58 protein-coding genes and 1 riboswitch (2 of these 59 running past the window's edge) are annotated in these 55,463 nt (G+C 57.7%); of the genes, 42 read left to right on the forward strand and 16 right to left on the reverse strand.

Annotated elements, in window-relative coordinates; genetic code table 11:
• The 5 genes in view from QO005_RS11820 to QO005_RS11840 are tightly spaced (at most 32 nt apart) and all read left to right on the forward strand, a layout consistent with a single transcriptional unit that may run on beyond the window.
• Window positions 1-229: the final stretch of an HK97 gp10 family phage protein gene (locus QO005_RS11820; protein WP_307158236.1), read on the forward strand. 233 nt of this gene lie to the left of the window's left edge; 229 of the gene's 462 nt are visible here — the last part of the coding sequence; its start codon lies beyond the left edge, outside the window; it ends in the stop codon at window positions 227-229.
• Window positions 226-633 carry a DUF3168 domain-containing protein gene (locus QO005_RS11825; protein ID WP_307158237.1) on the forward strand — a complete coding sequence of 136 codons (408 nt, stop codon included), beginning with the start codon at window positions 226-228 and terminating at the stop codon, window positions 631-633. Before QO005_RS11820 ends, QO005_RS11825 begins: the two co-directional genes overlap by 4 nt.
• Before the next feature lie 26 nt (window positions 634-659).
• Window positions 660-1,103, forward strand: coding sequence for a phage tail tube protein (locus QO005_RS11830; RefSeq protein WP_307158238.1), 444 nt, complete (start codon window positions 660-662; stop codon window positions 1,101-1,103).
• Window positions 1,100-1,480, forward strand: a complete 381-nt coding sequence (locus QO005_RS11835) for a gene transfer agent family protein (RefSeq protein ID WP_307158239.1) — start codon at window positions 1,100-1,102, stop codon at window positions 1,478-1,480. The genes QO005_RS11830 and QO005_RS11835 overlap by 4 nt, the downstream gene beginning before the upstream one ends.
• Window positions 1,481-1,512: 32 nt before the next feature.
• On the forward strand, window positions 1,513-1,662 hold the full coding sequence (locus tag QO005_RS11840; RefSeq protein WP_307158240.1) for a hypothetical protein: 150 nt from the start codon (window positions 1,513-1,515) through the stop codon (window positions 1,660-1,662).
• Window positions 1,663-1,699: 37 nt separating this feature from the next.
• Here QO005_RS11840 and QO005_RS11845 read toward each other — a convergent pair whose 3' ends face one another.
• On the reverse strand, window positions 1,700-2,113 hold the full coding sequence (locus QO005_RS11845; RefSeq protein WP_307158241.1) for a type II toxin-antitoxin system HicB family antitoxin: 414 nt from the start codon (window positions 2,111-2,113) through the stop codon (window positions 1,700-1,702).
• A gap of 4 nt (window positions 2,114-2,117) precedes the next feature.
• A complete protein-coding gene (locus tag QO005_RS11850) occupies window positions 2,118-2,306 on the reverse strand; it encodes a type II toxin-antitoxin system HicA family toxin (RefSeq protein WP_307158312.1) in 189 nt (62 codons plus the stop codon).
• 98 nt (window positions 2,307-2,404) lie between these two features.
• Here QO005_RS11850 and QO005_RS11855 point away from each other — a divergent pair, with 98 nt between their 5' ends.
• The 16 genes from QO005_RS11855 (at window position 2,405) to QO005_RS11930 (ending at window position 18,859) form a co-directional block, all read left to right on the forward strand.
• Window positions 2,405-5,134: a tape measure protein gene (locus QO005_RS11855; protein WP_307158242.1), complete on the forward strand. Its 2,730-nt coding sequence runs from the start codon at window positions 2,405-2,407 to the stop codon at window positions 5,132-5,134.
• Window positions 5,131-5,754, forward strand: coding sequence for a hypothetical protein (locus QO005_RS11860; protein WP_307158243.1), 624 nt, complete (start codon window positions 5,131-5,133; stop codon window positions 5,752-5,754). Before QO005_RS11855 ends, QO005_RS11860 begins: the two co-directional genes overlap by 4 nt.
• Window positions 5,754-6,431 carry a hypothetical protein gene (locus QO005_RS11865; protein WP_307158244.1) on the forward strand — a complete coding sequence of 226 codons (678 nt, stop codon included), beginning with the start codon at window positions 5,754-5,756 and terminating at the stop codon, window positions 6,429-6,431. Before QO005_RS11860 ends, QO005_RS11865 begins: the two co-directional genes overlap by 1 nt.
• A complete protein-coding gene (locus QO005_RS11870) occupies window positions 6,428-6,865 on the forward strand; it encodes a GNAT family N-acetyltransferase (protein WP_307158245.1) in 438 nt (145 codons plus the stop codon). Before QO005_RS11865 ends, QO005_RS11870 begins: the two co-directional genes overlap by 4 nt.
• Before the next feature lie 9 nt (window positions 6,866-6,874).
• Complete coding sequence (locus QO005_RS11875) at window positions 6,875-10,786, forward strand: phage tail protein (protein WP_307158246.1); 3,912 nt, start codon at window positions 6,875-6,877, stop codon at window positions 10,784-10,786.
• 15 nt (window positions 10,787-10,801) lie between these two features.
• Window positions 10,802-11,266, forward strand: a complete 465-nt coding sequence (locus QO005_RS11880) for a hypothetical protein (RefSeq protein WP_307158247.1) — start codon at window positions 10,802-10,804, stop codon at window positions 11,264-11,266.
• Window positions 11,263-11,775, forward strand: a complete 513-nt coding sequence (locus QO005_RS11885; RefSeq protein WP_307158248.1) for a hypothetical protein — start codon at window positions 11,263-11,265, stop codon at window positions 11,773-11,775. Before QO005_RS11880 ends, QO005_RS11885 begins: the two co-directional genes overlap by 4 nt.
• Entirely contained in the window at window positions 11,775-12,137 is a 363-nt protein-coding gene (locus QO005_RS11890) for a hypothetical protein (RefSeq protein ID WP_307158249.1), read from the forward strand. The genes QO005_RS11885 and QO005_RS11890 overlap by 1 nt, the downstream gene beginning before the upstream one ends.
• Before the next feature lie 45 nt (window positions 12,138-12,182).
• Window positions 12,183-12,791 carry a hypothetical protein gene (locus QO005_RS24210; RefSeq protein WP_370878054.1) on the forward strand — a complete coding sequence of 203 codons (609 nt, stop codon included), beginning with the start codon at window positions 12,183-12,185 and terminating at the stop codon, window positions 12,789-12,791.
• Between the two features lie 49 nt (window positions 12,792-12,840).
• The gene (locus tag QO005_RS11900) at window positions 12,841-13,434 is read left to right on the forward strand and encodes a hypothetical protein (RefSeq protein ID WP_307158250.1); all 594 of its coding nucleotides are present in this window, start codon (window positions 12,841-12,843) and stop codon (window positions 13,432-13,434) included.
• The gene (locus tag QO005_RS11905) at window positions 13,431-13,703 is read left to right on the forward strand and encodes a hypothetical protein (RefSeq protein ID WP_307158251.1); all 273 of its coding nucleotides are present in this window, start codon (window positions 13,431-13,433) and stop codon (window positions 13,701-13,703) included. Before QO005_RS11900 ends, QO005_RS11905 begins: the two co-directional genes overlap by 4 nt.
• Window positions 13,700-14,116 carry a secretion protein HylD gene (locus QO005_RS11910; protein ID WP_307158252.1) on the forward strand — a complete coding sequence of 139 codons (417 nt, stop codon included), beginning with the start codon at window positions 13,700-13,702 and terminating at the stop codon, window positions 14,114-14,116. Before QO005_RS11905 ends, QO005_RS11910 begins: the two co-directional genes overlap by 4 nt.
• Before the next feature lie 58 nt (window positions 14,117-14,174).
• A complete protein-coding gene (locus QO005_RS11915; protein WP_307158253.1) occupies window positions 14,175-14,312 on the forward strand; it encodes a hypothetical protein in 138 nt (45 codons plus the stop codon).
• A 17-nt stretch (window positions 14,313-14,329) separates the two neighbouring features.
• Window positions 14,330-14,653 carry a phage holin family protein gene (locus QO005_RS11920; RefSeq protein ID WP_307158254.1) on the forward strand — a complete coding sequence of 108 codons (324 nt, stop codon included), beginning with the start codon at window positions 14,330-14,332 and terminating at the stop codon, window positions 14,651-14,653.
• 310 nt (window positions 14,654-14,963) lie between these two features.
• Entirely contained in the window at window positions 14,964-17,450 is a 2,487-nt protein-coding gene (locus tag QO005_RS11925; protein WP_307158255.1) for a hypothetical protein, read from the forward strand.
• A 68-nt stretch (window positions 17,451-17,518) separates the two neighbouring features.
• The gene (locus QO005_RS11930) at window positions 17,519-18,859 is read left to right on the forward strand and encodes an RraA family protein (RefSeq protein ID WP_307158256.1); all 1,341 of its coding nucleotides are present in this window, start codon (window positions 17,519-17,521) and stop codon (window positions 18,857-18,859) included.
• A 76-nt stretch (window positions 18,860-18,935) separates the two neighbouring features.
• Here the strand turns inward: QO005_RS11930 and QO005_RS11935 are convergent, their stop codons facing one another.
• The 5 genes from QO005_RS11935 to QO005_RS11955 all read right to left on the reverse strand — a co-directional run bounded on the left by QO005_RS11935 (window position 18,936) and on the right by QO005_RS11955 (window position 25,720).
• On the reverse strand, window positions 18,936-20,723 hold the full coding sequence (locus QO005_RS11935; protein ID WP_307158257.1) for an HAD family hydrolase: 1,788 nt from the start codon (window positions 20,721-20,723) through the stop codon (window positions 18,936-18,938).
• 57 nt (window positions 20,724-20,780) lie between these two features.
• Complete coding sequence (locus tag QO005_RS11940) at window positions 20,781-23,195, reverse strand: glycosyltransferase family 2 protein (RefSeq protein WP_307158258.1); 2,415 nt, start codon at window positions 23,193-23,195, stop codon at window positions 20,781-20,783.
• Between the two features lie 659 nt (window positions 23,196-23,854).
• Entirely contained in the window at window positions 23,855-24,352 is a 498-nt protein-coding gene (locus QO005_RS11945) for a BON domain-containing protein (RefSeq protein ID WP_307158259.1), read from the reverse strand.
• Window positions 24,353-24,503: 151 nt separating this feature from the next.
• Window positions 24,504-24,989 (reverse strand): peptide deformylase, encoded by a 486-nt coding sequence (locus QO005_RS11950; protein WP_307158260.1) that lies wholly within the window; start codon window positions 24,987-24,989, stop codon window positions 24,504-24,506.
• Between the two features lie 2 nt (window positions 24,990-24,991).
• On the reverse strand, window positions 24,992-25,720 hold the full coding sequence (locus QO005_RS11955) for a Crp/Fnr family transcriptional regulator (protein ID WP_307158261.1): 729 nt from the start codon (window positions 25,718-25,720) through the stop codon (window positions 24,992-24,994).
• A 199-nt stretch (window positions 25,721-25,919) separates the two neighbouring features.
• Between QO005_RS11955 and hemN the strand changes: the two genes are divergently transcribed.
• From hemN to QO005_RS11990, 7 genes are all read left to right on the forward strand, one after another.
• Window positions 25,920-27,272 (forward strand): oxygen-independent coproporphyrinogen III oxidase, encoded by a 1,353-nt coding sequence (hemN, locus tag QO005_RS11960; RefSeq protein WP_307158262.1) that lies wholly within the window; start codon window positions 25,920-25,922, stop codon window positions 27,270-27,272.
• 101 nt (window positions 27,273-27,373) lie between these two features.
• Window positions 27,374-27,658, forward strand: coding sequence for an acyl carrier protein (locus QO005_RS11965; protein ID WP_307158263.1), 285 nt, complete (start codon window positions 27,374-27,376; stop codon window positions 27,656-27,658).
• Window positions 27,659-27,689: 31 nt separating this feature from the next.
• A complete protein-coding gene (locus QO005_RS11970; RefSeq protein ID WP_307158264.1) occupies window positions 27,690-28,163 on the forward strand; it encodes a 3-hydroxyacyl-ACP dehydratase FabZ family protein in 474 nt (157 codons plus the stop codon).
• 281 nt (window positions 28,164-28,444) lie between these two features.
• Window positions 28,445-29,650, forward strand: a complete 1,206-nt coding sequence (locus QO005_RS11975; RefSeq protein ID WP_307158265.1) for a beta-ketoacyl-ACP synthase — start codon at window positions 28,445-28,447, stop codon at window positions 29,648-29,650.
• 11 nt (window positions 29,651-29,661) lie between these two features.
• The gene (locus QO005_RS11980; protein ID WP_307158266.1) at window positions 29,662-30,942 is read left to right on the forward strand and encodes a beta-ketoacyl-ACP synthase; all 1,281 of its coding nucleotides are present in this window, start codon (window positions 29,662-29,664) and stop codon (window positions 30,940-30,942) included.
• Window positions 30,943-31,022: 80 nt separating this feature from the next.
• Entirely contained in the window at window positions 31,023-32,051 is a 1,029-nt protein-coding gene (locus QO005_RS11985) for a zinc-binding dehydrogenase (RefSeq protein WP_307158267.1), read from the forward strand.
• Window positions 32,052-32,058: 7 nt separating this feature from the next.
• Complete coding sequence (locus QO005_RS11990) at window positions 32,059-32,991, forward strand: lipid A biosynthesis lauroyl acyltransferase (RefSeq protein ID WP_307158314.1); 933 nt, start codon at window positions 32,059-32,061, stop codon at window positions 32,989-32,991.
• A 62-nt stretch (window positions 32,992-33,053) separates the two neighbouring features.
• Here QO005_RS11990 and QO005_RS11995 read toward each other — a convergent pair whose 3' ends face one another.
• On the reverse strand, window positions 33,054-33,992 hold the full coding sequence (locus QO005_RS11995; protein ID WP_307158268.1) for a hypothetical protein: 939 nt from the start codon (window positions 33,990-33,992) through the stop codon (window positions 33,054-33,056).
• A gap of 346 nt (window positions 33,993-34,338) precedes the next feature.
• Between QO005_RS11995 and QO005_RS12000 the strand changes: the two genes are divergently transcribed.
• The 3 genes from QO005_RS12000 (at window position 34,339) to bluB (ending at window position 37,813) form a co-directional block, all read left to right on the forward strand.
• A complete protein-coding gene (locus QO005_RS12000) occupies window positions 34,339-36,018 on the forward strand; it encodes an NAD+ synthase (RefSeq protein ID WP_307158269.1) in 1,680 nt (559 codons plus the stop codon).
• A 3-nt stretch (window positions 36,019-36,021) separates the two neighbouring features.
• A complete protein-coding gene (locus QO005_RS12005; protein WP_307158270.1) occupies window positions 36,022-36,855 on the forward strand; it encodes a TolB family protein in 834 nt (277 codons plus the stop codon).
• A gap of 19 nt (window positions 36,856-36,874) precedes the next feature.
• Window positions 36,875-37,058, forward strand: a riboswitch (cobalamin riboswitch).
• Window positions 37,059-37,135: 77 nt separating this feature from the next.
• Window positions 37,136-37,813, forward strand: coding sequence for a 5,6-dimethylbenzimidazole synthase (gene bluB, locus QO005_RS12010; RefSeq protein WP_307158271.1), 678 nt, complete (start codon window positions 37,136-37,138; stop codon window positions 37,811-37,813).
• 55 nt (window positions 37,814-37,868) lie between these two features.
• Here the strand turns inward: bluB and QO005_RS12015 are convergent, their stop codons facing one another.
• Window positions 37,869-38,501, reverse strand: a complete 633-nt coding sequence (locus QO005_RS12015) for a bifunctional transcriptional activator/DNA repair enzyme AdaA (protein WP_307158272.1) — start codon at window positions 38,499-38,501, stop codon at window positions 37,869-37,871.
• A 140-nt stretch (window positions 38,502-38,641) separates the two neighbouring features.
• On the opposite strand from QO005_RS12015, the gene QO005_RS12020 reads away from it, so the two are divergent.
• Window positions 38,642-39,139, forward strand: a complete 498-nt coding sequence (locus tag QO005_RS12020) for a methylated-DNA--[protein]-cysteine S-methyltransferase (protein ID WP_307158273.1) — start codon at window positions 38,642-38,644, stop codon at window positions 39,137-39,139.
• Between the two features lie 53 nt (window positions 39,140-39,192).
• Here QO005_RS12020 and tyrS read toward each other — a convergent pair whose 3' ends face one another.
• Window positions 39,193-40,449 carry a tyrosine--tRNA ligase gene (gene tyrS / locus QO005_RS12025; RefSeq protein ID WP_307158274.1) on the reverse strand — a complete coding sequence of 419 codons (1,257 nt, stop codon included), beginning with the start codon at window positions 40,447-40,449 and terminating at the stop codon, window positions 39,193-39,195.
• 110 nt (window positions 40,450-40,559) lie between these two features.
• On the opposite strand from tyrS, the gene QO005_RS12030 reads away from it, so the two are divergent.
• On the forward strand, window positions 40,560-41,681 hold the full coding sequence (locus QO005_RS12030) for an anhydro-N-acetylmuramic acid kinase (RefSeq protein WP_307158275.1): 1,122 nt from the start codon (window positions 40,560-40,562) through the stop codon (window positions 41,679-41,681).
• Between the two features lie 181 nt (window positions 41,682-41,862).
• Here the strand turns inward: QO005_RS12030 and QO005_RS12035 are convergent, their stop codons facing one another.
• Complete coding sequence (locus QO005_RS12035) at window positions 41,863-42,540, reverse strand: alpha/beta hydrolase (RefSeq protein WP_307158276.1); 678 nt, start codon at window positions 42,538-42,540, stop codon at window positions 41,863-41,865.
• A gap of 222 nt (window positions 42,541-42,762) precedes the next feature.
• Here QO005_RS12035 and QO005_RS12040 point away from each other — a divergent pair, with 222 nt between their 5' ends.
• The 7 genes from QO005_RS12040 (at window position 42,763) to sufA (ending at window position 49,796) form a co-directional block, all read left to right on the forward strand.
• The gene (locus QO005_RS12040) at window positions 42,763-43,929 is read left to right on the forward strand and encodes a cysteine desulfurase family protein (RefSeq protein ID WP_307158277.1); all 1,167 of its coding nucleotides are present in this window, start codon (window positions 42,763-42,765) and stop codon (window positions 43,927-43,929) included.
• Between the two features lie 166 nt (window positions 43,930-44,095).
• The gene (gene sufB, locus QO005_RS12045; protein ID WP_307158278.1) at window positions 44,096-45,565 is read left to right on the forward strand and encodes a Fe-S cluster assembly protein SufB; all 1,470 of its coding nucleotides are present in this window, start codon (window positions 44,096-44,098) and stop codon (window positions 45,563-45,565) included.
• Between the two features lie 68 nt (window positions 45,566-45,633).
• On the forward strand, window positions 45,634-46,389 hold the full coding sequence (sufC, locus tag QO005_RS12050; protein ID WP_027486425.1) for a Fe-S cluster assembly ATPase SufC: 756 nt from the start codon (window positions 45,634-45,636) through the stop codon (window positions 46,387-46,389).
• A 26-nt stretch (window positions 46,390-46,415) separates the two neighbouring features.
• Entirely contained in the window at window positions 46,416-47,690 is a 1,275-nt protein-coding gene (gene sufD / locus QO005_RS12055) for a Fe-S cluster assembly protein SufD (protein ID WP_307158279.1), read from the forward strand.
• Window positions 47,683-48,930, forward strand: coding sequence for a cysteine desulfurase (locus tag QO005_RS12060; RefSeq protein ID WP_307158280.1), 1,248 nt, complete (start codon window positions 47,683-47,685; stop codon window positions 48,928-48,930). The genes sufD and QO005_RS12060 overlap by 8 nt, the downstream gene beginning before the upstream one ends.
• 9 nt (window positions 48,931-48,939) lie before the next feature.
• Window positions 48,940-49,320 (forward strand): SUF system Fe-S cluster assembly protein, encoded by a 381-nt coding sequence (locus tag QO005_RS12065; protein ID WP_307158281.1) that lies wholly within the window; start codon window positions 48,940-48,942, stop codon window positions 49,318-49,320.
• A gap of 89 nt (window positions 49,321-49,409) precedes the next feature.
• Window positions 49,410-49,796, forward strand: coding sequence for a Fe-S cluster assembly scaffold SufA (gene sufA / locus QO005_RS12070; RefSeq protein WP_307158282.1), 387 nt, complete (start codon window positions 49,410-49,412; stop codon window positions 49,794-49,796).
• 12 nt (window positions 49,797-49,808) lie between these two features.
• On the opposite strand, the gene QO005_RS12075 is transcribed toward sufA, so the two are convergent.
• The gene (locus QO005_RS12075; RefSeq protein WP_307158283.1) at window positions 49,809-50,132 is read right to left on the reverse strand and encodes a hypothetical protein; all 324 of its coding nucleotides are present in this window, start codon (window positions 50,130-50,132) and stop codon (window positions 49,809-49,811) included.
• Window positions 50,133-50,312: 180 nt separating this feature from the next.
• The gene (locus QO005_RS12080; protein WP_307158284.1) at window positions 50,313-51,635 is read right to left on the reverse strand and encodes an MFS transporter; all 1,323 of its coding nucleotides are present in this window, start codon (window positions 51,633-51,635) and stop codon (window positions 50,313-50,315) included.
• 162 nt (window positions 51,636-51,797) lie between these two features.
• Between QO005_RS12080 and QO005_RS12085 the strand changes: the two genes are divergently transcribed.
• Together QO005_RS12085 and QO005_RS12090 are read left to right on the forward strand one after the other, a co-directional pair.
• Window positions 51,798-52,250 carry an Lrp/AsnC family transcriptional regulator gene (locus QO005_RS12085; protein ID WP_307158285.1) on the forward strand — a complete coding sequence of 151 codons (453 nt, stop codon included), beginning with the start codon at window positions 51,798-51,800 and terminating at the stop codon, window positions 52,248-52,250.
• Entirely contained in the window at window positions 52,247-52,870 is a 624-nt protein-coding gene (locus QO005_RS12090) for a LysE family translocator (protein WP_307158286.1), read from the forward strand. Before QO005_RS12085 ends, QO005_RS12090 begins: the two co-directional genes overlap by 4 nt.
• Window positions 52,871-52,906: 36 nt before the next feature.
• Here the strand turns inward: QO005_RS12090 and QO005_RS12095 are convergent, their stop codons facing one another.
• The 3 genes from QO005_RS12095 to QO005_RS12105 all read right to left on the reverse strand — a co-directional run.
• Window positions 52,907-53,236, reverse strand: a complete 330-nt coding sequence (locus QO005_RS12095) for a flagellar basal body rod protein FlgC (protein ID WP_307158287.1) — start codon at window positions 53,234-53,236, stop codon at window positions 52,907-52,909.
• A 316-nt stretch (window positions 53,237-53,552) separates the two neighbouring features.
• The gene (locus QO005_RS12100; protein ID WP_307158288.1) at window positions 53,553-54,743 is read right to left on the reverse strand and encodes a cupin domain-containing protein; all 1,191 of its coding nucleotides are present in this window, start codon (window positions 54,741-54,743) and stop codon (window positions 53,553-53,555) included.
• Window positions 54,744-54,866: 123 nt separating this feature from the next.
• Window positions 54,867-55,463, reverse strand: partial view of a LysR family transcriptional regulator gene (locus tag QO005_RS12105; protein ID WP_307158289.1) — the 3' portion only. 306 nt of this gene lie beyond the right edge of the window; only the last 597 of its 903 coding nucleotides appear in the window; its start codon lies beyond the right edge, outside the window; the stop codon is at window positions 54,867-54,869.

Here is a 55,463-nt window from a genome sequence, read left to right on the forward strand (position 1 = left end):
TGACATGACCATCACCATCTATGCCGGATCGTCCGAGGCCTATTATGCCCGCTGGGTGGAATATGGCACGGCTCCGCACAAGAACGGCGGCAGGTTTGCCGGATCGCAAAACCCCGGTACGACGGCGCGGCCCTTCTTCTATGTGTCGTGGCGGGCGAGCAAGAAATCGGCCAAGCGCAGGGTTCGCAAAGCCGTTCGCACGGCAGCGCGCAAGGTGGCGGCGTCATGAGCGAGGATGCAGCCCATGAAGTGCAGGTGGCGATCATCACCTGCCTGAAAGCCGACGCGGCGGTCACCGCCCTGATCGGCACCCGGATCTATGATCGCGTGCCGGATGGCGTGACGCTGCCTTATGTCTCCTTCGGCCCCACGCAGGAGGTGCCGGAAGAGGTGGATGGTCTCGATCTCTCTGAACTCTTCGTCCAGCTCAGCATCTGGTCGGAAGATCCCGGCTTTGCCGAGGGGCGGCGCATTGCCAAGGCCATCGTCAAGGCGCTCGCCAGAGATGCGCTGACGCTTGCCGACAATGCAATTGCCTATTTCCTGCCGGATGGGCGGCGCGATCTGCGCGACCCGGATGGCCTGACCACCCATATCGCGCTGACCTTCCGCGCCGGTATCGAAAACCACTGACTTTTCCCAAACATCAGGAGGCCGTCATGGCACAAGCAACCACCATTCGTGGCGGGAAAATCCGCGTTCTTCTTGGCAATGATGCCAATCCGATCGTCTATTCCGCGCCTTGCGGCTTCACCCAGCGCTCCGTCTCGCTGGACAAGGGGCTGGAGGAAACGACCATTCCCGACTGCGACGATCCCGATGCGGTGGATTGGGTGGGGCGTGATGCCTCCTCGCTCTCCATGTCGATCTCGGGCGAGGGGGTGCTGGCGCAGGAAAGCGTCGAGACCTGGCTCGATGCCTGGGAGAGCATCGACAGCGTGCCGGTGAAGGTCGAGATGGAATTCCCGGCCAAGACCATCACCTGGACCGGGCACATGCATGTCGAGAAGTTTGAGAGCGCAGGCGACAACGGCAAGCGCGCCACCGCCAGCATCTCCATGCAGAGCGACGGCAAGATGACGCGCGTGGTGAACCCGAAATGAGGGATGCCTCGATCACACTGACCTGGGCGGATGGCGATTACACCTTCCGCCTCGGCTGGGGCGAACTAGAAGGATTGCAGGAGGCCTGCGACGCCGGGCCTTACGTCATCCTCGACCGGCTCCAGACCAGCACCTGGCGCGTGGGCGATATCGCCCATGTGATCCGCTTCGGCCTGATCGGCGGCGGCAAGACGCCGGTCGAGGCGCTCAAACTGGTGCGCAGCTGGGTCGAGGCCCGGCCACCGGCAGAAAGCCTGCTGATCGCCCAGGCCATCCTCACCGCTGGCATTATCGGTGCCCCGGATGAAAAGCCGGGGGAGCAAGACGCGGCAAATCCAGAGGCTCCGCCCTCGATGACCTTCCCAACGGAAAGTTGAGATTTGCCGCGATCTACGGAAACGGCGCGGCCATGGGGTTTTCCCCGCAACAGGTCCGCGCCATGTCGATGTTCCAGTTCTTCGCAGCGCTCCACGGCTGGATGACGGCGAATGTGCCGGAAGAGGAAAATGCGCTGTCGGACAGGGAGAGGGAGGAGTTATGGGCGTTTGTCAGTTCATGACATGGACTGTGGACATCTGATCGTAAACAAGCGCCTCTTATGCCGCCCGAACATTCTCTTTGGCCTTGATTGCGTCTTGGGCGGCTTTTGCCAGAAAGCCCGATCTGGTGAGGCCGTGTGCTTCTGCATAGCGATCGATTTCCGTCAGAACCTCTTCCGGAAAGGTGATGTTGACGCGGACAGATTTCCTGCTTTGCGCCTTGAGAGAAACCAGAATGGCAACTGCATCTCTGTTGTCCGGATCAGCCATCACCGCGTCGAGGGTTGACGGCTCCGGAATGGCTTCGCCGTCTTCCAGCAGACCCTCGACATGAAGCGCCAAGGCTTCCTCCGCCATATGGCGCGCATCATCAAGATTGATGCCAGCGGTTACGAGGCCAGGGAAATCAGGGAAGGAGACGCCGAAATCGCTATCAGCGTCCTTATGGATCAGTCCGATATAATTGCGCATGGGCTTACCTCAGCTTCAGTCCTGCTTGCTTCTCAATGCTTTTGAGCGTGCCAATCGGAAGGTCACGCTTTGGATGCGGAACCGTAACTCGACCCGGCTTTGTCGGATGCTTGAATTGTACGTGACTGCCTCTGGTCGCGACCTCGTACCAGCCGTCTGCTTTCAAAGCCGAGATAATGTCGCCGCTCTTCATCGGTAAAATATACACACTGGATGTGTATAAATCAATCATCGAACAGGCTGACCTTCAACTCAAGTCTGCCTTTCTCTCCCATTTCCTAAGAGGCATTCATGGCGACCGATCTTGAACGGCTGGTGGTCCAGCTTTCGGCTGACATCAAGGGCTATCAGCGCGAGATGCTGAAGGCGGCGAACGTCACCAATGCGCAGGCGCGGGCGATCGAAAACCGGATGAAGGCGCTGGATGGCCGGTTTTCGGCGCTCGGCACGTCGATGGCGCGGGGGCTGACGGCACCTTTGGCGGGGATTTCGGCGGCGCTGACGGTGGATACTGTCATGCATTATGCCGATGCCTGGACCAGCGCGAAGAACAGTCTGGCGGTGGCGGGGGTTGTCGGCAATCAGCAGGTTGCGGTTCTGGACCAGATTTATAACTCCGCCCAGCGCAATGCCGCACCGATCGGCGCGATGGCGGATTTGTTCGGCAAGGCGGCGCAGGCGGGTGATGCGCTGGGCGCCTCGCAAGCGGATCTGCTGACCTTTACCGATGGCGTCGGCACGGCGCTGAAGATCGAGGGCAAGTCGGCGACGGAAGCGCAAGGGGCGCTGACGCAGCTCGGCCAGCTTCTGGGGTCGGCCCGCGTGCAGGCGGAAGAGTTCAATTCCGTGAATGAGGGCGCGCGTCCGATCCTGATGGCGGTTGCCAATGGGCTTGATGCGGCGGGCGGCTCGGTGAGCAAGCTGAAGCAGCTGGTGAATGACGGGGAGGTTTCCAACCGCGATTTCTTCCAGGCGTTTTTGAAAGGCTTGCCGACCATCCAGAGCATGGCGGCCAATGCCACCCAGACGATTGAGCAGGGCGTTACCAAGGTGAACAACGCCTTCACCCGCTATATCGGCCAGACGGATGAGGGGTTGGGCGCGTCACAGCGCCTGGTCACCGGCCTGAATGCGTTGGCGGATCATTTCGGGGAGACGGCGGATGTGGTGCTGAAGCTTGCCGCAGCCATTGCCGGGGCGCTGGTCGGGCGGTCGATGGTTTCCATGATCTCCACGATGGTCACGGGCGCTTCGGCAGTGATGCGGCTGGTGACGGCGCTGCGGGCTGCGTCTTCCGCCGCAGGCGTTGCGACAGCCATTGGTGGCATCGGTGCGGCGGCAGGCCCGCTTGGGGTCCTGATCGGCGGCACGGTGGCCGGGGCACTGGCGCTCTTCTCCTCCTCCTCGGATGAGGCGAGCACGGCGGCAAAGACCTATGCCAAGGCTTTGGCGGAGGTTGAGGCGGCGGCAAACAAGACCGCGCCTGCGGTCGAGGGCATGGCAAAGGGGATCAATGAGAAGACCCGCAATCTGCTGACGGCAGGCGTCGATGAGGGCGTCTCGAAGATCGGCGAGGCAAAGACGGCGGTGCTCGATCTTTTCGACAGCCTGTTCCAGAATGTCGACCGCGACACCATCAGCCCGGACCAGCTGAAGCAGCTGGAGGATCTGCGCGACCGGCTGGATCAGGGCAAGATCTCGGCCAAAGATGCGGATGAGGCCCTTTATGCCCTGGCCAATTCCAACCCCAGTTTCCAGGCGGTGGCCGATGCGTTCTCGCCGCTGCTCGATCAGTTGCAGAAGGCAATTGAGGCGACAGGCCTGCTCAAAAAGCAGTTGGGCGAGGTCTCGGCCATCGATCCGAAGGTGACGGCAAACTATCAGCAATATGCGCAATCCCGCGCCCAGGGCGAGGAAATGGTGCGGCTCGGCAAGGCCTATGCCGATGAGGCGCAGCGGCAGAACACCCTGTCCAAGGAACAGCTCGCGGTCGAGAAGGAGATTGCCAGGATCAAGGCCGATCTGAAGAAGAACGGCGGTTTCCTGACCGACGATGAGATCAAGAGCCTGGCGCAATCGAATGTCGCGGCGGATGAGCGCCGGTCCAAATCCGGATCGAAAGAGAAGGTGCCGAGGGCAACGGCGGATGACCGGCTGGATATGGATATCCAGTCGATCCGCGACCGCACGGCGGCGCTGATCGAGGAGCAGTCGGTTGTCGGCCAATCCTATCGCGAGCAGGAGAAGCGGCGCATGGCGCTCGATCTGGAAGCGCAGGCGCTTCAGGACGTGCGGGAAGAGGCGCGGCGCAAGGGCGATCAGGACTGGCAGAATGCCAAGCTGTCACCTGAGCAGATCGACAAGATCAAAGCCGCCTCCGAAGCCTATGCCGAACAGGCCGACGCGCTGCGCAAGGTGCAGGAAGCTCAGGAGCGGGCCGAAAGTGCCGCCCAGGATTTCTACAACACCTTCAAGGACGGCATGATCGATGCCATCACCGGGGCGGAAAGCTTCGAGGATGCGCTGGCGAATGTCGGCAAGAAGCTGGCCGATCTCTTCCTGAACAGCGCCTTTGACAGCCTGTTCAGCGGGGCGACCGGAAGCGGCGGCTGGCTGACCAACGCCTTCAAAGCCGTGGGCTTTGCCTCCGGCGGCTATACCGGGCCGGGTGGCAAATATGAGCCTGCGGGCGTGGTGCACAAGGGCGAATATGTCTTCGATCAGGCCTCCGTCCGGGCAGCGGGCGGACCTGCCGCGCTCGATGCCATGCGTAGCCGCCTGAAGGGCTATTCCAGCGGCGGCTATGTCGGCAGTGCGCCGCGCATGCCGAACCTCTCGCAGGCGGCGTCCAGCCGGGGCGGTTCGGTGCAGCTCACCTATGCGCCGCAGAATGATTTTCGTGGGGCATCGGCGGAAACCGTGGCGCAGCTCAAGCAGCAACAGGACCAGGACCGCAAGCTTCTGGAAGCCCGCGTGGTGAGCATCGTCAAAAACGCCAGACAGCGGGGAGTGCAGATATGACCATTGCCTATCCGCTCGACCTGCTGGCCGAGTTTCCCGGCTGGTCCACGAAGTTCGAACTGTTGCACCGGCAGGAGCAATCGCGCACGGAAGGCGGGCGCACCATCGTCAAGGATCTCGGCTCGCCGCTCTGGCAGGCGACCTATCAGACGCGCACGCTTTCCGCCAATGATCTCGATTATTGGCGGGCGCGGCTCGATCTGCTGGAAGGTGGGCTTCAGATCTTCCGCGGCTATCCGCTGTCGCGGGCGCGGCCCGTCGCCTATCCCGGTGCGTCCGCTCTGCCGCAGGCGGTGACGCTTGCGGCGCTGGGCGACGATAACAAGAGCATTACGCTCGCGGGCCTGCCTGCGGGCTTTCAGTTCAGCGTCGGCGATATGATCGAGATTGCCGATAGCGGGCTTTACCGGGTGATGGAGGCGGCCAGCGCCACGGCTGAAGGGCTCACCGGGCCGTTTGAGCTTCGTCCGCATCTTTGGCCCGGCACGGTCACCGGCAGGGCGGTGCGGCTGTTACGGCCCGCCTGTCGCATGACGCTCATTCCCGGTTCTTTGTCCTCCGACGCGGATGTGTCCAGCGGTCGGGGTTCTCTTTCATTCCAGGCTATCGAGGTGCGTTGATGCGCTCATTATCCCAACCCATTCTTGACGCGCTGGCGGCGCGGCAACTGGTGGCGCGTGACTTTCTCTGGATCGTTGCGCGTGACCGTGATGACGGCTCGGCCAAATCGGTCGGCTTCTGGTCGGATGTCGGCACGATCGAGGCGGAGGTGGTGAACCCGGAGACGGGCAGCGCCGACACCCGCAAATTCTACGGTTCCGGCACGCTGATTGCGATTACCGAGATCCCGCTGGTCTCGACGCTGGAGACGCAAAACGTCACCATCACCATGTCCCAGATCGATGACCTGGTGGCGGAGGCGGTGCGGCTTTATGATTGCCGGCAGGCCCGTGTCGAGATCTATCGCGGCCTGTTTTCGCCTGAGACCCGCAAGATGGTCGCGCCCGCCGAGCTGCGCTTTCTCGGCTTCATCGACAATATCGAGATCCTCACCCCGCCCGAAGGGGATGCCGGGGCGGTGACGCTCACCTGTGTGTCGCACACACAGGAAATGGGCCGCAGCAATCCCGATACCCGATCCGATGCCAGCCAGCGGCTGCGCAGCGCCACCGACAATTTCTATCAGGACACGGCGGTGGTGGGCGACTGGGAACTGTTCTGGGGGCAGGTGAATGGCAAGATCACCACCACGACCACTGTGAGCATGTCCGAGCTTCTGGCAAAGGCGCTTGGATGATGGAGGTTCGGTCCGGCTCCTTTGCCGACCGTTTCCAGGCTGTGACATTGCTGCGCCAGGCGCATGCGGCGGCGGGTTCCACCTTCCGCTTCGAGGCGGCGCGCGCCGATCTCGTCTACCGGCAGCATCTCGACAATCCGCAGGCTTGCGCGCTCGTCCTCGATGACGGCGGCACGGCACACGGCCTGCTGCTGGCTGCCGCCTTCGATCATCCCTTCGGGGCGGGGCTTTATGCCAAGGAAACGGTCTGGTTCATCGCGCCGCAGGCTCGCGGGCGCGGTGGCCTTAAAATGCTCGATGCCTATGAGGCCTGGGCGCGCACCATCGGCTGCGCAGCCATCGGCATGGCGGCACTCTCCACCAATGATGTGTCGAGGCTCTATCAGCGGCGCGGCTACAGCGCCGCCGAGACCCATTTTCTCAAACACCTGTGAGATCCTGATATGGCAATCTTTTCCAGCATCGCTGCCGCTGTCGGCAGCGCGATTGCGGCTGTCTCCACCTTTGTCGGCAGTCTTGGCGCCATTGGCGGCGCGCTGCTCAAGGCTGCTGTCGGCGTCGGCATCAACCTGATCGCCAGCAAGATCGCTGGCAACAAGACCAGCAAGGCGTCTTTTTCCGTCAAGGGCCAGTTGCAGAGCGGTGGCACGGTTCCGCGCTCCGTCCTGTTCGGCATGACGGCAACGGCGGGATCTCTGGTCTATGCCAACACCTGGGGAACGGCGGGCGGCACACCCAACGCCTATCTCAGCCAGGTCATTGCGCTGTCCGACATGCCAAGCCGGGAATTGCTGGCGCTGACAGTCAACGGCGTGGCCTGCGAGATCGATTTCGACAATCCGCATGCCGATTACGGCTATCCGGTGAAGGATTACCGCAAGGACGGCAAGAACTACCTCTGGATCAAGTTCTATGACGGCAGCCAGACCGTGGCCGATCCGTTCATGGTCTCCAAGGTCTCGTCCAGCGAGCGGCCTTATGAGGCAACCCGCGTCGGCCATGGCATTACCTATGTCATCGCCACCTCGCGGGTGAACCAGGAACTGTTTTCCGGCTTTCCGTCCTTCAAGTTCGTGGTTCTCGGCATGCGGCTCTATGATCCGTCCAAGGACAGCTCCGTGGGCGGCAATGGCACCCAGCGCTGGAGCGATGCCTCGACCTGGGGCGGGGATGGCGATCTTCTGCCGATGGTGCAGCTTTATAACCTGCTGCGCGGCATTCGCTGGAACGGTCAGTGGCTTTATGGCCTGCAAACGGTCGGCACACGGCAATTGCCCGCCGCCCACTGGATCAGGCAGATCGGCAAGTGCCGCACCGAGATCGAAGGCGCAAGCGGTGCGGAGCCGACCTATCGTTCGGGCGCGGAAGTCTCTGTCGATGCGCAGATCCGCGATGCGGCGGACGCCATGCTCACCGCCTGCCAGGGCAGGCTTGCCGAGATCGGCGGCACCTACAAGCCTTATGTCGGCGTGCCGGATGATCCTGTTCTGGCCTTCACCGATGCCGATATCATCTCCACCCAGCAGCAGAGCTTTACGCCGTTCTTCGGCCTTTCCAATACCGTGAACGGTATAACTGCCTCCTATCCCTCGCCGGATGACGGCTGGTCGATGACGGAAGCGCCGCCGCTCTATAGCAGCGATTACGAGGCGGAGGATGGCGGGCGGCGGTTGCTGGCCGATGTGCAGCTGGATTTCGTGCCCTATGCCGAGCAGGTGCAGCGTCTCATCAAATCCGCCCTGGAAGAAGCACGGCGGGCGCGGCGGCATACCTTCTATATGCCGCCCGGTTTCTGGATGCTGGAGCCCGGCGATGTCATCTCCTGGACCAGCAGCCGCAACGGCTATGCCACCAAGCGGTTCCGGGTGGATGGGGTTCTCGACCAGCCAAACCTCGATGTCGTTCTCGATCTGACGGAAGTCGATCCGACCGACTATAGCTGGGACAGCGCCACGCAATACCAGCCGCCCACCAGTGGCTCGCTGGTGACGGTGCGGCCTGCAACGCAATCGGCGACCGGCTGGGCCGTCGAGGCTGGATCGGTGACCGATGCCGACAGTAATGCCCGCAAACCGGCCATCGTCGTGTCCTGCACGGCAGGCCTCGACGATGTGGCGCGGGTCTGGGTGCAGGTGCGGATCGCAGCCACGGGCGTCGTTGTCTATGACAGCGATGCGCAGCCTTATAACGATGCGGCCAAATGGACGCTCTCGGGGAGCTGGTGCCTCGGCAGCACCGATTATGAGGTACGGGGCAAGCTGGTTCCGGTCTCCAGCCGCGCCACCGAATGGTCGGACTGGATCGCGGTGACCACGCTGGCGATCTCGGACAGTGTTGACGTGCTGGACAATTCCATCACGGCAGCAAAGCTGGCCGATGCGGCGGTGACGGCGGCGAAGATCATGGACGAGGCAATCACCAGCCTCAAACTGGCCGATGAGGCCGTGACCACCGCCAAGCTTGCGGTGGCTGCGGTCACCTCGGAGATCCTCGCGGCGAAAGCCGTGACAGCGGCGAAGATAGACGATGCGGCGATCACGGCGCGGGCGCTTGCGGCGGGGGCGGTGGATGCCACCAAGCTCGCCGCCAGCATCGAGCCGGTGACTGTGGTCTCGGCCCTGCCGACCAGCCGGGTCACGGCCTATGTCTCCTATGGCGGGCAAAGCTACCGCTGGAACGGTTCGGCCTATGTGAAGACCGTTGCCACCGCCGAACTGACCGGCACAATTTCGGCGGCACAGATCGCAGCCAATGCGATCACTGCCGACAAAATCGCCGCCAATGCCATCACCACGGCGGCAATTGCGGCCGGGGCGGTCTCGGCGGATCAGATTGCCGCGAATGCCATCACTGCGGCCAAGATTGCAGCCGGTGCCATCAGCGCCGACAAGCTGGCCGTGGGGACGGGGGCGAACTGGTTCGTCAACTCCGACTGCCAGGCTGGCAAGGCCTATTGGGGTGTCACCTGGACAAGCGGCGGGACTTGGGATTTCAGCGTTCGGACGACTGATAGCTGGGTTCCGCCCGGCGGTGCATTCCAGATCCTGCAAACCGATGGATCGACCGCAGGCTATTATGCCGATCTGGTGCAGATCGATGCCAACGGGGCTCTCAAGTATTGGGATGTGGTGGCGGGCAACTGGTATGAGGTTTCCTGCTACTACTACGGCCACCGGGGCAGCGCGTTTTCCGCCTATCTGATCTTTACAAAAGCGGATGGTACATGGGTGAACGCGTGGCAATTGTGGGGTTTGGGGGCGGCGCAGAACAGCGATCCGCAAAATAGCCTCGCCAGCTATCTGCGGCCCTGGGCGAAGGCGCAGGCTCCCGCCGGGGCCGTCAAGGCCTATGTGATCTTTCGTTCGCATGGCTCGGCCACAGCAGGGGTGACGAACTCCTACCTCTGGCTGACCCGGATGTATCTCGGGGATGCGACGGCCAACCAGTCGCAGCCGTCCGCTTGGCAACCGGCAGGGGCAACGCTCATCAATGGCGGTAGCATCGTCGCCAATGCGATCACGACCGATCTGTTGGCGGCGAATGCCGTGACGGCGGCAAAATTAGCGGCGGGGTCCGTGGTGGCGGAGAAAATTGCGGCGGGCGCGGTGACTGCCGACAAGATCGCCGCCGCCTCGATCACTGGCGACAAGGTTGCGGCCAACACCATCGGTGCCAACCAGATCGCCGCCGACAGCATCACGGCTAAACACCTGGTGCTGACGGATTTCAGCAATCTGGTGCCGGATAATCAGGTGCAGGCCTTCGGCTCCAGCTGGATCGGGAATAAATGGACCAACTGGAACGACCCGAACCTGTACTCCTCCGGCATGAGCGTGGTGCAGATGCGTTACCCCTATCAAGCGGGGACGGCGGAATACGGGGATGAACTATCTTCGGAAATGTTCACGGTCGAATCCAGCACCGGTTACCGCATCTATGCGGCGGCCTACTCCAATAATCCCTATGGTGTCTGGTTGCGCCTGCACTGGTTCGACACGAACAAGACGTTGCTCGGCTGGAGTGACTTTCTCAACACCAGCAGCGGGACAGGTGCAGGCTTGCAAAAAGCCACGCAAAACGTCACCTCGCCCGGAACGGCAAAATATGCCCGTGTCCATGCCTATGTGCAGCGAAGCGTAACCAGCGGTGATGTCTGGGTGGGCGGGTTTTCCGTCCAGAAGCGCAACGCCGCCGACCTGATCGTGGATGGCTCGATCACCGCCAACCAGCTTTCGGTCAACTCGCTCTCCGCCATTACTGCCAACCTGGGCACGGTAACGGCGGGGGTGATCCAAAGCTCCAACGGCAAGATGCAGATCAGCCTCAATGCCGGAACAATCCTGATCACTGACTGAGGAAGGGAGGCTCACATGAGCAACCGACTGTCCATCACGCCGGGCCGGATGATCATCACCCGCGAGGGCTATGATGCGGCTGACCTGTCTGTCGCGGACCAGAACAAGGTTTTCGACAGCAATTGGGGCTTTACCGGCCTGATCATCGCGCGGGGTCAAACCACTGACCCCGCGACGGCACTCGGCTCCGGCGAGGATGCCTATTACACCAAGACCAGCACGCCGTTGATCATCACCTTTCCGACTGTGGGCTATGTGCCTGCGGCCTATGTCTTCAATGACTACACGCCGCTTGCCAACAGCTTCCAGTCCCAGGGGGTGGGGATGGTGTGCACCGAGCCGGTGGGCAACAAGTTTGCAACCAGCCCGCCGACCATTGCCGATGGTTCGATCACCATTCCCCGGCGCTCCTACAACAACGGCAATTATGAGCGCTTTACCGGCGTTCTCCGCTACATCGTGTTTGCGATCTCCCAATGACCAACAGAATCCATATTGGCAGCCTGAACGGCGAGGTCGGCATTTTCATCAGCCAGCCGGGCGATGATGTCTATGCGCCGACCAAAAGCCGTTTGCTCGATACCCGCTTCGAGACGCTCGACATTCATGTGAAGGGCAGCGTCAACATGCAGAGCACCTATTACAGCAGCTCGACGCAGACAGCGACGATCTACTATTCCGAGGTGACCTTTCCCGATCTCGGCTATACGCCGATCTTCCACGCGTCGTTTTACAACCGCATCGGCGGGCTCTCCGACCTGCCGGTCGGCAGTTGCTTCTATCCGACCACCTGGGGCCAGAACGACCGCCGCAGCAACATGGCAAACGCGTTGAGCGGCACGGACGGGCAAAGCTCGATCCTGCGCTATACCGGGGCCTGGCTTGCCAACAACACGACGCTGAGAGCCAAGGTGGTCATTCTCAACACGTCGAGCGACGTGAACCGGTTTCAGTTCTGCTACATGATTTTCAGGAACAGGGCGGCGTGATGACCAGCAGGATCTTCATCGGCCAGAACGGCAACAGCTACCAGATCCGCGTCTCGAAGCCAGGCTATGACGTGACCACCGTCACCGATCCGACGCAACTGGCTTTCTATGAGAACCTCTCCGGCCTAGTGCCCTTTGAGCAGGGCTTGGTCACAGTCGGGGCAGGGGCGACGGCCTCCGTGACGCTCACCGGCACCTATACCTATTACCCCTTCATCGTGCTGCGCAACAACCTCAACCAGCTGCCGGGCAACTGGTATTACGCAAGGCTGACGCTCTCCTCGAAGACGCTGACCTTCAAGAACAATTACAGCGCCAGCATGGTCATCAAATACTGCGTTTTTCGCGAGCTGGACTGGTGAGGCTTACCAGCGCTTTCCAGCATCAACATCCCTGAAGGAAACACAATGTATAGCTTGGACAGTATGTATCCGCCCATGGTTGAGGCGGTGGTGGAAGCCGTGCGCGCGCGCAAGGTGGCGCTCTGGGTGGCCAATGCCGCCTGGTGGCTGGGGCGGCAGGACATTGTCGGCGCGCGTGACTTCTGGCAGGCCTCGGCGGCCATGGTGACGCTGGCGCTGACTGAGGCGGAGCGAACCGAAATCGAAAAGCAGCTTTCCAAGGCAGAAAGCGCGCTGCTTGAAACTGTGACCGAATTTCCCGCCGTGCCGGAGGCCGTGACCTCGACGCTGAGCGCCTGGCAGCCTGCCGGGGAGACGGCGGAACAGATCAGGGCGCGCTATGTCGCGGCCATCCAGGCGCTGCTGAATGCCAAGGCCCGCGAGCGCAACTATGACAGCATCGGCACGGCTGTTTCCTATCTCGATGATCCGAACCCGGTCTTTGCTGCCGAGGCGCGGGCGCTGTTCGACTGGCGCTCTGCCGTCTGGACCTATGCCACCGAACAGCTCGCAACGGTCACGGCAGGCGGCGATATCCCATCCCTCGAAACCTTTCTGGCGGGTGTTCCGGCCTTCGCCTGGCCGGATGCGTCAGCAGTAGATACCGCCGCTTAAGCCAGGCCGAACGGGTTCCGTTCGCATTTTCCAAAAGAGGATAACATATATGAACCACGCGATGTTTTTCGCGGGGGTGCGCAGCTCGTTGTTTGGCGGCGCGCTCTCTCAGTCTCAAGTCGATGGCATCAATGCCATTCTGGAGGCGGCCAAAGCCTCCATTACCGACAGCCGCATGCTGGCCTATATGCTGGCAACGGCGCTGCACGAAACCGACCATACCATGCAGCCGATCCGCGAACGGGGCGGGGAGGCATACTTCACCCGCATGTATGACCCGAAAGGCTCGCGCCCCAAGGTGGCGGCGGCGCTGGGCAATGTGCTTCAGGGCGATGGCGCGCTCTTTGCCGGGCGCGGCTATGTGCAGCTCACCGGGCGGCGCAATTACCAGCTCTTCGGGCGGCTTTTGGGCCTTGATCTGCTTGCCAATCCTGACCGGGCCATGGAGCCGGAAATTGCGGGCCGGATCATGGTGCTGGGCATGACCGGCGGGCTGTTCACCGGCAAGAAGCTTTCCGACTACTTCACCGTCAAAGCCAGCGACTGGACGAATGCACGGCGGATCATCAACGGCACGGATTGCGCGGCGCTGATCGCTGGCTATGGGCGGCGGTTTCATGCGGCGCTGGAGGCAGCGGCATGAGGATGTGGGATTATATCAGCCGCTCCACCCTGAAGCGCGAGGTGGCAGCTTTGCTGATGCTGTGGCTTCTCGCGCTGGCCACATGGCACGCGGTGACCGGCGGCACGCCACAGGCCTGGCAGGTGATCGAGCTTTTCACCCTGCCGATCGGGGTGATCTTTGCCGGTGCCTTTGGCCTCGACTGGATTGCCAAGCAGACCACCCTTGCCGGGCCACCCATGGGTCCGCCCCGGCGCGATCTCGATCCGCCCGAGGGGGACCGGCCATGATCGCGCTGCTCGTCACCTTTCTGCCTTGGGCGCGCACCATCGGCGCCCGGATCTGGAATGGCCTTGGCTGGCGCGGGCTTCTGGCGGCGCTGGCCGTGGTGATGCTGGTAATCTGGCATTTGCGCGCCATTGCCGCCGCCCGTGAGGCTGGCGCTCAAGGCATCCGCCTGGAATGGGCGGAGGCTAACCGCAAGGCGGAGCTTTTGGCGCTCCAGCGCCAGCGGGAGCAGCAGGAAAAAATCAATGAAGCGGAACGTGAGCTGGTGGAAGCGCGGGCGGCAAATGCTGCCCGCCAGGGCGAGCTTGCGGCGGCGCTGGCAGAAGAAAGGAAAGCCCATGCAAAAGCTGGCGCTGATGGCCGCTGTGGCGGCATGTCTGAGCGGGTGCGCAGCGCGCTCAACGCTATCCGGTAGTGCAGACGACCGCCGCCCGACCACCTCGGCCTCCGTGCTGGCGGATTGTGCCTCCCCGGTGGAGATCCCACGCGATCCGCCGCCGGATCTGCAACATCAATTATGGGCTGCCGACCGGCTGGCGCTGGCCGATTGCAAAGCCCTGAACAGAGCCAAGGGCCGGGCGCTTGCCGCTGCCGGTCTGGCACCGGAATAACCAAGGAAGGGCAGGGGATGTCTGAGAAGATTTCAACGGTGGCGGAGGTGCTGACCGCCTGGTTTGGCGGCGCTGGCGCCACCATCATCGGCGCCATCATCGGGCGAACCATGTGGCATGTACAGGAAGTGCGCCGCGCCCACCGCCGCCCGCTCGGCCCGGAACTGTTCTGGGAACTACCGATCGCCATCGGCATGGCGCTAATCGGTGAGGGGCTGGCCGGATGGCTTGGGCTCGGCCAGCCGGTTTCTACCGGACTGATTGCCGCGCTGGCCTATCTCGGGCCGCGCGGTGCCGAGGTGATCTTTATGCGATGGTGGATGGGGCGGAAGGGGGGATAGCAGTTGCGACCAAGGTTGAAGTCTAGGTGCCCGACTAAGAAGCCAAGGTGCCGCTCACTGCACATCTAGGAAGCGTCGTCAAAGTCAAGCATCAAATTATCACGGTTGCGCAACTTTTTGCGAGCCTTGTCAGCCCATGGGCTATTTAAATTTAACCCAATCGAAGTAGGATAATGCTAATAAACCTGCTGATCGCCAAATCTGACCATGAAACAAGCGTTCTAACGCCAACCTCAAAAGCCCCTTGAGCTAAGCTGCTCAATTGCCTGAACATAAAATACAAAAACTGTGAGCAGATAAGTTAGAAGAAATGGAAGCAAAAAAAAGCGTTAGCAATGTAATATGGTGGTGCTGCTTTTTAGAATGCGGCGATAAAATTTACGAATCGATTTCTGAAATCGGATTAATAATTAAAAAATATGGTCACCAGTTAGTAGTAATAGGTTCGCCCGGAGATTATACAAGATATGCCGGGTTTGAACATATTGCTGTATCGGTCAGTCTCGTTGCCCAAGGTCAGGAGCTGGTAGAAATACCTGGAGCGTCATCGCTGCCAATGACACTAACCAGCTTGCCTGAGTTGCTCGAGACGGAAAGTTTTTGGACAGGCGCTAAGCCGACGTTTGAAACCGAATTCAATATACTAAAGGCGGCAAGATTTTGGGAGAAATCATTCGAGATAATGCAGCCCTCAGTGATTATTGTATGGGGGTCAACAGCGCCGTTCTCAAGATTGTTGTTACGTATAGCAAATTTGACTCAAACGCCAAGTTATGTGGCTGAGCGTGGCCTTACCGAAAACACGTTGATGCTCAATTTGTTGGGTCAGTGTATAGTCAGTAATATAGGAACAAAGCTATCATTCATACAGAGCAAGGTTTCTGAAAAAGAAGTCGCCAAAGAATGGGAAATCATCAAGAATTACTATAAAAATACGAAAGAACGAAATTATAAAAAATCACAAGCGAACTTAGGTGCTGCATTAATCGCTGAGAAGGCATCGGGCGGCGGTCCGAAGGTATTGTTTCTTGGAGCCTTTGATCTAGGTAGCGGACTAGCTTTTAGAGATAAAGCATTGGGAGGGAGATTTGCTCGCGCGCATTTGTCATCTCAAGAGGCGGCTCAAGCTGTTGCAAGCGCTCTAAGCTCTAATCATCCAGGCGCGATGCTTATAAACAAGGCCCATCCAGCATCACCGTATGATTTAGCCAATGATCATGAAAATATAAATATACTGAATGTGAAAGACGCAGATTTTAGAGAGTTAATCGAGGCAAGTGACGTCATTGTAACTCCAATTTCGACAACTCAAGTATACGGTTTCATATATGAAAAACCGGTTGTGACTCTTTCCAATAGTTTTTTTACCGGAAGAAACATCACATACGATGTAACAGAAGATTACAGTTTAGGCACTGCTCTCAACGATGCCATAAACCACGTTGATTGGGAAAAGAAATTTAGGAGAGCAAGATCTTTAATAGTAAATCTGTTTCGGGACGAATTCGTCGGCTTAACGGACGATGTGCCTTGTCGTTTGAAGGTGGCTGATCTTGCGCGACATCTGGCGCTTTTCAAAGAGTACAGGCCCTATCAATCAGAAGACGCAAAGAGACGATTGCAGAGTTACCGCCTGCTTGAATCTTTTGCGAAAGGACGACCAGATAATTGGTCTGCCGGACGAATCAAATCACTCCTGGGCGCTGATTGCTGGAACTCTATTGCATCAGAAATCGTCACTGAAGCAAACCACGCCTTAGAGGCGGAATTGCACGGCAGAATTGGTTTGAAGCAGATTGGGGGCGATTTAGCCGCAAATATCGAAGGACGATTTAATGAAATCCTTGCTGATACCGCTCACGCATTAGAAGCAAGATTGCAGAGCACAATTGGCTTGAAGCGTGTTGATGGCGATCTAGCGGCCAACATCGAGGAAGCGGTCCGGGAGGCTATTGGTGAATCACGCAGAAGCCTGGAAGCTGAGCTTGAAAGTAGAATTGGCTTGAAGCACGCTGGACACGATCTTGTCACCAGCATTGCAGATGCAGTCAGTGACCGAATTGCAGACTCTAATCGCATCTTGGAAACCGAGTTGCAGAGCAGAATTGGTTTCAGGCAATTCGGAGGCGGCTTGGCGGCAGATATTGAGGAGAATTTTCATCAGTTTCTTAGGGAGTCTCACCGGAAACTGGAGTCTGAACTACAAAACAGGATCGGCTTGGACCAAGTTGACGGAGATTTGGTTTCAAGGATCGAAACAAAATTTAAACGCACGGTCGAAGATCTGATTCTAAAATCTGAAGAGGAGCTGAAATCAGCTCATCGGGAAATTGAAAAACTTACGCAAGATATACAAAAGAGCGTAGAAAAGGAAAAGGATTATCAACGACTGATTGAGGAAATGCGTCAGCGTATCAAAACGGCCGCTGAAGAAAACGCAATAACTCAGGATATCCTTCATCAAGAAATCGAAAGCCTTAAAGCGCAAATAGAGTTGATTGAAGGTATCGTTCAAGAGACTCAGAACGCTCATATGGCACTGGAAAAAGCTCACGCTGACGCAAAAGCTTCTGCTGAAATAGTTGCTACTTGGGTGGTTAGTTACACTCGCAAAAGACATGGCACTAGCTATATCGGAGCGTGGGGGCTTAAAAAAAATTCAGAGGTGGTTTGGGAGATAAATCCTGTAAAATACCTGATAGCGAATCCGGACGTAGCAGAGGCGGGCGTTGATCCGCTCGATCACTGGCAGCGCCATGGAAAGCATGAAGGACGAAGCAGGGGGACCGAGAGCTAATTCATGCGGCTACCGAAAATGGCGCCACTGAGTTTTGCGTCCAATTATTTAAAAGGTAAAATGCCAAAATGACGCTGACAGACAAGAAGCTGAAAATAGTCGCCTTTGTGCCTGCAAAGGGTGAAAGTTCTCGTGTTCCGTCGAAGAACACGAGAATTCTGGATGGCGATTTATTGTTCCGCAGGAAACTAAAACAACTCCTACGATGCCCGCTGATTGACGAGGTCTGGCTCGACACCGAATCCGATGAAATAATTGCTCTTGCAGAAGGCCTGCCTGTCAAAGTTCTGAAGAGGGATCCTACGCTGGCAACTAATGCCACTGATGGACATGAGATGTTCGCTAATGAGTGTGCTGCCACGCCAGATGCAGATATCGTGATACAAGCGCTGTGCACTGCCCCTTTTCTCGATGAAGTTGGCATATCGCGCGCAATTGAGGAGCTGTTGGCTCACCCGGAAAACGATAGTCTGGTTGCGACGCGTAAGGTTCGCCAATATTCTTGGGATGAAGGAAGACCGAGCTACGGAACAGGCCGTATTCCGAACAGCAGTGACCTGAAGCAAATCACCTTGGAATGCATGAGCCTTTATATGGTGAGGAGAACAAGTGAGGCGTTTAACAAGCGTCGCTTTGGCACCTCTCCTCTGCTATTTGAACTCGCCGAAATCGAAGATCTCGATATCAACTATGAGGCAGATTTGGAGTTGGCTGAGACCATCTGTCTGGGCCGACGCATGCGAGAGTTCAACTACTTTCGCTTGATCAAGCATCATCTTTCATCGTCAATTATTTCAGATGTTTCCAAAGAGATGGGATATTCGTTCATGCTGGACCCAGCATTGCGCGAGATATCAGAAGGTAAGATTCTCGGGCGTGTCAAAACCTTGCGCTTGGGCGGTTTGCGAGCGGAAGAGCGGAACATCCACGAAAGTGACGCTTGGAAGGGGATATATAAGGCGCTTAAGTCGTACAGCTTTGTACGCACTGGAGATGTGATTGTTGTCGAAAATGAAGTTCCAGGGCGCGCCTATTTCGGCGATTTAAATTGCCATCTTGCAATCCGTGCCGGTGCGGTCGGTGTTTTGGTGGATGGTTTTACGCGCGACGTAAGTCATGTGAAAGCCATGGGAATGCCAGTTTATGCGCGTGGCGCGTGGAGCAATGACATCAAATATGAAGGCACCACATTATCTTACAATTTGCCAATTACGGTCGGGGGAGTGTCCGCCTCAAACGATGATGTAATTTTTGCAGATTCCGAGGGAGTGTTGATCATTCCCCAGGATATTTGGCCTCAAGTACTGGAGCGTGCATTGCAGGCAGTTTCGAATGAATCCGGCATACGCACCAAGCTTATAAACGGCGCTGCCGTTGCTGAAATTATTGATGAACACGGGTTTTTCTGAGTCATTACGTGTTCATATGGCCGTGCATTTTCAAAGCCGCCCCCCTAATAGGGGCGGCTTATTTTGTCATGTATTTTCAGCCTAAGGTCGCCGTTGCAAGCAGGTCGAAGTTTTTGGAACTACCCCATGCATCGAAGTTTTTCACCTCTTCAAATTGGGCCAGCTGCTCTTTGGTTGCGCTTGATAGATATTCTATAAACGGTTGGATGGCGTCTATTGGGGGGATTTGTAATCCAAGTTTCAGATGCAAATTACGGTACTTTTCATAAAATTTAGCCATTCCGCGCATCAAAGACGGACTTGCTCTGTTTTCTACCTGAGTCAGAGAACGACCCTTATCGAGGACAAAGCCAATTTCGCTTTCAGAAGAGCTATAAGAGTAGCCGATCACTGAGGCATGTGGCGCTGTAAACATCAATTCCGCAATCACACGATTTTGGTAAATTGATCGGATCTTGCTTTCAGCAAACTTATCGCTATTCAGCAAACTCTTCATCCGCAACGTTTTGCTGCGTTCTACCCGCTCAGGCGTGTCAACAAGGCAAAGAAAGTATCCTACCAATTCGACGTCGAGCAATTCGGTAAGTGCCCGTGATAGGGCTTCCAAAGTCGTTCCCGACCATCCTACGTCAACCAAGCCGATCTTCGTTCCCTGTTTGATGCCAAGACTTGTCAGGTAGTTAAACAGCGCCTTCCTGTTTTCTGCCGCGCGATTAATTATGGGCCACTTATACGCTACCAAGAAGTCCAAGAGCTTATCCAGGTTTTCTTGCGTTATCGGCACATCGTCGCCTAGCCCAATGTCGCTAAGAAACTTCGGGGATGGGCATTCGACGTCAATCCGCTCTAGGACTTCGTGGGTACTTAACCCAAAGCAACCTGAGACAAGAAAAGGCAAAAACTCATCAAAGTTGTCGAGCGTAATGGCACTCATATTAAACGATGTTCGAGAGCCTTTAAAATAATTCGTTTTTATATCATGGCATTCAAAGAGGTCTTTGCTGACTTCATTTAGAATATACCCGTCGCGTGATACGAATAACAGATGATCAATGTCATCTTTTTTTGCTTCAGTCTCAAGGAATCCCACAAAAGCAGATAATGCTGGCCCCCCATACTTAAAGCCGATCTCCTCAAAATTATCCGCGAATGTCGTTTTTTCAGTCCTGTAAAGAGAAAACGCTAGAGATTCTGAAAATCCGGCAGGAGTTTTCGGTTCGTCTCTCAACTCAACGTAGTGGAACGTGTTGAACAATTTCTCTTTTGCTCGTTCTACGTCTGATCTGAGGCTGTCGCCGATGTGTAGGATACGGGCAGGATCGACGCCCAAGGATCGCGCGGCCAACGAAAAAATTTCTCCGTCATCGCGTTTGGTCGCGTTCAGATCACAGGAAACAAAGATCTCGTCAAACTCCAATTGGTGCCTGGCGAGCAGCCTCTCGAAAAAATCCTTTGGAAGGTACATGTCCGAAATTACAGCGACCTTCTTTGTCTTTCGACAAAACTGATAAAATTCAATCATTTCGCTGTTTGGATGTAAAAGCATTTCCTCCAGTTCAACTTCAAAATCTCTGACTTTTTGCTTTGTTAAAACAGGTAGGTCAAAGCATGTATATATATCGTCAAACAGAATTTCCTTCCTGTTTTCCGAATGCATTTTCTCGAACCCAAGCCTTTGAGCATTTTGACGGAGCGCCCTGAAATTCTCTATTTTGAATTTTTGCCCAATTCCGTCAAACAGGTCTTCGGGGTCGCGAAGAGGCCGCACAAATAGCGTGTCAAAGAAATCAAACGTGACAGCGTCGATTGTATGCTGCAACTTATTGTATTCCGAAAAAATGTCGAGCCGCTCGTTCAAATTCATATTCTCCTGCTTTCAACGCACCGCGGATTGGCTTTAATAACCCCTTGTCTCGTTTGATTAAAACGGTCTCCATTTGGTGGCTAAATCAAACTGTACGTCCAAGGGGTGCATGTTCACGTTATAGTAGGGATCATGCTGGAAAAGGTCCGGATGCTTGCAGTAAAGATTGTGCCTTTCCTGTTTGAGCCTTTCGAATTTTTCCGAGTTTTCGTGATCAATTCCGCGGGAGACCGATTCATGATGGATAACTTGAACAATGGGCAGATTGACGTTGTGCCAACCCGCCTTTTTCAGCCGGAAACACAGGTCAATGTCATTATATGCGACCGGAAAGCCCTCATCGAAACCACCTACACTCCAAAACTTGTGTTTCTCGATCGCCATCAAAGCGCCGGTTACAGCAATCCAGTTGTAAGGCAGTACCGAGCGACCAAAATAGCCAGGAAAATCGGGAGTTTGGCGAGCAAATGCATGACAAGGGCCCGGCTGCAGATTCAGTATACCATTATGCTGAATTGAGTTTTCCTCACCGTAAATAAGTTTTGCTCCTACTGCGCCAGCGTGTGCAAGCTGCGCGTGACCGGTAATTGCGCCCAGCCAATCTCCTTCCAAAATTTCTGTGTCGTCATTCAGGAAGACGTAGACATCTCCAGCAGCCTTGGATGCCCCATAATTGCATAACTCGGAAAAATTGAACGGTGCGTCACGAGTTAGGACGGTTATTGCCGAGTTACGGTTTATCTCGTCCAGATAATTAATTGTTCTTTCTTCGGAGGAGCCGTTGTTAATCACGACGATTTCAAAATTTTTGTAAAGGGTATTGCTCAGAATGCTGGAAATGCACTCCGATAAATAGGGGAAATTGTTTTTCGTCGGGATGATTATGGAAACAAGGGTGCCTGGCTTCGGAAGATAAACGGGGGTGTAGTGGCTAGGAAGGGCATCCACATGGACCATCGAACCCGAGTGATTTCTGCGCTTAAGCGCGTTGCTCCTCGCCAATCTCCCATGTTCGACAGCTTTAGGCTTCGCATTGAGATCTGCCGCTATCGAATTGGGAATTATTCTCCAATGATACAGCACTTTCGCAATGTGCTCAATTCTGGAGGCTTTCTCGCTGACTTTGAGGATAAAATCCCAATCTTGAGCTCCATCCAAACTAGGATCAAGCGGGCCTGCGCTAAGCGCCAAAGAGCGTTTGACGCATGAAACGTGGCAGGTGTACATCGTTGACATTAGCGTGTCGGGAGACCAATCCGGCTTGAAAAACGGCTGGACGAAATTCCCGTGCTCGTCGATTTTGTCCTCGTCGGAGTAAATGAAATCAGCCGTCGTTTCGTGGATTCGTTTGGCCAGTTCATATAGGCAGTCGCTCGTCAACTCGTCATCGTGATCAAGAAAGACGATGTAGTCACCGCGTGCCGCTGATATCCCTACATTGGTAGCCCCTGCGATCCCCTGATTTGAAGGAGTCTCTACGAGCTTAACGCGCGAGTCCCCCCGGCTAATTCGGGCGAGATCAGAGGGCACCCGTGCTTCAGTGCTATGATCATCTACGAATATCAGTTCCCAGTTGGGGTACCATTGCGATTTAACGCTTTCGTAGGCCTTGTCTAGCAAGCCAATAGGCGTGTTATAGACGGGCACAATGATACTGAACTTAATCTGTGCGGAGTTCCTCTGGATAAACTCCAAAGCCGATGGGCGGGGTCTTAAGGGGATATATGTATACGGCATTCGATCAAGTGAGAGCGAATAACTGTTTTTCCCCGCATTGAAGCTCACGAACGTGTCGGTGCGTGCACCCGGATTCGGACGCCAAGGCTGACCTTCTTTTATGCCGTAATACACATAATGATAAATTGCGCTCATGTTTGCTGCCTGGACATCTGGCCGGAGCTTCAGATACCATTCAGAGTCAAACATACTGTTGGGCATCCGCCCTTCTTGAATTCCGTGTCGTAAGAAATGAAGAAGAGGGTTCATTCCCTGCTTTTTGACATCAGGATAAGTGTCAAGATACCAGCCGCTATCAAAAAATGAGTGAGGATTACGGCCTTCCTTGGCTCCAAACTTCATATAATGCGCGAGCGGAGACATCCCCTTCTGTTTGACGTCCGCATATGCTTCGAGATAATAAACAGTTGAAAAAAGAGGGTTCGGATCACGCCCTTCCTGTTCGCCATACTTCCGGAAGTGAACCCAAGGATTAATTCCCGCATTAGCGACATCGGGATAGGTGGAAACGTACCAATTTTCATCAAAAAACTTTGGTGCACTGCCGAATCTTACCCTGTCGATACACGTTATTAAGGGTCTCGCTATTTTATAAAATAAATTTTTCCTGTGGCGAGATGTTAATAAATTAATATTGCTTTGCATAACCGCAATTTCTGCGTTAAGTGCATTTATTTCAGCTCTGCTTCTCTGAATTTCTGCAAGAATTGTGTCCAGTTTATCTTCTTTTTTCATGTGGCGTCTGACTTCTTTTTTATCTTGCAGTAATGCAAAGGTGATATTTAGATGAGACCGTTCGGATTGAAAGCGGGCGTCATCTGTGGGTGTTATCAAATGTCACTTACGGGCGACCCTTTTTGCAAAACTTGCATTAGATTTATCTAATTCATACTGTTTGCAGCTAGGTAGCATCTAATCTTGTTTGGAGTGTGAGTAAATTTTTTTTGGCGGTGCGGCGACATTTCGGTGCGTTTTTAAACAAAATTTCGACTCGTGAAAAAATGCGAGTTTGAATGAGTGAGATTGGGAAGGGACCATGTCAGCTACTTTTGCTGACAAAGTCCGAGGTCATTGGGCAGGCTTAGCAAAAAGGGCGCTACAGTAGGTGCCTATTATGCGTTACCCACGCTTCTCAATAGGCTTCATTAAATCAAGAAAAAGAAGATCGATTGCACAAGGCTCTGATTTTTCCAGCTCAATTCTCGCGTTTCAAACGTGGGACACGCTCTCTGTAAACTATTGTTTTTCCAAGGGAATGGGAATGGGGTGCCTGGGACACATCACACCATATTTTGCAGGCGTTGTCTCGTCCGTTACATTCGTCTCGACCGCACCAAAGAACCCGGCCTTGAGCCGGGTTCTTGCTTTTATCCAGGTTCTTCCGCTGAACTTTTTCAATCGTCGTCGGGTTGGTGGGTGTCCACGCCCAGTGTTTCGATCTGGTTGATCACGTGGCGGATACCGGTGACGCCAAGTGCCATACGGGCAGCGATGCGGCGTTCCTCGTTGGTGTCGACAGTGCCGGTCATGGTGACGCTATGGCCTTCGACATGTAGCTCCACGTTTGAGAAGTCGGCGTTATCGACAAGTTCCAGGCGCTCCTGAAGACGGCTTTCAATTTCGTCGGCGTCTTCGCGGCCTTGAGTTTCGGGCAAAAGGCGATCATGCAGGCGTTCTTCCTGCCCATCGGCGTCTGTTTCGTCCACGCGATAGCCTGGGTTGGAGTCGCGATCGAAATTGGCGGGTGTTTCGCCATAGGCACGATTTTCCGCGGGTTGCGACACAGCGCCTTCCTGATCGGAATAGGGCCAGCCGTCCCGAAGATCGCGCTCTTCCTGATCTCGAAAATCTTCTTCTCCGGCAACAGCGTTTTTCGTTTTCGGATGAGCCATGACGCATCTCCTCTTGCGTGCCTGCTTTCGTGCTCAAGAGCCGAAGGCGGCGGTAAACCATGCTCCCTTGTTCAAGGGCAGCGCTCTCACGTTTGTTCTGACAACGCTTGAGAGAGGTTTTGGTTCATGGACCTTCGAAGAAGGGGCTTTGTCAGCGCTTTTGCCATTTCTTCAGCAGGCGGTCGCGTTTTAGCCGCGAAAGGCGCTGAAGCCAGAAGATGCCGTCCAGCTGGTCGATTTCATGTTGCAGGCAGATGGCAGCAAAACCCGAGGCGGTTTCCTGGCGCTCTTCGCCGTCCAGCGTCTGATAACGAAGCGTAATGTTTCGGGGGCGGGTGACTTTTTCCACCGCGCCCGGCATGGAGACGCTGCCTTCTTCATGCTCCATCGTCTCTTGTGAAAAGGAGAGGATGACCGGATTGACGAAATCCCGTCTGCCGCCAAAATCCGGCAGGTCAATGATCGTCAATCGCCGGCGATCGCCGACATGGGCAGCCGTGATGCCGATGCCTGGCGCGGCGATCATGGTGGCGTAAAGCGCGTCTGCAAAGGCTTTAAGGTCCGCATCGAAGGCTGAAACCGGTTCGCAGACCGTTGCCAGTGCGGGGTGCGGATAGCGGACGATCGTGAGCGCCATGCTCAATCCACGCCTGCTGCATCCTTCAGCCGGTGGGCATCGGGAACGGTGACATGGCGGTTGTTCTCGATAACAATGACGCCATCCTTGCGCAGCTTCGTCATCTGACGGCTGACCGTTTCGATCGTCAGGCCCAGAAAGTCAGCGATGTCGGCACGCGAGAGCGGCAGGTCGAAGCTTTTGGAAAACTTTTCCATCGGATTGATGTGAGTGGCGATCAGGTAGAGAAAGCTTGCCACTTTTTCCTGGGCTGTCTTGCGGCCCAGCGTCAGCATCCAGTCGCGGGCTTCATCCAGCTCCTTCAGAGACTGAGTATGCAGCTTGTGTTCGAAGTCAGGCGATTCGTTGACGATCCGGTCGATGACGGCGCGGGGGAAGGCGCAGATTTCGGCATCGGTGGCAGCTTCCGCCGTCAGGCTGCTTTCCTTGAGGAAAGGGCGGCCCATGAAATCGGGAGCGAATTGCAGGCCAACGATCTGCTGGCGGCCATCAGCCATCATTTTGGAGAGTTTCACCACCCCGTTCAGAATGTTGCTGTAGGTGGAAATCTGCTCGCCCTGGCCGATCACCTCATCGCCTGCGCCCACGCGGCGGCGTGTCGAATGCCGGTTGAGTTCGATCAATTGCAGAACCGACAAGGTAGAGCATACTCCACCATGCCGGGCTTCGCAGGCCTTGCACACCTGAGGCGCTTCGGCCTCTGCATTCATTCGCTTGCCTTGCATATCCATTTGTCCGCCACCCACTATGCCAAAGCGCCTGTTTCGATCTCGTGTCCCGGAAGCGCCCTTGGGGCTGGCTCCCGAAATTTCAACTATCCAAAATTGTTTAACCGCAAGAAGCCTAGCACAAATTGATCGAAGTCAAAGTTGATACCCAAAATTGGCCCTAAGACCTTGGGCCAAGACAAATCCTTGAAGAGTTCCTTCCATGTCCGCCCATGCGCTCCTGGCCAAATATGCCGCTCCGGTTCCCCGCTATACGAGCTATCCTACCGCACCGCATTTTCACAGCGGTGTGAACTGCGGCAAATATGCGCAATGGCTTTGCGAGCTTAAGGTCGGGAGCAAGATTTCCCTATACCTGCACATTCCCTATTGCGACCGGCTTTGCTGGTTCTGCGCCTGTCATACGAAGCATACGTTGCGATATGAGCCTATTGCAACCTATCTTCAGGCGCTTTATCTCGAAATTGACAGGGTTGGCTCCTTGGTGGGGGCGCGCGCCAGTGTCAGCGCCGTGCATTTTGGCGGCGGCTCGCCCACCATGCTGACACCTGAGGACATGCAGGCCGTGATGCAGCGGCTGCGCCGGGCCTTCCATTTTGCCGGGAATGTGGAGATCAGCGTCGAGATGGATCCCAACGATCTGGATGATCAGCGCTATGATGGGCTGGCGTCCATGGGGCTGACCCGGGCAAGCCTTGGTATCCAGGATTTCGAACCGAAGGTGCAGGCCTCGATCAACCGCATCCAGACCTTCGAGCAGACGCGGGCGGCAATCGAAGCCGTGCGGGCGAGGGGTGTTCAATCCGTCAATTGCGATCTGCTCTACGGACTGCCTTACCAGACGCTGGACACGCTGGAAAAGACGGTCAACCAGGTCCTGTCGCTCAATCCGGATCGGTTGGCGCTGTTTGGCTACGCGCATGTGCCGTGGATGAAAAAACACCAGACGATGATCCCGGAATCAGCGCTTCCCGATGCAGTGCAGCGGTTCGAGCAGATGCGGCTTGCGGGAGATATGCTGATGGCCGCGGGCTATCGTCCCATTGGGATCGATCATTTCGCCAAGCCGGAGGACAGCATGGCGAAAGCGGATGCCGAAGGCCGCCTGAAGCGCAATTTTCAGGGTTATACCGTGGATACCGCCGATGCCTTGATCGGGCTCGGGGCGTCTTCCATCAGCCAGTTGCCGCAGGGCTATGTGCAGAATATCGCCGCCACGGGCGAATATCAGCGCAGCGTGGAAGAAAGTGGCCTTGCTGCCCAGCGTGGCATCGAACTGTCTGCGGAGGATCGCGTCCGGGCGCGAGCCATCGAATCCATCATGTGTGACTTCCGCCTTTCCTTCGCTGATCTGCGGCGTCTTCATCCGGGCAAAGCGGAGGCCGTCATCGAGGAAGCCATTGATTTTGCGAGCACCAATGAAGACAATCTCTGCCGTATCGAGGAGGACTGTCTGGTGGTGACGGAGCAGGGAAGGCCCCTCGCGCGGGTCATTGCCGCCGTGTTCGATACCTACCTGGCCAATGGCAAGGCGCGCCATTCCATCGCGGTTTGAGCAACAGGCCCGCATTTTGTTCCGCGCGCCATAAAAGAGACCATTGGCTTTTGAAAGAGATTTGCCTATGTGGGACGCTGAATCGGACTTCTAAAAGGAATATGCTTGTGACTGCCACTTTCGACAAGGTCGCCGACATCATTGCTGAAACCAGCGAGATCGACCGCGAAACCATCACCCCGGAAAGCCACACGATCGACGATCTCGGCATCGACAGCCTGGACTTCCTGGACATCGTGTTCGCCATCGACAAGGAATTCGGCATCAAGATCCCGCTCGAGCAGTGGACGCAGGAAGTGAACGAAGGCAAGGTTTCCACCGAGGAATACTTCGTTCTGAAGAACCTCTGCGCCAAGATCGACGAACTGCGCGCCGCCAAGGCCTGATCTTTCCGAAGGTCCCCAGCGAGGATCAGCCATGCTGCTGGAATACTTCCAGATGATCGATGAGGTGGTGAGCCTCGATGGTCCCCTGACCAGGCTCACGGCCCGTTCCGTCGTGCCGGAAAACAGCCCCGTCTTCGAAGGGCATTTTCCAGGCATGCCGCTGGTGCCGGGTGTGCTGCTCATAGAGACCATGGCGCAGGCTTCCGGCCTTCTCGTGCTCGCAGCCACGAAATTCGTTGCCATGCCCTTCCTGATGTCGGTGGACGGGGCGAAGATGCGCAGTTTCGTGGAGCCGCGCGCCGTACTGGATATCGAGGCGGATCTGGAGCATGAAGGGTCCGGCTTTGCTGTCACCAAGGCGCGCATCACCTCTGCAGGCAAGAAAGTGGCGGATTGCCAGCTAAAGCTGCGCACCATGCCGTTTTCCGAAGTGCCGCTGGGCGATATTGTCCGTGGCCGAGCCGAGGAGATCGGCTTGATGAAAGCGATTGCTGCTGCGGGATAAGGTTCATCTTCCTGAACCTCCGCGCTGACGCACCATTCAGGAAAAATCATTAAGTGACTTTTCCCCCAAATCGTCATCAAGGCCGCCGCTTTTGCGCGCGGCCTTATTGCATCTGCAAAAGCTTCGGAGTAGGGCACTCTCACCTGGAGTTCGTCACGGTAAAACGGATGACCTGACCTGCTCAGGCGCAGCACTGGGGTCAGGTTTGCCGCGCGAAAGCATGACGCGCGCCCACCCTGTTGATGCGGCACAGGCTTGCGCCCTTGTTTGAAGGATTTGACATGCAGAAGACGCTGAGCGACGTCGTTATTACCGGTATCGGTATCGTCACTTGCCACGGCACCGGCAAGACGCCGCATCTTGCGCTGCTGACGGCGGACAAGGCACCGTCGCCGGTGGTGGAAAACGAACGATTTGCCCCTTACCCCATTCATCCCATGCCGGAGATCGACTGGTCCGCCCAGATCCCGAAGCGCGGCGATCAGCGCCAGATGGAAAACTGGCAGCGCCTCGGCGTGTATGCCGCAGGTCTTGCGCTGGACGATGCCGGGCTGAAGGACAATGCGGAAGCCTGCGCCAGCATGGATATGATCGTTGCTGCCGGTGGCGGCGAGCGCGACGTCAATGTCGATACGCTGATCGTTGCTGAAGGGCTGAAAAGCAACGATCGCGCCTCACTGGTCAATGCCAAGCTGACGACGGAACTGCGCCCGACGCTGTTTCTCGCCCAGCTTTCCAACCTGATGGCTGGCAATATTTCCATTGTCCACAAAGTCACGGGGTCCTCGCGCACCTTCATGGGTGAGGAAGCTGCGGGTATTACGGCCATCGAAACGGCCTTTGCCCGCATCCGCGCCGGGCAATCCACCCATTCGCTGGTCGGCGGCGCCTTCGTGGCGGATCGCGACGATATCTTCCTGCTGGTGGAAGGCGCCCAGGCGCATGCGCGTGGCGATTGGCAGCCGCTCTGGCAGCGTGAGAGCGGCGAAGGCGGCGGCATGATCTTCGGCACCATCGGTGCCTTTCTGGTGCTGGAGCAACGCGCGCATGCCGAGGCGCGGGGCGCGCATATCTATGCCACCATCAATGCCATCGAAGGGGACCGTGGCCGTCGCGATGAAAGCGGACTGGAAAAGCGGCTGAACCGTCTGGCAGCCTCCGTTGGCTCCGGGCTCGGCGAAAACACGCTGGTGCTTTCCGGCGCGACCGGCCTGCATGACATCACCGCACGAGAAAAGCAGGCTCTGCAGCAGGCCTTCCCGAAGGCTGCGCTGCGCGGCTTTGCCGGGGCGACCGGGCATGGGCTCGAGGCGCAGTTCCCGCTCGGTCTGGCGCTTGCGGCCCTGGCACTGGACAATAAAGCGGTTATCCCGCCCTTCGATCCGCAAGCCGAAGGTGCGATGCAAAACCCTGCTTCCGAAGCCATCGTCACCACCGTCGGCTATGTGCGCGGCGAAGGCATGGCGCGGCTTTCCGCCGAGGCGTGAGGAGAAGAGACATGACAGACAGCCGTTTCAAGGATCATCTCGGCCGCCCCATCGTCGCCGTTACCGGCATGGGCGTCATCACCTCGCTCGGTCAGGGGTTGCAGGACAATTGGGCCAAGCTTACCGGCGGCATTTCCGGTATCCACGCCATCACCCGCTTTCCGACGGACGGGCTGAACACCCGCATCAGCGGCACGGTGGATTTCATCGATATCCCGGCGGTCAATGCCGTCGAGCGTTCCTATGCCATGGCGCGGGAAACGACGCTGGAGGCGCTGGCCCAGGCCGGGCTGAACGGCGATTTCGTAGGGCCGCTTTTCCTCGCAGCTCCGCCGGTGGAGCCGGAATGGGAGGATCGCTTCCGTCTGGCCGAGCGCATTGAGGATGGCGATTATGAGCATGCCTATAAGCGGCTTCTCGCCTCGGTGCGCGCCAAAGCCGATCCGGTCTTCAACGAAGCCGTTCAGTTCGGCTCGATTTCCGAGCGGCTGGCCGACCGTTTCGGTACGCGTGGCCTGCCGGTGACGCTGTCCACGGCCTGCGCGTCCGGTGCGACCGCTATTCAACTGGGCGTCGAAGCGATCCGCCAGGGCCGCACAGACCGTGCGTTGACGGTCGCCACGGACGGTTCCGTTGGGGCCGAGGCGCTGATCCGGTTTGCCTTGCTGTCCGCGCTCTCCACCCAGAATGATCCGCCACAAAAGGCATCCAAGCCCTTCAGCAAGGACCGCGACGGTTTCGTGATTGCCGAGGGGGCCGCGACCCTGGTGCTGGAATCGCTGGAGGCCGCCGTGGCGCGCGGCGCAAAGGTGCTGGGCATTATGAAGGGATGCGGCGAAAAGGCCGATCACTTCCACCGCACCCGCTCTTCGCCGGATGGTGGGCCTGCGATTGCGACGATCCGCGCGGCGCTGGAAGATGCCGGACTTTCGGAAAACGAAATCGGCTATATCAATGCCCACGGCACCTCGACGCCGGAAAACGACAAGATGGAGTATGGCGCCATGCTTTCCGTCTTCGGTGAGCGGCTGAAGGATCAGATTCCGGTTTCCTCGAACAAGTCGATGATCGGCCACACGCTGACGGCGGCGGGTGCGGTGGAGGCGGTGTTCTCCATCCAGACCATGCTGACCGGCACGCTGCCGCCGACGATCAATTACAACAATCCCGATCCATCCATCGTGCTAGATGTGGTGCCGAATGTGAAGCGGGAGGCGCAGGTCTCTGCCGTGCTGTCCAACAGCTTCGGCTTCGGCGGTCAGAATGCCAGCCTGGTGATGACGCTCGCCTGAGTGAAAGAGATGCGTGGGCAGCCGTGGCGTAAGCCTGTTTGCTGCCCGGGCAAAAAATAGAGATAAAAGGACAAGACCCCATGCGCGCATTGCAGCTTCTTGAAGATCGCAAGCTGGAAATCACCGAGGTTCCGGAGCCGGAAGCACCGGGCCCGGGTGAGGTAACGCTGCGCGTCAAGGCGGTGGCGCTGAACCATATCGATGTCTGGGGCTGGCGCGGCATGGCTTTCGCAAAGCGCAAGCTGCCGCTGACCATCGGGGCGGAAGCCTCCGGCGTGGTCGAGGCGATTGGTCCCGGCGTGGCGAATGTGCTGCCGGGGCAGCTTGTTTCCATCTACGGCGCGCGCGTCTGCGGGCTCTGCAAGCCCTGCCGCGAAGGCCGCGACAATCTCTGCGAACATGTGGGCGGCGTTCACGGCTTCCACCTGGACGGCTTTGCCCAGGAAAAGATGAATGTGCCCGCACGCCAGCTCGTTCCCGCGCCGCCCGGCGTGGATGAAATTGGTGCAGCCCTTGCGCCCGTGACCTTCGGGACAGTGGAACACATGCTGTTCGACAATGCCAAGCTGGAGCCGGGCGAAACCATTCTCGTGCATGCCGGTGGCTCCGGCATCGGCACCGCTGCCATTCAGCTTGCCAAGAAGATCGGCTGCACGGTGATCACCACCGTCGGCTCCGATGACAAGATTGAGCCTGCCAAGGCGCTGGGGGCGGATCACGTCATTAACTACCGCACCGACCGCTTTGAAGGCGTGGTGCGCAAGCTGACGAAGAAGAAGGGCGTGGATGTCGTGTTCGAGCATGTCGGCAAGGATACCTGGGCTGGCTCCATGCTGTGCATGAAGCGCGGTGGCCGTCTGGTGACCTGCGGCTCCACCTCCGGCGTGTCCACCGAGGTCAATCTGATGATGCTCTTCCAGCAGCAGTTGAAGCTGCTGGGCTCCTTTGGCTGCCGGATGGAAAACATGGCCAATGCCATGCAGAAGATGGCGCGCGGCGTGGTGCACCCCGTGATCGATACGCTGGTGACGCTGGACGATATCGAGCGCGCGCTGCATCGTATGGAAGGCCGTCAGGTTTTCGGCAAGATCGTGCTGAAGATGGATTGAGCCGGTGCTGCGCCGGATCATAACGAAGCTGGTGCTGGCCACGCGGAATTTTCCGCAGTGGCTGGTGGCGCAGTTTCTGTTTCTGCTGCTGAAATTCCTGAAGCTGTTTCCAGCCGATGCGGCGATCGATTTCTCTGACCGACTGGTGCGCTTCATCGGCCCGAAACTTCAGCGCCATCAATTGATGCTGACCAATCTGCGCAACGCCTTTCCAGAAAAGAGCGAGGCGGAGATTCAGGATATCGCCTTGAAGGCCTGGGGCCATATGGGCCGTCAGATGGCGGAATATGTGTTTCTGGACGAACTGTTCGATTTCGATCCTGCGCGCATTGGCGAGGGCAGGGTGGAGGTTTCAGGCATCCCGATCTTTGTGGATCTCTTGGAAAATCCGCGGCCCTTCATCGTCTTTACCGGCCATACCGGCAATTTTGAAATGCTGCCCGTGGCAGGCTCTGCCTTCGGGCTCTATGTGACGGTGCTGTTTCGGCCGCCGAACAACCCCTATATCGCCGATATGGTGTTCAATTTCCGCCGCGCCCGCATGGGGCGGCTGGTGCCCTCGCATGCAGGCTCGTCCTTTCAACTGGCTCGGCAACTGGAGGCGGGGCAGGGCGTCGGCGTGCTGGTGGATCAGAAGTTCAAGAAGGGACAGGCCACCACCTTCTTTGGCCGCGATGTACGCACCAATCCCTTGCTGGCAAAGCTTTCCCGTCAGTTCGAATGCGAGGTCTATCCCGCCCGCTGCATTCGCCTTCCCGGCAATCGCTACCGGCTGGAAATCGAGCCGAAGGTCGAGCTTCCGCGCGATGCAGCAGGCCGTATCGATGTGAACGCCACGGCACAATTGCTGAACGACAAGGTGGAAGCCTGGGTGCGGGAATATCCCGAACAGTGGCTGTGGTATCACGACCGCTGGAATATCAAGAAGACGCTAAAGTAATACAGCCAGAACTTGATTGTTATCAAGTAAAGCCTTCCGCCCGGTGCGGAGGGCTTTATGTTTCATGCCGCGTTGGAAGCGATGTCCGGTACCGGATTGGTGATTACGCCCAAGCTTTTGCAGGCTTCCCAGAAGGCTGCGTTCACACCATCGAACTTGGCGGCCTGCCAGTTGAAATAATCTGTGACAAAGGACTTCGATAGCCAGAGATTGCCGCGCCTTCTGGGCTGCTCCCACCCTAACAACTGCTCCACCTCGGCCTTCTTGAACATCCGCTTCAGATTGGTGGAGGAGATGAGATAGGTGTCGCCGAGTCTTGCCAGCGTCACAGGCCCCAGACTGTAGCGGCCATCCTCTTCGGGCTGATCCGGCAGGTGGCTGATCAGATCATGCAGCACCATGCCTCCCATGTCGGAATTCAGGAAATGGCTGGAGCTTTCCGGCGGGATGCGCCACCAGGGATCAGCAACCAGCTTCTCCGCAATGAGCGGCTGGGCGGTGTAGAAAATCCGCTCATCCGCTGCCGCCAACGCCTGCCGGTTGCCATGATCCAGCCGATCCAGGCACTCCAGATGGCCCATGAACCAGGATTTCATGGCCTCAGTGCTGGCTTCGGTCAAAATAAGCACCCGTACCCGGCGATCCGTCACGCCCTCGGCGTCCTTCAGGAATTTATAAGCGACGAGTTCGGACAGAAAGGCCGCCGCCGTGTTGCGGCTGGCCGCGCCAAGCTGCATGACGGTATCGATAAAGCGCGTGGCCGTCAGGCCGGAAAGGGGATCGTCAGGCCTGCGTTGCAGCGCCAGCGCAAACAGCGAATGGGTCATCAGCCATTTGCGATGCGATGCCTTCAGCCGCGACAGTCGTGGCGTCTTCAGATGAATGCTGATGAGATGCAGCGCGATCTTGCGCTCGATCTCGGGAAAAAGTTCATGCTCGGCAATTGTCTGCCGGCTCAGGTGTACGGCAGGATAAAGATGTACCACCGGATCGGTCGTCATGTCGTCAGCCCCAGGGAAGGTCACGGCACAAGGTCGCGGAGCTTGCCGCTCCCTCATTCTTACCCATATGCCCGTTTTGATGATTACAATGGAATTCATTGGAATTCCAACTAAATCTAAGGGTAATTTAGCGCCTTGCCATCGAGTCTTGCTTTAACCTTACCAGACCGGGAATCAATAAAGATTCACCACCTTCTGCGCAAATTTATCTTCTTGCGCGGGGCACGGTTGAAACCAGCCTCTGTCCTGACTGTTATGCATCCAAATTGCCAGGTTCAGCCACATGGTCGACGGGTCACGCAAAGGCCCGTTGCGAAGGAAGCCTCTTGAGGATAAACCGGGGATCATGACCGAGATATTGACCAGACCCGATACGCTCCGCATTGCGGTGGCCCAGTTCAATCCAACTGTCGGCGATGTGGCCGGCAATCTCGCCAAGGCCCGTTCAGCCCGGGCGCAGGCCGCGGCGGAAGGCGCGGATTTGCTGCTTTTGTCAGAGCTTTTCATCTCCGGCTATCCGCCGGAAGACCTTGTGCTCAAGCCGGCCTTTCTCCAGGCCTGCAAGAAGGCGGTGGATGAGCTGGCGTCAGAGACGGCGGATGGCGGCCCCGGCATTATTATTGGTTTTCCGCGTCAGGGAGAAAAGGGTCGGCATAATTCCGTTGCCATTATCGACGGCGGTAAAATCCTGGCGCTGCGCGACAAGATCGATCTGCCCAATTACGGCGAATTCGATGAGAAGCGTGTGTTCGTCGAAGGGGAAATGCCCGGCCCGGTCAATTTCCGTGGCGTGCGGCTCGGCGTGCCGATCTGTGAAGAAATCTGGAACGATCTTGGCGTCTGCGAGACGCTCGCCGAAAGCGGCGCCGAAATCCTGCTGGTGCCGAACGGCTCGCCCTATTATCGCGGCAAGGTGGATGTGCGCTATCAGGTCGCCCTGCGCCAGGTGATCGAAAGTGGCTTGCCGCTGATTTTCTGCAATCAAGTCGGCGGTCAGGATGAACTGGTCTTCGATGGCGCAAGCTTCGGCTTTAATGCCGACAAGTCGCTGGCCTTCCAGATGAGCCAGTTCGAGGAAGCACTTTCCGTCGTCACCTGGAAACGCGGGGAAGATGGCTGGCGTGCCACCTCCGGCGTGATGTCGCATATTCCGGAGGGCGAGGAGGCCGATTACCGTGCCTGTATGCTGGGTTTCCGCGACTATGTGAACAAGAACGGCTTCAAGAGCGTGGTGCTCGGCCTTTCCGGCGGCATTGATTCGGCGCTTTGCGCGGCACTGGCCGTGGATGCGCTGGGCGAGGAGCGGGTGCGCACCATCATGCTGCCCTATCACTACACCTCGGAGGAATCCTTCGCGGATGCCGCCGCCTGCGCCAAGGCGCTGGGCTGCCCCTATGACATCATTCCGATTGCCGAGCCGGTGGAAGGTTTCCTTTCGAGCTTGTCGGAGCTTTTCGAGGGGACAGAAAGCGGCATTACGGAAGAAAATCTGCAAAGCCGCACGCGCGGCACCATTCTTATGGCCGTTTCCAACAAGTTCGGCTCCATGGTGGTGACGACGGGCAACAAGTCGGAAATGTCGGTCGGCTATGCGACCCTTTACGGCGACATGAATGGCGGCTTCAACCCGATCAAGGACCTCTACAAGATGCAGGTCTATGCGCTTTCGGCCTGGCGCAATGCCCATGTGCCGCCTGGCGCGCTTGGCCCCTCCGGTGAAGTCATTCCAACCAACATTATTACCAAGGCGCCATCTGCCGAGCTTCGCCCGAACCAGACCGACCAGGATTCGCTGCCGCCCTATCCGGTGCTGGACGACATTCTGGAATGCCTGGTGGAAAAGGAAATGTCGGTGGAGGAGATCGTGGCGCGCGGTCATGATGTGGCCACCGTGCATCGGGTCGAGCATCTTCTCTATCTGGCCGAATACAAGCGCCGCCAATCGGCTCCCGGTGTGAAAATCACCAAAAAGAACTTTGGCCGCGACCGCCGCTATCCCATCACCAACCGGTTCCGGGACCGATAGAAGATGCGAAGCTCGGTCGAGATCTACAATATCGAGACCCGCCAGTCGCGGATCGTGTGGCAGACGGAGCGGCTGGTGGAGGCGCCCAACTGGTCGCGGGACGGGGCATTCCTCATCATCAACGATGACGGGTTGATGTATAAGTTGCCGCTGACCGATGACCCTGTGCCGGAGAAGATTGAAACCGGCTTTGCGTCCCGCTGCAATAATGACCACGGCCTTTCCCCGGATGGTGCATGGCTTGCGATTTGCGACAAGGTGCAGCATGGCAAGAGTTGTATTTACATCCTGCCGGCGGCCGGCGGTGAGCCCCGGCAGGTGACGGAAAACCTGCCCTCCTATTGGCATGGCTGGTCACCGGATGGTGAACGGGTCTGCTATTGCGGCATTCGCGATCAGGTTTTCGATATCTATACCATCAACGTCGATGGCAGCGATGAGCAGAGGCTCACCCACGGCGAAGGCCGTAATGACGGGCCGGACTGGTCCTCGGACGGGCAGTGGATCTATTTCAACTCCAGCCGCAGCGGCACCATGCAGATCTGGCGCATTCGCCCGGATGGCAGCGATGTTGAGCGCTTGACGGATGACGGCTATGGCGACTGGTTTCCGCATCCCTGCCCGAACAACCGCAAGGTCCTGTTCATTTCCTATGATGCGGATGTGTTCGATCACCCCCGTGACCTCAATGTCCGCATGCGGATGATGGACATGGATGGCGGCAATGTCGAAACCCTGTTCGATCTCTTCGGCGGTCAAGGTTCGATCAACGTGCCCAACTGGTCACCTTCCGGCCAGGAGTTTGCATATGTCCGCTATTTTCCGGTGGCGCAGTAGGCAACGTTTCCGCAACAGGATAGAACCGTTTCCGTCAGGTGCTCGTGATACCACGGGAGAATCGGGAATGCGGTGAAACTCCGCAACGTGCCCAACGCTGTGAGGTGGATGGCTGCTGCTTATTATGCCACTGGTGAAAACCGGGAAGGTGCAGCCGCCAGGAGAAGCCCAGTCAGAAGACCGGCCTGACAGGATAGCCAACCGCGCATGGACAGCGTGGCGGGTGTTCGGCCTGGCGCGAGTTTCCGCGCAGGGCCCTTGCATTGTTGGGGTTTGAACGATGCAGACTGAAGCATTGATGGAAGCAGGCGCCTTTTCGGACGAGGAGCGCGCCGCCGTTTACCGTGCAATCATGACGCGCCGCGATGTGCGCGATGAATTTCTGCCCGATGAAATTGAGGACGAGGCGCTGTGGCGCATTCTGACAGCCGCCCATCACGCGCCCTCCGTCGGCTTCATGCAGCCGTGGAATTTCATTCTGGTGCGCGATGAAGCTCGAAAAAAACAGGTCTGGCAGGCTTTCGCCAAAGCCAATGACGAGGCGGCCTCCATGTTCGAAGGGGAAAAGGCGGCGCTTTACCGCAGCCTCAAGCTTGAAGGTATCCTGAAGGCGCCGCTCGGCATTTGCGTCACCTGCGATCCCGACCGGGCCGGGCCGGTCGTGTTGGGGCGTACCCATAATCCGCGCATGGATAGCTACTCCACCGTCTGCGCCATCCAGAATCTCTGGCTCGCCGCCCGGGCGGAAGGCATCGGCGTCGGCTGGGTCAGTATTTTCCATGAGGCGGATTTGCGCGCCGTCCTCGGCATTCCCGACCGCATCGAGATCGTCGGCTGGCTCTGCCTTGGCAAGGTCAAAGCGCTCTATGGCGAGCCGGAATTGCAAGTGAAGGGCTGGCGAAAGCGGCTGGCGCTGGAGGAGCTGGTGTTTGAGGAGAGGTGGAAAGCTCCGGGGTGAGAGAGAGCACGTCCGGTGAACATAGGTTCACCGGACGTGCTCTAGGCTTTTGTTTTTACGCATTTCCGGACGGAAAACTGTGATAACACTTTTCCTGGAAATGCTCTAGATCCTGCGCCTTCAAGCTTCGTTTGATCGCCGTCGGAGGCCGTTGATAGACCTCCTGAAACACCGCGTTGAAGCGTCTCAGGCTGGTAAAGCCGGCCTGAAGCGCGATCTCGGTAATCGGCATATCCGTTTCCGTCAGCAGGCGCTTGGCCCTTTGCACGCGGGCCGTCTTCGCCACCTGAAGAGGGCTTGCGCCGAGATGCCTTTGGAACAGGCGGGAGAGATGGCGGGCACCGACACCGACCCGGGCAGCCAGCCTGTCCACAGTGGCATCGCGGCCATCCAGCGCGCCTTCCTCCTTGATCATCCGGGCCGCCTTTTCCACCGTCGTCGCCGTCCCTTTCCAGGCAGGGCAGAAAGGGGCGGTTTCAGGCCTGCACCGAAGGCATGGCCTGTACCCAGCCAGTTCGGCAGCCGTGGCACTCGGCAGGAATTCGACATTGCGCCGATAGGGAAGCCGCACCGGACAAACGCAGCGGCAATAAATTCCCGTTGTTCGAACGCCGATGAAAAACCGGCCATCGAATTCAGGATCGCGGGCGAGCCACGCTTGCTCGCATGTGTCAATATCCAAGCTCATGACGTTATCTTAGCGCAGCTTTCGCCTGTGAAAAACGACCACGTCCGATTCCGGCGAGTCTGAAAGCGCATGTGATTTAGATTGAGAATGACAAAACAGCCCTGCAAAAGCAGGGCAGCGGAGCAGGTGAGATAGAAGACATGCGCTATGATATGATGGAAAGCCCGATCGGCGATCTGCTGCTGGCCGGAGACGGTGAGGTTCTGTCACGGATCGGTTTCCCAAGGGGAAAGGGCGCGATTACCCCAAAACCGTCATGGGTTCGGGATCGTTCAGCTTTCGGCCTCGCAAAAGCGCAGCTGCGGGATTATTTCGAGGGCGAAAGGCGGGAATTCGAGTTACCGCTCGCGATGCAGGGTACCAGCTTCCAGGTTTCGGTCTGGCGGGAATTGGCAAAGATTCCGTTCGGCTTGACGATCAGTTATGGCGAACTGGCGCGCCGGCTGGGCAATCCCGCGGCGGTTCGCGCCGTGGGCACCGCAAATGGTGCCAACCCGCTACCCATCGTCATTCCCTGCCATCGGGTTATCGGTTCAAATGGCAGTCTCACCGGCTTTGGTGGTGGGCTTGAAACGAAGAAATGGCTTTTGGAGCTGGAGCAGGCGGTGCCTGAGGTTTCACAGCTCCGGTTGATTTGACCGGCAAGGTCAAACCTTCTGCGCCTGATATAGCGCAGAAGGTCTTTTACGTTTCAGACGGGCCGAACCAGAATGTGCTTCTTCTTGCCAAGCGACAGCTTGATCACGCCGTCTGCGGTCACCTCGCCGGTGCCGATGGTGGCGCGTTCATCGGACATGCCCTGATCGTTGATCTTCACGGCACCGCCCTGGACGTGGCGGCGAGCTTCGCCGTTGGAGGCGGCAAGACCGGCCTTGACGATGAGCGACAGCAGGCCGATCCCGGCTTCCAGTTCGGTTTTCGCCACCTCGATGGAAGGCAGGTTATCGGCAAGTGCGCCTTCCTCGAAGGTTTTGCGGGCCGTTTCGGCGGCCTCTTCGGCGGCAGCCCGGCCATGGAGAATGGCGGTAACTTCCGTCGCCAGCACCTTCTTCGCCTCGTTGATTTCCGAGCCGCCAAGGGCTGCAAGCCGGGCAATTTCATCCATCGGCAGGGTGGTGAAGAGCTTCAGGAAGCGCTCGACATCAGCGTCTTCCGTGTTGCGCCAGTACTGCCAGAAGTCATAGACCGGCAGCAGGTCGGCGTTCAACCACACCGCACCAGACGCGCTCTTGCCCATTTTCTGGCCGGAGGACGTGGTCAGCAGCGGTGCGGTCAGCGCGTAAAGCTGCGGCGTATCCATACGATGGCCGAGGTCGATACCGTTGATGATATTGCCCCACTGGTCGGAGCCCCCCATCTGCAGGCGGCAGTCGTAGCGCTTGTTCAGCTCCACGAAGTCATAGGCCTGGAGGATCATGTAGTTGAATTCCAGGAAGGACAGCGATTGCTCACGGTCAAGGCGGGTCTTGACGCTGTCGAAGGACAGCATGCGATTGACGGAGAAATGCCGCCCGACATCGCGCAGGAATTCGAGATAGTTGAGCGAACGCAGCCATTCGGCATTGTTCAGCATCAGCGCGCCGCCCTTCGGGCCCTTGTCGTAATCCAAGTAATGCGAGAAGCAGCGCTTGATCGAGGCAATGTTGTCCTCGATCATGTCGAGTGTCATCAGCTTGCGGGCTTCTTCCTTGAAGGAGGGATCGCCCACCATGCCCGTGCCGCCGCCCATCAGCGAGATGGGCTGGTGGCCCGTCTGCTGGAACCAGCGCAGCATCATGATCTGCATGAGATGGCCGACATGCAGGCTGGAGGCCGTCGGATCATACCCGATATAGGCCGTCACGCTTTCCTTGGCGAGCAGATCGTCCAGCCCGGTTTCATCGGACACTTGATGAATGAACCCACGCTCGGAGAGAATGTTCAGGAAATCGGATTTGAACTTGGCCATGACGCACACGCCTTCTGGTATCTGAAATTTTCCGGGCGGCTTTAGCATTGTTTTTTGAATTGTGCATCCATTTCGGCCATCAATTTGCCCAGGCTCTTCGGGAGAATCGCATGACGGAATTGCTACGCGCCATTGGCTTGATGAGCGGCACCTCGCTGGATGGGGTGGATGTGGCGTTTTTGGCCACGGATGGGCAATCTAGCGTCACACGGGGCCCGTCCATGGCCTTTCCCTATGACGCGGCCTTTCGCGAGCGGCTGAAACAGGGGCTGGAAGAGGCAAAATCCATCGAAAATCGCGATGAACGCCCCGGGAACCTTGCCGAACTTGAACGAGATCAGACGCTTCTGCATGCCAAGGCGGTGAGAGAGTTTTTGAGTCAAAACAATATCTTGCCGCAGGATGTTCATGTGATCGGCTTTCACGGCCAGACGGTGCTGCACAGGCCGCAAAAAGCACTGACCGTGCAGATCGGCGATGGCGCGCTTCTGGCGCGGGAAACCGGAATCGATGTCGTCTATGACATGCGTGCCAATGATATGGTGCATGGCGGGCAGGGCGCGCCGCTGGTGCCCGTTTATCATGCAGCGCTGGCGGCGGGGCTGGGGAGAGATGCCTTTCCGGTCTGTTTCGTCAATATCGGCGGCATTTCCAATCTGACCGCCATAGACAGCCATGGCGAGATCACCGCTTTCGACAGCGGTCCCGGCAATACGCTGATCGATCAATGGGTGGAGGCGCATACCGGGCAGGCCTTCGATGCGGGCGGTGAGATCGCGGCGCGCGGCACCGTGCGGTCTGCGCTGACGGATCGTTATCTCCGCCATCGCTTCTTTACCGCTAATCAGCGTGTTTCGCTGGATCGCAATGATTTTTCGCCACCGGTGAAGGGGGAAATCGGGCTGGAAGACGGCGCGCGCAGCCTTGCCCATGTGACGGCGGCTGCGATTTTTGCGTCTGTCCGGCATGTGCGGGAAAAGCCGAAAACCTATGTCGTCTGTGGTGGCGGACGCCTGAACCCTGTGATCATGGGGGATATGGCCATGATTGCCGCCAAAGAGGAGGCGCACGTCGTCAATGCTGACGAACTGGGCCTGAACGGCGATTCCATGGAAGCTGAGGCCTGGGCCTATCTTGCTGTGCGCTCTTTGAAAGGCTTGCCACTCACCTTTCCGGGCACCACGGGGGTACGGGCGCCGGTCACCGGCGGAGTGCTCGTAAAAGCAGAATAAAGCAAAGCCGCCCTAGGGTGTGTGGGGATTCAGTTTTGGGTGAGGCGAAAACGGTGATTTTCGAGAACCGGAGCGGAGTGTACTTAAGGTACATGAGCACCGGAAGCGCAGGAAATTGCCGTTTGCAGCCCACCCAAAGCTGAATACCCACACACCCTAAGGCGGCTTTATAGTCTTTGTATCAGCGCAGGCGCTTGGCCGCTGGTTCCGGAACCAGTTCGCCTTCCAGGCGACGGTCCAGATAATCTTCGCATTCGGCCATCAGTGTTTCGATCTGGCCGTTGAAGAAGTGGTTGGCGCCGGGAATGGTTTTCTGGGTGATCAGAATGCCCTTCTGGGTCTTCAGCTTGTCCACCAGACCCTGCACGTCCTTCTCCGGGGCGACCTTGTCGGAATCGCCATGGATGATCAGGCCGGAAGACGGGCAGGGTGCGAGGAAGGAGAAGTCATAGGTGTTCGGCTGCGGCGCAATGGACATGAAGCCTTCGATTTCCGGACGGCGCATCAGAAGCTGCATGCCGATCCACGCGCCGAAGGAATAGCCGGCCACCCAGCAGCTCTTCGAATCGGGATGCAGGCTCTGCACCCAGTCGAGCGCAGAGGCCGCATCCGACAATTCACCCGCGCCGTGGTCGAACTCGCCCTGGCTGCGGCCAATGCCGCGGAAGTTGAACCTGAGCGTGGTGAAGCCGCGCTTCTGGAACATGTAGAAGAGCTGGTAGACGATCTGGTTGTTCATCGTGCCGCCGAACTGCGGGTGCGGATGAAGAATGATCGCTATCGGCGCGCTCTTTTCCTTGGAGGGCTGGTAGCGACCTTCAAGACGACCTGCGGGTCCGTTGAAGATGACTTCGGGCATGGATACTCCGATCTTAACTTTCTTTTTTTCGTCTCAGAGCCCGTTGACATCAAAGAGATGACTTGACGGGAGCAGTCAGCTTTTCTAGAAGTTTAGAACAATTCAAAAATGAAAGGCCGACCACGGGTTGGTCAGTGTCATAGGACATACGGGCCGGAAATTTCAAGAAAAATGCGCTTTTCTTGAAGTTCGGGGCAAAGGAAGTCGGGATCGTCGGAAATTATGGCTGGCAAACGCATCTACCTTGACTGGAATGCGACCGCACCCCTCTTGAATGAGGCGCGGGAAGCCATGCTGGCGGCCTTGGCTATGCCGGGCAATCCCTCTTCCGTGCATTCCGAAGGGCGCGCGGCCCGGGCGCTGGTGGAAAAGGCCAGGCGGCAGGTGGCAAGCCTTGTGGGGGCGGAAACCCAGCATGTGGTGTTTACCTCCACCGCCACGGAAGCGGCCAATCTGGCGCTTTCGCCGCGGTACCGGATGGGACGTTCTCCTCTGTCTCTGACGCGTCTTTACGTCTCGGCCATCGAGCATCCCGCCGTGCGGCTGGGCGGACGTTTTGCGGCAGAAGCGATTACGGAAATTGCGGTGACGCCGCAAGGACAGGTTGATCTTGCCGCCCTTGAAGCGCTGCTGGCGGCTCATCCGGCAGATGCCGGTCTGCCGCTGGTGGCTGTAATGCTTGCCAATAATGAAACCGGCATCGTGCAGCCGATCGCGGAGATCGCCCGGCTGGTGCATGGCAAGGGCGGATTGCTGGTGGTGGATGCCGTTCAGGCTGCAGGCCGCATTCCGGTGAATATTGCGGCGCTGGATGCGGATTTCCTGATGATTTCCGCCCACAAGCTCGGCGGCCCGAAGGGCGCTGGCGCGCTGATCGCCCGTGGCGAAACGCTGATGCCGGAACCATTGATCCGGGGTGGCGGCCAGGAAAAGGGCCATCGCGGCGGCACGGAGAACCTGGCCGGGATCGCCGGCTTTGGAGCAGCGTGCGAAATTGCGGAAAAACAATTGATAGAACGCAATTTTCGCATTGCCGCCTTGCGCGAAAAGCTGGAAGAAGGCATGCGAAAGGCCGCGCCGGATGTGATCATCCACGGTGCTGAGGTGGACAGAATTGCCAATACGACGTTTTTCAGCCTGCCGGGGCTGAAGGCGGAAACGGGACAGATCGCCTTCGATCTGGAAGGTGTTGCGCTCTCTGCGGGTGCGGCCTGCTCTTCCGGCAAGGTGGGGCAAAGCCATGTATTGACCGCCATGGGGCGAGATGCGGCTTTGGGTGGCTTACGGCTTTCGCTGGGGCCGGAAACGACGGAAGAAGATATTGACCATGCCCTTGCGGCCTTTGCGCGGATTGCCGCGCGTCGGCGTGTAACGGGGCATGCGGCATGAGAAATGGGTAGAAACCCCAGATAAACTTTGGGGAGAGGGTGAATTTTTCGCACTCCGTTCCTAGATAAGGGGCATTCCCCTAGACAGTATCGCATGGCTGGCCAGACCGGCGATGCGGAGTTTACAAGCTGCCGGACCTTGGACCCGGCAAGATTGGAGAACGAGAATGGCTGCCGTACAGGAAACGATCGATCAGGTTCGCCAGATCGACGTCGATCAGTACAAGTATGGTTTTGAAACGACCATCGAAGTGGATAAGGCGCCGAAGGGGCTTTCGGAAGACATCGTTCGTTTCATCTCCGCGAAGAAGCGTGAGCCGGAATGGATGCTGGAATGGCGTCTGGACGCCTATCGCCGCTGGCTGACGATGGAAGAGCCGACCTGGGCGCGCGTCGATTATCCGAAAATCGACTTCAATGACATTTATTATTATGCCGCGCCAAAAACGGCGGAAGGCCCGAAGTCTCTGGATGATGTCGATCCCGAACTGCTGAAGGTCTATGAAAAGCTCGGCATTCCGCTGAAGGAACAGGAAATCCTGGCGGGTGTGCAGTCTTCGAAGATTGCTGTCGATGCCGTCTTCGATTCCGTTTCGGTCGTCACAACCTTCAAGGAAGAGCTGAAGAAGGCGGGCGTGATCTTCATGTCCATTTCCGAAGCCGTTCGCGAACATCCGGAACTGGTGCAGAAATATCTGGGCTCGGTGGTTCCGACCACGGACAATTACTATGCCACGTTGAATTCGGCGGTCTTTACCGACGGTTCCTTCGTCTTCGTGCCGAAGGGCGTGCGGTGCCCGATGGAGCTTTCCACCTATTTCCGCATCAATGAGAAGAACACGGGCCAGTTCGAGCGCACGCTGATCATTGCGGAAGAGGGGGCTTACGTTTCCTATCTGGAAGGCTGCACCGCGCCGCAACGCGATGAAAACCAGCTTCACGCCGCCGTGGTGGAACTGGTGGCGCTGGACGATGCCGAAATCAAGTATTCCACCGTCCAGAACTGGTATCCGGGCGACAAGGACGGCAAGGGCGGCATCTACAACTTCGTGACCAAGCGCGGCGATTGCCGTGGCGCGCGGTCTAAGATTTCCTGGACGCAGGTGGAAACCGGCTCGGCCATTACCTGGAAATATCCCTCCTGCATTCTGCGCGGGGATGACAGCCGTGGCGAGTTCTACTCGATTGCCGTTTCCAACGGCCATCAGCAGGTGGATAGCGGCACCAAGATGATCCATCTCGGCAAGAACACGTCGAGCCGCATCATCTCCAAGGGCATTTCGGCTGGCGTTTCGCAGAACACCTATCGCGGTCAGGTATCCATGCATCGCAAGGCGGCCAATGCGCGCAATTTCACCAATTGCGATTCGCTGCTGATCGGCGACAAGTGCGGCGCCCATACCGTGCCCTATATCGAGGTGAAGAACTCGACCGGCAAGGTGGAGCACGAAGCCACGACCTCGAAGATCTCCGAGGACCAGAAGTTCTACGCCATGCAGCGCGGCATTCCGGAAGAGGAAGCCATCGCGCTCATCGTCAACGGCTTCGTCCGCGAGGTGATCCAGGAACTGCCGATGGAATTCGCCGTGGAAGCGCAGAAGCTGATCAATATCAGCCTTGAGGGCTCGGTCGGCTGATCAGGCCGACTTCACCGTTTCATTTTTGCGCTGCGGCGCCGACCCATTTCGTCCGAAAGGATTGTCACATGCTTGAAATCAAGAACTTGCACGCCCGGATCGCTGAAGACGGCACCGAGATCATTCGTGGCCTGAACCTTACCGTCAAGGCCGGAGAAGTGGCTGCCATCATGGGCCCGAACGGCTCCGGCAAATCCACGCTGTCCTACATTCTCTCCGGTCGCGAAGACTATGAAGTCACCGAAGGGGAAATCCTCTTCAACGGCGAGAACATTCTGGAGCTGGACCCGGCGGAGCGCGCCGCAAAGGGCGTGTTCCTGGCCTTCCAGTATCCGGTCGAGATCCCGGGCGTTGCCACCATGCAGTTCCTGAAGGTGGCCATGAACGAGCAGCGCAAGGCGCGTGGCGAAGAGGAGCTTTCGACGCCGGACTTCATGCGCCGCGTCAAGGAAGCGGCAGGCGAGTTGAAGATCAACCCGGATATGCTGAAGCGCCCGTTGAATGTCGGCTTCTCCGGCGGTGAGAAGAAGCGTGCGGAAATCCTGCAGATGGCGCTGCTGGAGCCGAAGCTCTGCATTCTCGACGAGACCGATTCCGGCCTGGATATCGACGCGCTGAAGATCGTCGCCGATGGCGTCAACGCCTTGAAGCGTCCGGATCGCGCCACCATCGTCATCACCCACTATCAGCGCCTTCTGGATTACATCGTGCCGGATACGGTTCACGTTCTCTACAAGGGCCAGATCGTCAAGACCGGCGACAAGAACCTTGCGCTGGAACTGGAAGCCAATGGCTATGCCGACATTACCGGCCAGGCGGCCTGAGTGCGGCAGGGACAAGGAGCTTTGACATGAACATGCAAGCGGCCAATCGGTCCACTGCGGCCGAGACGCAGCTCGTAGAGGCCTATGGTGCCCAGCTCGGCGAATTGCCGGGCGATGGCGCTGTCCTCGGCGCGCGCGACATTTTGTTCGATGACCTGAAAAAGGGCGGCCTGCCCTCCAGGCGCATCGAAAGCTGGCACTATACCGACCTCAAGACGCTGCTGCGCGCCATTCCGGATGCGCTTCCCGCCAAGGATGCCAAGGGCGGCGCGCCGCTGGTGGAAGGCTCCAAGGTGGTGGAACTGCGTCAGGGCAAGTCCATCGACATGCATGCGCCGGAAGGTGTGACGATCACCCGTTACCAGCAGAGCCTGCTGGAGGGAACTGCTGCTGCCGGTCTGGTGGCGCGGGGCGATGACGATGCCATTGGCCGGTTGAACGGCAGCTTCGTGCGGGATGGTTATTCTCTTGCCGTGGCCGACGAGGCCGAGGTGGAGCAGATCATCGAAATCCAGGCCGTGCAGGCGGGCGGGCAATCGCATATCCGTATTCCGGCATCGTTCGGTGCTGGTTCGAAGGCCACGGTGATCGAGCGGCACTTCAACACCTCGGAAGCCGAAGGGCTGGTGTCTTCCGTCAGCGATCTGGTGCTGGGCGATGGCGCGGAGGTTCTCTGGATCATCGTGCAGCAGCAGGGCAAGGGCGATACGCATCTGGCCCAGTGCAAGGCCAGCCTTGGTGCCAATTCCCGGCTCAAGCTGTTCATCATCAATGCCGGCGGCAAGCTTGTCCGTCAGGAAGTGCATGTGGCGACGGCGGGCGAGGGCGCGGACTTCACGCTGCGCGGCGTCAATCTCCTGGGTGGCGAAAGCCATACGGATGTAACCATGACGCTCGGTCATGACGTGCCGAACACCACCTCTACGGAAATCATCCGCAACGTGGTGTTCGACAAGGCGCGCGGCGTTTTTCAGGGGCAGATCCGGGTGGCGCCCGATGCGCAGAAAACCGATGCCCGTATGGCTTGCAACACGCTGCTGATGTCGGACGACGCCGAGTTTTCGGTGAAGCCGGAGCTTGAAATCTTTGCCGACGACGTGCAATGCGCCCATGGTGCGACGGTTGCCGACATTCTGAAAACTCATCTCTACTACCTCATGTCGCGCGGCATTCCGGAAAAGAAGGCGCGCGGCCTTCTGATCAACGCCTTCGTGGCCGAGATCGTCGAGGAACTGGAAGACGAGGCGCTGGTTGAGGCCCTGGAAGGGGTCATTTCCAACTGGCTGGAGCATCATGGCTGATCAGGCAAAGCGGATGGGCGGATATGATGTCGAAGCGGTGCGGCGGGATTTTCCGATCCTGTCGCGCACCGTTCATGGCAACAAGCCGTTGGTCTATCTCGACAACGGCGCATCCGCTCAAAAGCCGCAGGTGGTGATCGATGCGGTGACTCATGCCTATTCGCATGAATATGCCAATGTGCATCGCGGCCTGCATTTTCTCTCCAATGCCGCCACGGACGCCTATGAGGCAGCCCGCGAAAAGGTGCGGTGTTTTCTCAATGCACCCTCGGTGGATGAGGTGGTGTTTACCAAGTCATCCACCGAGGCCATCAATACGGTGGCCTATGGCTATGGCATGAAGGAGATCGGCGAGGGCGACGAGATCGTTCTCACCATCATGGAGCATCACTCCAACATTGTGCCCTGGCATTTCATCCGGGAGCGCAAGGGCGCAAAGCTCGTCTGGGTGCCGGTGGACGATGACGGTGCTTTTCACCTCGAAGAGTTTGAAAAGCGGTTGACCGAGCGCACCAAGCTGATCGCCATCACCCATATGTCCAATGCCCTGGGCACTGTGGTCCCGGTCAAGGACGTGTGCCGCATTGCGCGTGAGCGTGGCATTCCGGTTCTGGTCGATGGCAGCCAGGGCGCGGTGCATATGCCTGTCGATGTGCAGGATATCGGTTGCGACTGGTATGTGATGACCGGGCACAAGCTTTATGGTCCTTCAGGCATTGGCGTACTCTATGGTCGCATGGACCGGCTGCGCGAAATGCAGCCCTTCATGGGCGGTGGCGAGATGATCGTCGACGTCACCGAGGATATGGTGACCTATAACGAGCCGCCGCATCGCTTCGAAGCCGGTACGCCGCCGATCGTTCAGGCGATTGGTCTGGGTTATGCGCTGGATTACATGGAGACGCTGGGCCGGGAGGCCATTGCAGCCCATGAGGCGGATCTGGCGTCTTACGCCCGTGAGCGGTTGAGCGCGATCAATTCGCTGCGGATCATTGGCGATGCGCCGGGCAAGGGAGCCATTTTCTCCTTCGAGCTCAAGGGCATCCATGCTCATGACGTTTCCATGGTCATTGACCGCCGCGGTGTGGCCGTGCGGGCCGGAACCCATTGCGCCCAGCCGCTGTTGAACCGTTTTGGCGTGACATCCACTTGCCGCGCCTCGTTTGCACTTTACAATACGCGGGAAGAAGTGGACGCGCTGGCCGAGGCGCTTGCCTATGCCAGGGACTTCTTCGCCTGAGGAAAGATCATGAGCGTGAGTGAAAACGAACAGAAGCCGGATGTCCGCGAAGGCATCGTGCAGTCCAGCATTCCGCAGGAGGAACTGGCGCGTTTGTCCGATGATATCGTGGCGGCTCTGAAGACCGTTTACGACCCGGAAATTCCGGCGGATATCTTCGAACTGGGGCTGATCTACAAGATCGACATCGAAGACGACCGCATGGTCAAAATCGTCATGACTCTGACCGCGCCGGGCTGCCCGGTGGCCGGGGAAATGCCGAGCTGGGTGCAGAACGCCGTTGGCGCGGTCGAAGGTGTCTCCGGCGTGGATGTAGAGCTGACCTTCGATCCGCCGTGGACGCCGGACCGGATGTCTGAAGAAGCACAGGTGGCTGTCGGCTGGTATTGACAGTTGCTGCTTGTCCTGAGCCTTGCTGAGAATTACATTTCCTGAACGAAGCGCCGGACCTTGAACCCGGTTGCGAGAAGGAGACTGACATGGGCTTCGCTGTGATGACCATGACCGACGTGGCTGCAAACCGCGTCAAGGAAATTGTCGAGGGTTCGAACTCTGATGCCAAGGGCATTCGGGTGGGCGTGAAAAAGGGCGGTTGCGCCGGGATGGAATATACCATCGATCTCGTAACGGAACCCAACCCGAAGGATGATCATATCGAGCGGGATGGTGCGCATGTCTGGATCGATCCGGCAGCCATTCTCTATCTGCTCGGCACCGAAATCGATTTCGAAACCACGACCCTGCGCTCCGGCTTTACCTTCCGCAACCCGAACCAGACCTCGGCCTGCGGCTGTGGCGAATCTGTGGAATTGAAGGCAGCCGATCTGGCCGAACTGGCCAAGGCGAAGGAAGCCGCCACCGCCTGATGGCAGCGATCATTATCGCCGACCGTGCCTCTGTTTGATCCTGCGAACGCTGCTGACCTGTGCCTTCAAGGCATTCAAGGCGTGGGTCTCGTCTTCGGAAAGCTTCTCCAGAGGGACATGGCGGATGAGCACTTCAAGCGCCTCGCTGATCCGGCCGATCTGCCGGCCATAACTTCCCACTTCATCGAGAACATCCTGCTCGGTTTCCGGTGACGGGGTCGAGCCGAGGGAGATATTGATCAGGCCGACCTGCTGCACCCCTTGCTGAACATAGGTCCAGGGATTGATTGCCTGCCAGAGCTTTTGCGGCGCGAGGCCCAGAGTGAATGATTTCATGATGATTGCCCCCGTTCTGTTTCTGCCAGTATAGGGACAATCTCTCGTTGTGCTATCGTCTCGACGGGTAAGACCGGAAAAGGTCAGCTACAGCGCCGTGCGCCATATATGGCGTACGGCGCTGTAGCGCTTTATATCCGCTGCATAATTTTAGCCTTAAATCGATTCCGAGTTAAGGAATTATGCAGTATCGCGATCGATATGCGAGGTCTGGCGGGTATCCGGCATGATGGCGTAGATGACCAGAGAAATGGCAATGCAGCCGGATACATACCAGTAGAACCAGCTTTCATGCCCCGCCTGCTTGAACCAGAGCGCCACATATTCCGCCGTGCCGCCGAAGATGGACACGGTAAGCGCATAGGGCAGGCCAACGCCGAGCGCCCTTATGGTGGTGGGGAAAAGTTCGGCTTTCACCACGGCATTGATGGCCGTATAGCCTGAAACGATGGCGAGCGCGAGAATGATGATGATCACCGCTTCCAGGGCCGAACCGGCATGGCTGAGTGTCGTCAGCAGGGGCACGGTGCAGAGCGTGCCGAGAACGCCGAAGGTGAGCAGCACCGGACGTCGGCCAACCTTGTCGGAAATCGCACCCACCACGGGCTGCAGGCACATATAGACAAACAGAGCGCCAGCGGAGACGAGGGTGGAATCGGTCTTGGTCAGGCCCACCGTGTTTACCAGGAATTTCTGCATATAGGTGGTGTAGGTATAGAAGGCGACCGTGCCGCCCAGAGTGAGGCCGATAACGATGGCGACTTCCTTCGGATAGTTCATCAACTCCCGAAGCGGGCTGATTTTTTGCCCGGCGGCCTTGCGGGTGAATTGCTCGGTTTCCGCCATGCCGCGACGCAGGTAGAGGGCAATGATGGCCAGGCCCGCACCGATCACGAAGGGGATGCGCCAACCCCAGGCTTCCAGTTCCTGCGGTGTCAGCAGCACCTGTTGCAGCAGAAGCAGCACGAGAATGGCCGAAAGCTGGCCCATGATCAGCGTGACATATTGAAAGCTGGAATAAAAACCGCGCCGTTCTCTCGTCGCCATTTCAGAGAGATAGGTGGCGCTGGTGCCGTATTCACCGCCCAGGCTCAAGCCCTGCAGCATGCGGGCGACCATGAGGATGACGGGTGCCGCATAGCCGATCGTCGCAAAGCCCGGCGTGACCGCAACCATCAGCGATCCAAAGCACATGAGAAGCACGGAGAGCGTCAGCGCCTCCTTGCGGCCGCGCCGGTCGGCATAGGCGCCAAAGAACCAGCCGCCGATAGGCCGCATGATGAAACCGACGGCAAAAATGCCTGCGGCATTCAGAAGCTGGGCCGTGGGGTCGGAATTGGGAAAAAAGCTCTGCGCGAAATAAAGGGAAAAAGCCGAATACACATAGAAATCATAATACTCGACGAGATTGCCGATGGAGCCGCTGAAGATCGATTTCAGCCGCCGTCCCATGTCGGCATAGTCCTCGCCATCCTGCTTTTGAAGCTGTTGGCCGTGGGTCATGTTACCTCCCCTGGAAATACAATCCTGAATTTCACTGCAAATGCTCCAAAGAACAAGAAAATTTTCGCCCAGGCGCTTTTTTTCCCCCTTATTTTGCGGTATGCGAGGGAAAACATCGCAAAAAACATTGAAAATCGATAGAGAGGCCGGAAAGGTTCCAAGTTGGATCAGATAGATCGTAAAATTCTGGACCTTCTGGTCGATGATTCGCGTCGCTCGCTTGCTGAGATCGGCGAGGGGGTGGGGCTGTCACCCTCCTCGGTCAATGACCGGATTCGCCGTCTGACCCAGCAAGGCGTCGTGAAGCGCTTCACGGTAGAGGTGGATCACGCCAAAATCGGCCTGCCGATCACCGCCTTCGTCTTCGTGCAATTGCATACGGAAGCCTCGGAGGAGGCCTTTCGTGCCTTCGCGGCATCCCATGCTGCGGTGGAGGAATGCCACCACCTGACGGGGGGCTGGTCCTATCTCTTGAAGCTGCGGCTCAGGGATCTTCAGGATATTGAAACCTTCCTCGCGGAAACCAAGAGCCGTCGCTTCCTTGCCCGGAGCGAAACCATGATTTCGCTGTCCGCCGTGGCGGAAAAGACCTGCACCGGAACGGAGACCGCATGATCCTGCTTCTGCTCGTCAAGGGTTTTCTGCTCGGCTTTGCGGTTGCCGCGCCGATTGGTCCCATTGGCACGCTCTGCATCAACCGCACCATGGAGCGCGGCTTCTGGTACGGGGTGTCCGCCGGTCTGGGGGCCGCGATCGGTGACATGATTTTTGCGGTCATTGCCGCCGCAGGCTTTGCCGCCACGCAGCACGTGCTGGAAACGATCTCCCTGCCGCTGAAGATTATCGGTGGCCTGCTCATTCTCATCATGGGCATCCGCATCTTTCAGGCACGGCCCGCCGTTGCCGCCGCCAAGGTGGAGGCTGCGGATCTGGTGAAGACCACGATTTCCACATTTCTGCTGACCATCACCAATCCAGCCACGATCTTCGGCTTTGCCGTGCTGTTTGCCGGGGCAGGGCTGGCCGATACGAAAGGCGTCAGCCCGTTCTTTCTGGTAGCGGGGGTGTTTCTGGGCTCACTGGCCTGGTGGTGCATTCTGTGCGGCACGGTAAACTGGCTGCATAGACGGTTGCCGGATCATTTTACCGTCTGGGTCAGCCGCGCGTCCGCCGTTTTCCTCATCGGGTTCGGCGTGGTCACGCTATCGCTTGCAGCGCGGCAGTATTGGGCTTGAACCCGATATGGGACGACCATCGTTCTGTAGACGGAGTCAGTCGTCCTTCTTCATGGTCATCAGCACGTCCCAAAGATCGGCACCTGCCTCGAACACCTTGGCATTGGCCTTGAAGCTGTTTTCGCTGGAGATGAGATCGACCATTTCATCGAGGGGATCGACAGTGGAGCTATCCGGCGTGGCAGGCTCTTCCTGAGACTGGACTGTCTTCGCTTTCACGCCGGAGGCAGTGGAGGACAGCTCGGTGCGCAGGCGCTTGTAGCCGGGCGTATCCATATTGGCGATGTTCTGCGCCGCGTTGTTGACCCGGGTCTGCTGCGCCAGCATGCCGGATGTCGCGGTGTTCATGATCGCGGAAATGCTCATTTGGGCCGTCCCCATCATCCTCTGTGAGGCAATACTTATAGAGGACGGCGGAGGCTTGCGCTGAAGAGCTTCAACTCATGCTTTACGAGGCGTGAAGGACTGCATGCGCCACCATCGCAGTTGATGGCGGCGCTAGTGGAATGAATTTGACATTTGATACCCATTTGCGGTGATCTCGAGGATCAAATGTCAAATTCGAAAATTCCACTAGAATCATAAGGTTGCTAGTGGTTTTCATGATTGTGACATTTGCTCTCGAGGGTGCTGCACAGGGTAGCAAATGTCACAATCAAACCACTAGAAAGGTCGAGGGCTATCAAGCCTTCTTCAGAGAGGAAAGCGTATCCTTGGAAACACCCGCAAAATTGTTGCCCAGCAGATAGTTGGGGCTGGTGGCGATCCAGCGGTCGAGATCGATTTCCTCGAATTTGCCATTGTCCCAGGTCTGGACAATTTCCAGATCCTCATCGCCGACATTGCGGATGGCGTGGCCGAAGCCCATGGGAATATAGGCGACATCGCCCGGTTTGAATTCGGCAACCTTGCCGCGCCCGCCAGAGCCGAACATTGCCACCTGTCCCTTGCCGCGCAGATAATAGTGCCATTCATTGGCGTTGACGTTCCAGTGCAGCCTGCGCATTTCGCCGGGCTTCAGCACCATCAGGCCGCCGGACATGGTGGAGGAGGCGGGGAATTCATCCACGGTCGCCAGACGGAAGCTGCCGCCATCGAAATCACGCACGGCACGGTTATCGGCCAGAAGGCGGAATTTGTGTGTAGATTCCTTCGGCCACGGCGCCTCCGTGGCATCCGCCGCCTTCAGGATCGGGCCTTGCTGGATATAGACCTCCCCCTTGGGGAAGGCGTCGAAGATATCCTTGGGCACGCCGAATTCCTTGGCCAGCATATCCTTCGGCGTCAGGTCCACCCAATCGGTGATGGAGAAGGTGCCATGCTCGGAAAAGGCGCCATTGTCGAAGGAGAGGATGAAGTGGCACGGCTTGTCGCCGATACACTGGATGGCGTGACCATGGCCGCGCTTGAAATACCAGAGATCGCCCGGCTTGAAATTGTTGATTTCACTGGCGCCCGAGGGCTCCAGCACCACCGTCTGGCATTCGCCCTCGATAACGAAAGCCCATTCGGCGGCAATGGCATGCCAGTGCAATTCGCGCGAGGCCCCGGGGTTCAGGTACATATGCACACCGGCAATGCCCTTGCTGATCGGGAACTGGTGCACGGTGGCTTCCTTGGCCCAGCCCCCGGAGGTTACCTTGGGCGCATTGCCATCCAGCGAAAAGCGGAAATCGGGCATTTCGGCCACGTCTTTGGGATCGTGATAGGCCACATCCACGCCGCCCGAAAGCGGAGAGGCATTGCGGCCAAAGCCGCCTGCACCCGGATCACCATGATCGTGCACCATGGCCGCCTCCGCCAGCTTCTCGAAGGAAACCAAACCCGCCCCAAGGGCCGCGGCACCCAGAAAACCACGTCGACCTGTCTGCATATCATTCTCCTGTCGCTTGAATCGCAAGGACTGAACCTCACCGTGCAACAGCTATGACGTGCATCCATGAATTGGTACGTTTGCTTTGCCTATAACAGTTATAGGCGCTTCTTATGAAGTGAATTAAATGCTTGTTCCGCCTTGAATTTCGTCAATTTTGGCCAAGCTCCGACCACTCCTCGCTTCCACCAGAACCTTGGCCTGGATGGCTTCGCACAGCGCCTTGAGCGGCGCCATCAGCATCTTGCGGTGCAGCAGCACGAATTCCAGCTCGCCAAGCGGCGGCAGGTCGGGAAAGCCATAACATTCAAGCAGGCCGGGAGGAGCCAGCAGGCGCGCATGCGCCATCATGCCAAGCCCGATGCGTGCCGCAGCCGCAAGCCCGTTCAAGGTGCTGCTGCTAAAGGCAATGCGCCAGGGCCGCGAAGCCCTTGCCATAGCCTCCACCGCCTTGAAACGGGTAATGCTGGGGGGCGGATAGAGCACCAGTTGCGTTTCTCCATCGCGGATCACCGGCGTGCCAGTGGCCGAGAGCCAGACGAGCGGCTCGCGCCAGATCACGTCCCCCTTCTTCTGACTTTGCGGCCCGCGCTTGCACAAGACGATATCCAGAGCGCCATCGTCGAATTTCTGAATAAGCTCTTCGCTGAGAGCAATGGTGAAATCGATATCGATCTCGGGATGATTGGCGGTGAAAGTGCGAATGACATCCGGCAGCCA

The organism is Allorhizobium paknamense (assembly GCF_030815125.1).
GTDB lineage: Bacteria > Pseudomonadota > Alphaproteobacteria > Rhizobiales > Rhizobiaceae > Allorhizobium > Allorhizobium paknamense.

Bases quoted from the DNA above. Each gene is read 5' to 3' on its own strand.
- QO005_RS12075 (WP_307158283.1), bottom strand. From the start codon at position 50,132: ATGAAATCATTCACTCTGGGCCTCGCGCCGCAAAAGCTCTGGCAGGCA.
- QO005_RS11920 (WP_307158254.1), top strand. From the start codon at position 14,330: ATGTCTGAGAAGATTTCAACGGTGGCGGAGGTGCTGACCGCCTGGTTT.
- QO005_RS12060 (WP_307158280.1), top strand. From the start codon at position 47,683: ATGGCTGATCAGGCAAAGCGGATGGGCGGATATGATGTCGAAGCGGTG.
- QO005_RS11965 (WP_307158263.1), top strand. From the start codon at position 27,374: ATGCTTGTGACTGCCACTTTCGACAAGGTCGCCGACATCATTGCTGAA.
- QO005_RS12065 (WP_307158281.1), top strand. From the start codon at position 48,940: ATGAGCGTGAGTGAAAACGAACAGAAGCCGGATGTCCGCGAAGGCATC.
- QO005_RS12035 (WP_307158276.1), bottom strand. From the start codon at position 42,540: ATGCCCGAAGTCATCTTCAACGGACCCGCAGGTCGTCTTGAAGGTCGC.
- QO005_RS11860 (WP_307158243.1), top strand. From the start codon at position 5,131: ATGACCATTGCCTATCCGCTCGACCTGCTGGCCGAGTTTCCCGGCTGG.
- QO005_RS11930 (WP_307158256.1), top strand. From the start codon at position 17,519: ATGACGCTGACAGACAAGAAGCTGAAAATAGTCGCCTTTGTGCCTGCA.
- sufD (WP_307158279.1), top strand. From the start codon at position 46,416: ATGAACATGCAAGCGGCCAATCGGTCCACTGCGGCCGAGACGCAGCTC.
- QO005_RS12020 (WP_307158273.1), top strand. From the start codon at position 38,642: ATGCGCTATGATATGATGGAAAGCCCGATCGGCGATCTGCTGCTGGCC.
- QO005_RS11890 (WP_307158249.1), top strand. From the start codon at position 11,775: ATGACCAGCAGGATCTTCATCGGCCAGAACGGCAACAGCTACCAGATC.
- QO005_RS11900 (WP_307158250.1), top strand. From the start codon at position 12,841: ATGAACCACGCGATGTTTTTCGCGGGGGTGCGCAGCTCGTTGTTTGGC.
- QO005_RS11825 (WP_307158237.1), top strand. From the start codon at position 226: ATGAGCGAGGATGCAGCCCATGAAGTGCAGGTGGCGATCATCACCTGC.
- QO005_RS11840 (WP_307158240.1), top strand. From the start codon at position 1,513: ATGGGGTTTTCCCCGCAACAGGTCCGCGCCATGTCGATGTTCCAGTTC.
- QO005_RS11910 (WP_307158252.1), top strand. From the start codon at position 13,700: ATGATCGCGCTGCTCGTCACCTTTCTGCCTTGGGCGCGCACCATCGGC.
- QO005_RS12090 (WP_307158286.1), top strand. From the start codon at position 52,247: ATGATCCTGCTTCTGCTCGTCAAGGGTTTTCTGCTCGGCTTTGCGGTT.
- QO005_RS11975 (WP_307158265.1), top strand. From the start codon at position 28,445: ATGCAGAAGACGCTGAGCGACGTCGTTATTACCGGTATCGGTATCGTC.
- QO005_RS24210 (WP_370878054.1), top strand. From the start codon at position 12,183: ATGTATAGCTTGGACAGTATGTATCCGCCCATGGTTGAGGCGGTGGTG.
- QO005_RS12080 (WP_307158284.1), bottom strand. From the start codon at position 51,635: ATGACCCACGGCCAACAGCTTCAAAAGCAGGATGGCGAGGACTATGCC.
- QO005_RS12040 (WP_307158277.1), top strand. From the start codon at position 42,763: ATGGCTGGCAAACGCATCTACCTTGACTGGAATGCGACCGCACCCCTC.
- QO005_RS11945 (WP_307158259.1), bottom strand. From the start codon at position 24,352: ATGGCTCATCCGAAAACGAAAAACGCTGTTGCCGGAGAAGAAGATTTT.
- QO005_RS11940 (WP_307158258.1), bottom strand. From the start codon at position 23,195: ATGAAAAAAGAAGATAAACTGGACACAATTCTTGCAGAAATTCAGAGA.
- QO005_RS11865 (WP_307158244.1), top strand. From the start codon at position 5,754: ATGCGCTCATTATCCCAACCCATTCTTGACGCGCTGGCGGCGCGGCAA.
- QO005_RS11850 (WP_307158312.1), bottom strand. From the start codon at position 2,306: ATGAAGAGCGGCGACATTATCTCGGCTTTGAAAGCAGACGGCTGGTAC.
- QO005_RS11880 (WP_307158247.1), top strand. From the start codon at position 10,802: ATGAGCAACCGACTGTCCATCACGCCGGGCCGGATGATCATCACCCGC.
- sufB (WP_307158278.1), top strand. From the start codon at position 44,096: ATGGCTGCCGTACAGGAAACGATCGATCAGGTTCGCCAGATCGACGTC.
- QO005_RS11980 (WP_307158266.1), top strand. From the start codon at position 29,662: ATGACAGACAGCCGTTTCAAGGATCATCTCGGCCGCCCCATCGTCGCC.
- sufA (WP_307158282.1), top strand. From the start codon at position 49,410: ATGGGCTTCGCTGTGATGACCATGACCGACGTGGCTGCAAACCGCGTC.
- QO005_RS11845 (WP_307158241.1), bottom strand. From the start codon at position 2,113: ATGCGCAATTATATCGGACTGATCCATAAGGACGCTGATAGCGATTTC.
- QO005_RS11885 (WP_307158248.1), top strand. From the start codon at position 11,263: ATGACCAACAGAATCCATATTGGCAGCCTGAACGGCGAGGTCGGCATT.
- QO005_RS11935 (WP_307158257.1), bottom strand. From the start codon at position 20,723: ATGAATTTGAACGAGCGGCTCGACATTTTTTCGGAATACAATAAGTTG.
- QO005_RS12095 (WP_307158287.1), bottom strand. From the start codon at position 53,236: ATGAGCATTTCCGCGATCATGAACACCGCGACATCCGGCATGCTGGCG.
- QO005_RS11905 (WP_307158251.1), top strand. From the start codon at position 13,431: ATGAGGATGTGGGATTATATCAGCCGCTCCACCCTGAAGCGCGAGGTG.
- QO005_RS11955 (WP_307158261.1), bottom strand. From the start codon at position 25,720: ATGGATATGCAAGGCAAGCGAATGAATGCAGAGGCCGAAGCGCCTCAG.
- sufC (WP_027486425.1), top strand. From the start codon at position 45,634: ATGCTTGAAATCAAGAACTTGCACGCCCGGATCGCTGAAGACGGCACC.
- QO005_RS11995 (WP_307158268.1), bottom strand. From the start codon at position 33,992: ATGACGACCGATCCGGTGGTACATCTTTATCCTGCCGTACACCTGAGC.
- QO005_RS11855 (WP_307158242.1), top strand. From the start codon at position 2,405: ATGGCGACCGATCTTGAACGGCTGGTGGTCCAGCTTTCGGCTGACATC.
- QO005_RS12000 (WP_307158269.1), top strand. From the start codon at position 34,339: ATGACCGAGATATTGACCAGACCCGATACGCTCCGCATTGCGGTGGCC.
- QO005_RS12100 (WP_307158288.1), bottom strand. From the start codon at position 54,743: ATGCAGACAGGTCGACGTGGTTTTCTGGGTGCCGCGGCCCTTGGGGCG.
- QO005_RS11970 (WP_307158264.1), top strand. From the start codon at position 27,690: ATGCTGCTGGAATACTTCCAGATGATCGATGAGGTGGTGAGCCTCGAT.
- QO005_RS11830 (WP_307158238.1), top strand. From the start codon at position 660: ATGGCACAAGCAACCACCATTCGTGGCGGGAAAATCCGCGTTCTTCTT.
- QO005_RS11870 (WP_307158245.1), top strand. From the start codon at position 6,428: ATGATGGAGGTTCGGTCCGGCTCCTTTGCCGACCGTTTCCAGGCTGTG.
- hemN (WP_307158262.1), top strand. From the start codon at position 25,920: ATGTCCGCCCATGCGCTCCTGGCCAAATATGCCGCTCCGGTTCCCCGC.
- QO005_RS11985 (WP_307158267.1), top strand. From the start codon at position 31,023: ATGCGCGCATTGCAGCTTCTTGAAGATCGCAAGCTGGAAATCACCGAG.
- QO005_RS12030 (WP_307158275.1), top strand. From the start codon at position 40,560: ATGACGGAATTGCTACGCGCCATTGGCTTGATGAGCGGCACCTCGCTG.
- QO005_RS12005 (WP_307158270.1), top strand. From the start codon at position 36,022: ATGCGAAGCTCGGTCGAGATCTACAATATCGAGACCCGCCAGTCGCGG.
- bluB (WP_307158271.1), top strand. From the start codon at position 37,136: ATGCAGACTGAAGCATTGATGGAAGCAGGCGCCTTTTCGGACGAGGAG.
- QO005_RS11950 (WP_307158260.1), bottom strand. From the start codon at position 24,989: ATGGCGCTCACGATCGTCCGCTATCCGCACCCCGCACTGGCAACGGTC.
- QO005_RS11835 (WP_307158239.1), top strand. From the start codon at position 1,100: ATGAGGGATGCCTCGATCACACTGACCTGGGCGGATGGCGATTACACC.
- QO005_RS12015 (WP_307158272.1), bottom strand. From the start codon at position 38,501: ATGAGCTTGGATATTGACACATGCGAGCAAGCGTGGCTCGCCCGCGAT.
- tyrS (WP_307158274.1), bottom strand. From the start codon at position 40,449: ATGGCCAAGTTCAAATCCGATTTCCTGAACATTCTCTCCGAGCGTGGG.
- QO005_RS11875 (WP_307158246.1), top strand. From the start codon at position 6,875: ATGGCAATCTTTTCCAGCATCGCTGCCGCTGTCGGCAGCGCGATTGCG.
- QO005_RS11925 (WP_307158255.1), top strand. From the start codon at position 14,964: ATGGAAGCAAAAAAAAGCGTTAGCAATGTAATATGGTGGTGCTGCTTT.